General features: G+C 61.2%; 49 protein-coding genes and 2 pseudogenes (2 of these 51 running past the window's edge). 22 read left to right on the plus strand and 29 right to left on the minus strand.

Features of this window, described 5'->3' with window-relative positions; genetic code table 11:
- From AC1RL5_RS28350 to AC1RL5_RS28365, 4 genes are all read left to right on the plus strand, one after another.
- Positions 1-775: the 3' portion of a hypothetical protein gene (locus AC1RL5_RS28350; protein ID WP_093406265.1), read on the plus strand. It extends 260 nt beyond the left edge of the window; 775 of the gene's 1,035 nt are visible here — the last part of the coding sequence; the start codon falls outside the window, past its left edge; its stop codon occupies positions 773-775.
- Positions 775-1,791 carry a hypothetical protein gene (locus AC1RL5_RS28355; protein WP_093406260.1) on the plus strand — a complete coding sequence of 339 codons (1,017 nt, stop codon included), beginning with the start codon at positions 775-777 and terminating at the stop codon, positions 1,789-1,791. Before AC1RL5_RS28350 ends, AC1RL5_RS28355 begins: the two co-directional genes overlap by 1 nt.
- A gap of 3 nt (positions 1,792-1,794) precedes the next feature.
- A complete protein-coding gene (locus tag AC1RL5_RS28360; protein ID WP_093406256.1) occupies positions 1,795-2,352 on the plus strand; it encodes a LemA family protein in 558 nt (185 codons plus the stop codon).
- Positions 2,353-2,512: 160 nt separating this feature from the next.
- Entirely contained in the window at positions 2,513-2,746 is a 234-nt protein-coding gene (locus AC1RL5_RS28365) for a hypothetical protein (protein WP_011060267.1), read from the plus strand.
- A 106-nt stretch (positions 2,747-2,852) separates the two neighbouring features.
- On the opposite strand, the gene sulA is transcribed toward AC1RL5_RS28365, so the two are convergent.
- Together sulA and lexA are read right to left on the minus strand one after the other, a co-directional pair.
- Positions 2,853-3,326 (minus strand): SOS-induced cell division inhibitor SulA, encoded by a 474-nt coding sequence (gene sulA, locus AC1RL5_RS28370; RefSeq protein ID WP_093406251.1) that lies wholly within the window; start codon positions 3,324-3,326, stop codon positions 2,853-2,855.
- A gap of 10 nt (positions 3,327-3,336) precedes the next feature.
- The gene (gene lexA / locus AC1RL5_RS28375; protein ID WP_011060269.1) at positions 3,337-3,942 is read right to left on the minus strand and encodes a transcriptional repressor LexA; all 606 of its coding nucleotides are present in this window, start codon (positions 3,940-3,942) and stop codon (positions 3,337-3,339) included.
- 251 nt (positions 3,943-4,193) lie between these two features.
- Here lexA and AC1RL5_RS28380 point away from each other — a divergent pair, with 251 nt between their 5' ends.
- Positions 4,194-4,901, plus strand: coding sequence for a TetR/AcrR family transcriptional regulator (locus AC1RL5_RS28380; protein ID WP_011060270.1), 708 nt, complete (start codon positions 4,194-4,196; stop codon positions 4,899-4,901).
- Between the two features lie 180 nt (positions 4,902-5,081).
- A complete protein-coding gene (gene nagZ / locus AC1RL5_RS28385) occupies positions 5,082-6,080 on the plus strand; it encodes a beta-N-acetylhexosaminidase (RefSeq protein WP_492589971.1) in 999 nt (332 codons plus the stop codon).
- A 54-nt stretch (positions 6,081-6,134) separates the two neighbouring features.
- Here the strand turns inward: nagZ and AC1RL5_RS28390 are convergent, their stop codons facing one another.
- From AC1RL5_RS28390 to mfd, 3 genes are read right to left on the minus strand one after another with little or no spacing between them, the layout of a single operon-like run.
- Entirely contained in the window at positions 6,135-8,825 is a 2,691-nt protein-coding gene (locus AC1RL5_RS28390; protein ID WP_072451564.1) for a DEAD/DEAH box helicase, read from the minus strand.
- Positions 8,826-8,836: 11 nt separating this feature from the next.
- On the minus strand, positions 8,837-9,403 hold the full coding sequence (locus AC1RL5_RS28395) for a CsiV family protein (RefSeq protein ID WP_015634817.1): 567 nt from the start codon (positions 9,401-9,403) through the stop codon (positions 8,837-8,839).
- 10 nt (positions 9,404-9,413) lie between these two features.
- Complete coding sequence (gene mfd, locus AC1RL5_RS28400; protein WP_011060274.1) at positions 9,414-12,863, minus strand: transcription-repair coupling factor; 3,450 nt, start codon at positions 12,861-12,863, stop codon at positions 9,414-9,416.
- A gap of 353 nt (positions 12,864-13,216) precedes the next feature.
- Between mfd and AC1RL5_RS28405 the strand changes: the two genes are divergently transcribed.
- On the plus strand, positions 13,217-14,680 hold the full coding sequence (locus tag AC1RL5_RS28405) for a glyceraldehyde-3-phosphate dehydrogenase (RefSeq protein WP_011060275.1): 1,464 nt from the start codon (positions 13,217-13,219) through the stop codon (positions 14,678-14,680).
- A 114-nt stretch (positions 14,681-14,794) separates the two neighbouring features.
- Here AC1RL5_RS28405 and AC1RL5_RS28410 read toward each other — a convergent pair whose 3' ends face one another.
- Complete coding sequence (locus AC1RL5_RS28410; protein WP_072451563.1) at positions 14,795-16,093, minus strand: MFS transporter; 1,299 nt, start codon at positions 16,091-16,093, stop codon at positions 14,795-14,797.
- Positions 16,094-16,421: 328 nt separating this feature from the next.
- Between AC1RL5_RS28410 and AC1RL5_RS28415 the strand changes: the two genes are divergently transcribed.
- Together AC1RL5_RS28415 and sthA are read left to right on the plus strand one after the other, a co-directional pair.
- Complete coding sequence (locus AC1RL5_RS28415; protein ID WP_207239438.1) at positions 16,422-17,396, plus strand: FAD:protein FMN transferase; 975 nt, start codon at positions 16,422-16,424, stop codon at positions 17,394-17,396.
- A 201-nt stretch (positions 17,397-17,597) separates the two neighbouring features.
- Complete coding sequence (gene sthA, locus AC1RL5_RS28420) at positions 17,598-18,992, plus strand: Si-specific NAD(P)(+) transhydrogenase (RefSeq protein ID WP_011060278.1); 1,395 nt, start codon at positions 17,598-17,600, stop codon at positions 18,990-18,992.
- 42 nt (positions 18,993-19,034) lie between these two features.
- On the opposite strand, the gene AC1RL5_RS28425 is transcribed toward sthA, so the two are convergent.
- Both AC1RL5_RS28425 and AC1RL5_RS28430 read right to left on the minus strand, forming a co-directional pair.
- Positions 19,035-19,757 (minus strand): glycerophosphodiester phosphodiesterase, encoded by a 723-nt coding sequence (locus AC1RL5_RS28425; protein ID WP_015634820.1) that lies wholly within the window; start codon positions 19,755-19,757, stop codon positions 19,035-19,037.
- Positions 19,758-19,807: 50 nt separating this feature from the next.
- Positions 19,808-20,395, minus strand: a complete 588-nt coding sequence (locus AC1RL5_RS28430; protein ID WP_011060280.1) for a PilZ domain-containing protein — start codon at positions 20,393-20,395, stop codon at positions 19,808-19,810.
- Positions 20,396-20,489: 94 nt separating this feature from the next.
- Here AC1RL5_RS28430 and AC1RL5_RS28435 point away from each other — a divergent pair, with 94 nt between their 5' ends.
- The 3 genes from AC1RL5_RS28435 (at position 20,490) to AC1RL5_RS28445 (ending at position 23,747) form a co-directional block, all read left to right on the plus strand.
- Entirely contained in the window at positions 20,490-21,740 is a 1,251-nt protein-coding gene (locus tag AC1RL5_RS28435) for a lipoprotein-releasing ABC transporter permease subunit (RefSeq protein ID WP_011060281.1), read from the plus strand.
- Between the two features lie 7 nt (positions 21,741-21,747).
- The gene (lolD, locus tag AC1RL5_RS28440) at positions 21,748-22,431 is read left to right on the plus strand and encodes a lipoprotein-releasing ABC transporter ATP-binding protein LolD (RefSeq protein WP_015634822.1); all 684 of its coding nucleotides are present in this window, start codon (positions 21,748-21,750) and stop codon (positions 22,429-22,431) included.
- Between the two features lie 71 nt (positions 22,432-22,502).
- Positions 22,503-23,747 carry a lipoprotein-releasing ABC transporter permease subunit gene (locus tag AC1RL5_RS28445; RefSeq protein WP_011060283.1) on the plus strand — a complete coding sequence of 415 codons (1,245 nt, stop codon included), beginning with the start codon at positions 22,503-22,505 and terminating at the stop codon, positions 23,745-23,747.
- 68 nt (positions 23,748-23,815) lie between these two features.
- On the opposite strand, the gene AC1RL5_RS28450 is transcribed toward AC1RL5_RS28445, so the two are convergent.
- Both AC1RL5_RS28450 and AC1RL5_RS28455 read right to left on the minus strand, forming a co-directional pair.
- Complete coding sequence (locus AC1RL5_RS28450) at positions 23,816-25,177, minus strand: heavy metal sensor histidine kinase (protein ID WP_492589949.1); 1,362 nt, start codon at positions 25,175-25,177, stop codon at positions 23,816-23,818.
- Positions 25,177-25,857 (minus strand): heavy metal response regulator transcription factor, encoded by a 681-nt coding sequence (locus AC1RL5_RS28455; protein ID WP_492589951.1) that lies wholly within the window; start codon positions 25,855-25,857, stop codon positions 25,177-25,179. Before AC1RL5_RS28455 ends, AC1RL5_RS28450 begins: the two co-directional genes overlap by 1 nt.
- A gap of 157 nt (positions 25,858-26,014) precedes the next feature.
- On the opposite strand from AC1RL5_RS28455, the gene copI reads away from it, so the two are divergent.
- Entirely contained in the window at positions 26,015-26,566 is a 552-nt protein-coding gene (gene copI / locus AC1RL5_RS28460; RefSeq protein WP_492589953.1) for a copper-resistant cuproprotein CopI, read from the plus strand.
- 68 nt (positions 26,567-26,634) lie between these two features.
- A complete protein-coding gene (queF, locus tag AC1RL5_RS28465; RefSeq protein ID WP_103407015.1) occupies positions 26,635-27,465 on the plus strand; it encodes an NADPH-dependent 7-cyano-7-deazaguanine reductase QueF in 831 nt (276 codons plus the stop codon).
- A 59-nt stretch (positions 27,466-27,524) separates the two neighbouring features.
- On the opposite strand, the gene AC1RL5_RS28470 is transcribed toward queF, so the two are convergent.
- Together AC1RL5_RS28470 and pcrP are read right to left on the minus strand one after the other, a co-directional pair.
- Positions 27,525-27,788, minus strand: a complete 264-nt coding sequence (locus AC1RL5_RS28470; RefSeq protein WP_011060288.1) for a DUF4404 family protein — start codon at positions 27,786-27,788, stop codon at positions 27,525-27,527.
- A gap of 122 nt (positions 27,789-27,910) precedes the next feature.
- A complete protein-coding gene (gene pcrP, locus AC1RL5_RS28475) occupies positions 27,911-28,531 on the minus strand; it encodes an HAD superfamily inactivated hydrolase PcrP (protein ID WP_065363470.1) in 621 nt (206 codons plus the stop codon).
- A 204-nt stretch (positions 28,532-28,735) separates the two neighbouring features.
- Here pcrP and AC1RL5_RS28480 point away from each other — a divergent pair, with 204 nt between their 5' ends.
- The gene (locus tag AC1RL5_RS28480; RefSeq protein ID WP_011060290.1) at positions 28,736-29,422 is read left to right on the plus strand and encodes an MlaA family lipoprotein; all 687 of its coding nucleotides are present in this window, start codon (positions 28,736-28,738) and stop codon (positions 29,420-29,422) included.
- A gap of 65 nt (positions 29,423-29,487) precedes the next feature.
- On the opposite strand, the gene AC1RL5_RS28485 is transcribed toward AC1RL5_RS28480, so the two are convergent.
- Positions 29,488-29,787, minus strand: coding sequence for a PilZ domain-containing protein (locus tag AC1RL5_RS28485; RefSeq protein ID WP_011060291.1), 300 nt, complete (start codon positions 29,785-29,787; stop codon positions 29,488-29,490).
- Between the two features lie 276 nt (positions 29,788-30,063).
- Between AC1RL5_RS28485 and rssB the strand changes: the two genes are divergently transcribed.
- Both rssB and rssC read left to right on the plus strand, forming a co-directional pair.
- Positions 30,064-31,248, plus strand: a complete 1,185-nt coding sequence (rssB, locus tag AC1RL5_RS28490) for a two-component system response regulator RssB (RefSeq protein ID WP_026020041.1) — start codon at positions 30,064-30,066, stop codon at positions 31,246-31,248.
- Positions 31,245-31,727, plus strand: a complete 483-nt coding sequence (rssC, locus tag AC1RL5_RS28495; RefSeq protein ID WP_003218919.1) for an anti-sigma factor antagonist RssC — start codon at positions 31,245-31,247, stop codon at positions 31,725-31,727. The genes rssB and rssC overlap by 4 nt, the downstream gene beginning before the upstream one ends.
- Before the next feature lie 73 nt (positions 31,728-31,800).
- Here the strand turns inward: rssC and tal are convergent, their stop codons facing one another.
- Positions 31,801-32,727, minus strand: a complete 927-nt coding sequence (gene tal, locus AC1RL5_RS28500; RefSeq protein WP_093406224.1) for a transaldolase — start codon at positions 32,725-32,727, stop codon at positions 31,801-31,803.
- 177 nt (positions 32,728-32,904) lie between these two features.
- Positions 32,905-33,915, minus strand: coding sequence for a tRNA dihydrouridine(20/20a) synthase DusA (dusA, locus tag AC1RL5_RS28505; protein ID WP_103407016.1), 1,011 nt, complete (start codon positions 33,913-33,915; stop codon positions 32,905-32,907).
- A gap of 103 nt (positions 33,916-34,018) precedes the next feature.
- Here dusA and AC1RL5_RS28510 point away from each other — a divergent pair.
- Both AC1RL5_RS28510 and AC1RL5_RS28515 read left to right on the plus strand, forming a co-directional pair.
- Positions 34,019-34,179, plus strand: a pseudogene (locus AC1RL5_RS28510) (site-specific integrase); the annotation flags it as partial.
- A gap of 175 nt (positions 34,180-34,354) precedes the next feature.
- Positions 34,355-34,648, plus strand: a pseudogene (locus AC1RL5_RS28515) (phage portal protein); the annotation flags it as partial.
- A gap of 331 nt (positions 34,649-34,979) precedes the next feature.
- Here AC1RL5_RS28515 and AC1RL5_RS28520 read toward each other — a convergent pair.
- The 12 genes from AC1RL5_RS28520 to AC1RL5_RS28575 all read right to left on the minus strand — a co-directional run bounded on the left by AC1RL5_RS28520 (position 34,980) and on the right by AC1RL5_RS28575 (position 51,500).
- A complete protein-coding gene (locus AC1RL5_RS28520; protein ID WP_072451557.1) occupies positions 34,980-36,011 on the minus strand; it encodes a methyltransferase in 1,032 nt (343 codons plus the stop codon).
- Positions 36,012-37,957: 1,946 nt separating this feature from the next.
- Complete coding sequence (locus tag AC1RL5_RS28525) at positions 37,958-38,497, minus strand: hypothetical protein (RefSeq protein WP_239692743.1); 540 nt, start codon at positions 38,495-38,497, stop codon at positions 37,958-37,960.
- Positions 38,498-39,101: 604 nt separating this feature from the next.
- Entirely contained in the window at positions 39,102-40,001 is a 900-nt protein-coding gene (locus AC1RL5_RS28530) for a glycosyltransferase family 2 protein (RefSeq protein WP_072451556.1), read from the minus strand.
- Positions 39,985-41,088, minus strand: a complete 1,104-nt coding sequence (locus tag AC1RL5_RS28535; RefSeq protein ID WP_492589955.1) for a glycosyltransferase family protein — start codon at positions 41,086-41,088, stop codon at positions 39,985-39,987. Before AC1RL5_RS28535 ends, AC1RL5_RS28530 begins: the two co-directional genes overlap by 17 nt.
- Positions 41,085-43,157, minus strand: coding sequence for a glycosyltransferase (locus AC1RL5_RS28540; RefSeq protein ID WP_492589957.1), 2,073 nt, complete (start codon positions 43,155-43,157; stop codon positions 41,085-41,087). The genes AC1RL5_RS28535 and AC1RL5_RS28540 overlap by 4 nt, the downstream gene beginning before the upstream one ends.
- A 25-nt stretch (positions 43,158-43,182) precedes the next feature.
- Positions 43,183-44,205: a class I SAM-dependent methyltransferase gene (locus AC1RL5_RS28545; RefSeq protein WP_258028844.1), complete on the minus strand. Its 1,023-nt coding sequence runs from the start codon at positions 44,203-44,205 to the stop codon at positions 43,183-43,185.
- 29 nt (positions 44,206-44,234) lie between these two features.
- Positions 44,235-46,424, minus strand: coding sequence for a glycosyltransferase (locus AC1RL5_RS28550; RefSeq protein WP_072451552.1), 2,190 nt, complete (start codon positions 46,422-46,424; stop codon positions 44,235-44,237).
- Positions 46,417-47,109 (minus strand): 2OG-Fe(II) oxygenase family protein, encoded by a 693-nt coding sequence (locus AC1RL5_RS28555; RefSeq protein WP_123576645.1) that lies wholly within the window; start codon positions 47,107-47,109, stop codon positions 46,417-46,419. The genes AC1RL5_RS28550 and AC1RL5_RS28555 overlap by 8 nt, the downstream gene beginning before the upstream one ends.
- Before the next feature lie 5 nt (positions 47,110-47,114).
- On the minus strand, positions 47,115-48,491 hold the full coding sequence (locus AC1RL5_RS28560) for a polysaccharide pyruvyl transferase family protein (RefSeq protein ID WP_492589959.1): 1,377 nt from the start codon (positions 48,489-48,491) through the stop codon (positions 47,115-47,117).
- Positions 48,488-49,762 carry an ABC transporter ATP-binding protein gene (locus AC1RL5_RS28565; protein WP_103407512.1) on the minus strand — a complete coding sequence of 425 codons (1,275 nt, stop codon included), beginning with the start codon at positions 49,760-49,762 and terminating at the stop codon, positions 48,488-48,490. Before AC1RL5_RS28565 ends, AC1RL5_RS28560 begins: the two co-directional genes overlap by 4 nt.
- Positions 49,752-50,567, minus strand: a complete 816-nt coding sequence (locus AC1RL5_RS28570; protein ID WP_492589961.1) for an ABC transporter permease — start codon at positions 50,565-50,567, stop codon at positions 49,752-49,754. The genes AC1RL5_RS28565 and AC1RL5_RS28570 overlap by 11 nt, the downstream gene beginning before the upstream one ends.
- Positions 50,568-50,849: 282 nt before the next feature.
- Positions 50,850-51,500: an FMN-dependent NADH-azoreductase gene (locus tag AC1RL5_RS28575; protein WP_492589963.1), complete on the minus strand. Its 651-nt coding sequence runs from the start codon at positions 51,498-51,500 to the stop codon at positions 50,850-50,852.
- A 97-nt stretch (positions 51,501-51,597) separates the two neighbouring features.
- On the opposite strand from AC1RL5_RS28575, the gene AC1RL5_RS28580 reads away from it, so the two are divergent.
- Together AC1RL5_RS28580 and AC1RL5_RS28585 are read left to right on the plus strand one after the other, a co-directional pair.
- Positions 51,598-52,458 carry a LysR family transcriptional regulator gene (locus AC1RL5_RS28580; protein ID WP_015634881.1) on the plus strand — a complete coding sequence of 287 codons (861 nt, stop codon included), beginning with the start codon at positions 51,598-51,600 and terminating at the stop codon, positions 52,456-52,458.
- Positions 52,459-52,643: 185 nt separating this feature from the next.
- On the plus strand, positions 52,644-54,215 hold the full coding sequence (locus tag AC1RL5_RS28585) for a sensor domain-containing diguanylate cyclase (protein ID WP_093406178.1): 1,572 nt from the start codon (positions 52,644-52,646) through the stop codon (positions 54,213-54,215).
- A gap of 3 nt (positions 54,216-54,218) precedes the next feature.
- On the opposite strand, the gene AC1RL5_RS28590 is transcribed toward AC1RL5_RS28585, so the two are convergent.
- Both AC1RL5_RS28590 and AC1RL5_RS28595 read right to left on the minus strand, forming a co-directional pair.
- Complete coding sequence (locus AC1RL5_RS28590; protein WP_093406173.1) at positions 54,219-54,740, minus strand: GNAT family N-acetyltransferase; 522 nt, start codon at positions 54,738-54,740, stop codon at positions 54,219-54,221.
- A gap of 36 nt (positions 54,741-54,776) precedes the next feature.
- Entirely contained in the window at positions 54,777-55,352 is a 576-nt protein-coding gene (locus AC1RL5_RS28595) for a GNAT family N-acetyltransferase (protein ID WP_093406169.1), read from the minus strand.
- 202 nt (positions 55,353-55,554) lie between these two features.
- On the opposite strand from AC1RL5_RS28595, the gene AC1RL5_RS28600 reads away from it, so the two are divergent.
- On the plus strand, positions 55,555-56,220 hold the 5' portion of the coding sequence (locus AC1RL5_RS28600; RefSeq protein ID WP_492589965.1) for an arylamine N-acetyltransferase family protein. The gene runs 159 nt beyond the window's last position; only the first 666 of its 825 coding nucleotides appear in the window; the start codon lies at positions 55,555-55,557; the stop codon falls past the right edge of the window.

Here is a 56,220-nt window from a genome sequence, read left to right on the forward strand (position 1 = left end):
CGTCAGCAAAGGGGCCTCTGGCTCCTTGACTGATCTGGCGGCAAGCATCGTGCGCAAGTGCGTAATGTTTCATCATGGCTTGAGCGAATCCGATAGCAGTGCCGACTGGCGCCTGAAAAGGCTGAACAACGAGTTCAGCGATTACCAGCGGGGTAATGAGCGACGCCATATCCAGGATTCGCTCCAGGGTGTCTACCAGGGGCCTCGCCAGTCCTTGACGTTCGAGTATCACCATCTGCAGTACGTCAATTCCAGGCAAGAGCCTGGTGCCGGCGGCAGCTATCGCACTGTCTACGACACGTACAACCGCTACAGTCTGGTGCTGGATTTCCCGTGGGTGACAGAGATTACGGTTCGCTCCAGTCCCCTGGAAGTGTCATTGGCGGGGCAGCCGTTCAAGACCGGTCGCGATGATTTCGACCAGGTCTTTGTACTGCGCGGTAATGATCAGGCCTGTTGCGAACACTTCGCCAGGCCAGCAACCCTGGACCTCCTGATGGAGCTTTCACGCCATCTTTACCGGGTCAATCTGGAATTTTCCAGTCAAGGGCGGCTCTGTCTGAGCTTTGATAATGCGGACATCATTGCCCATGCCGATCCGGGCTCGCTGAGTGACTTGGCGGTCTTTCGCGAGCGGATCAAGGCGGGTATCGAGTTGCCGAAGCTGTATTCACTGTTGGAGTTGGTGCATCGGTTGGCGCAGTTGCATGACAGCCATGCTCTTGCTGCCGTTCCAGATGTTCCTGAGGCTGGCAACTTGATCAAGGAAATTTAATGCAGTTTCTCAAGCACGATGCCGAGTTGGTGAAGTTGTTGGCCACTAGCAATGCAGAGGTGGCTCGAGCCAAGAGCAACGAGGATCTATTGAGGGTCATCGCCAGGCTCCAGTCCTTCAGGGGAGGGTTGGAGTTCGATCATGCCCAGTCCTGGCTGCTGTTGATGCTGGCTATTGTGTCGGCGATCCCGGCCATGGCGGGTGTGGAGCTGATGTGGTTTGCGACGGCCTGCCTGGGTTTTGCCACCTTGTATACCTGGATGGGCCGTAAAGCCGTGTTAGACGAGTTGCCGCAGAAAATAGCCCGTAAGTGTTCATTTCTCAGTAACGGCCTTTGGGACCCGGGCGGAACCGCCGATGAGTGTTTCACGCAACTGAGCAGTGAGTTCGACGACTATGATCGCGGCAATGACAGCCGCCGTATCGAGGCTTCAGCCAAGGGGGCCTACCAGGGCCCGCGGCATCAGTTGTCCTTTGTCTTTCACCATCTGCGTTATGTGAACTCCCACTACAAACGCAAATCCGATGGCGAGAGCGAGCGGGTCTATGAGAGTTTCGATCGCTTCAGCCTGGTGGTGGACTTTCCTTGGGTCAGAGGGGTGATGGTGCGCAGTGATCTGCCAAATACAAAGAGCAAGAAGCGCAAAGTCTTTGAGACTACTTCCGATGACTTCAACAGAAGCTTCAGTTTCACCGGTGATAGTGAGCTGGCTTGCGCGAAGTTCGCAACGCCCACCACACTGGCTCTCTTGCTGGAACTTCGTCAGCGGCTGAAAAAGGTGAATCTGGAATTCTCCAGCGAGGGTCATTTATGTCTGAGTTTCGATGATGCCGAGGTCATGGCCTACAAGGATCCGGGCACGTTTGACGATCTGCCGAGTTTCTACGCCAATATCGAGCAGGGCCTGCCGTTGCCTAACCTGTTTCCGGTGCTGGCCCTGGTGCATGAGTTGGCGGAGCTGCACGACAACAATTTCGATCTTCCGCTGAAGGTCACTGATGAAATGGAGCAGTAGAGTATGGAGTTGTTGCTGGTCATCGCGATTGCCTTGGGCGTTCTTGCCTATGTGCACTACAACAAGATTGTCGGTGCGCATAACCGGGCCCAGCGGGCCTGGTCGGATGTGCTGACCTACCAGCGCCAGAGGATCAAGGTGCTGGACATGCTGGAACCGCAAGTGGCTGGCTTCCAGGCCTATGAAAGCCAGTTGCTGGAAAAGATCGTTGGGCTGCGTAGTGCCATTGGTAGCTTGCCATCCGCAGCCGACGGCGATGCGCTCAAGTCGGTAGACCAGGGCACCAAGGCTTTGCTGGGCGGTTTGAATCTTGCGTTTGAGGCCTATCCCGACCTCAAATCCGTTGAGTTGTTGAGCAACCTGATGCGCGAGGTTGCCGAGCAGGAAGGCAATATCGGTGGGGCGATTACCCTGTTCAACCTGAATGTGGAGCGCTTCAACAACTCCATTCAGATGTTTCCCGGCTCCCTGGTCAATCGGTTGGTCCTGAAGAAGTCGCTGATCACGCCGTTTTCCGACAGCCAGGCCTCGGCAGGTTTTGAATACAAGCCGAATTTCTGAAGGGGGGGCTGGCACGGGCTTGGGGTCGGTTTGGCTAGGTGTTGATTGCAAGGATCGGGAAGTAATTCCTGGTGAGGGGGCACGCCCCCCTTGCAAGATCCTGAGCGGGGCAGGGGTGATGACTGATATAATCCCGCCCTTTCGTGGAGACCAGACCTTTATGCCAACGTCCTTTCTAGAAATTGTCGAGTTGCCAGACGGCCGTATCGAGCTGCGCAGAGCTGAGGACGAGGGTTCTCTGGTTACTTTGGATTTCTCCGAGGATGCCAAAGCCTTTCTGCAAGGTCAGCACGTGGAAGTGGCCAAGGCCATGTTGAGCGTCGGCGTACAGATGGCCGGTCGATTGGTTGAAGGTGAAATTGACAAGGAAGATGGCCCGCGGGTTCTGCACTAAGCCCGTCTATCGGGTTTCTCCGGTCATCCGTCGCATTTGTTCCGGCTTCTCAATCCTGGAGAAGCCTTGTGTCATTCAAGCGTAAATCCCACGCTTTCCCGGTGTTTCATCCCAGGCGAATATTCAGGCTCTGCGCATCGCCAGTCCGGGCGGCGCTGATCATCTGTTGTCGGGCGCTGGCGCTCAACGGGTTCAACCAGCTGACTACGGTATGACTGCGACCCAGGCGCAGGGCCTCGCAGGCGAGCTGTTGCGGGCTCTGATTGCCCCGGGGGTGCAGCAGCAGGATCCCCTCGCGATTCAGGCCGGCGTCCCGTAGCCAGCTTTGGGTCAGGCTGGAGGGCGGGGCGATCAGTGTCAGCCAGCGCGCGTCCTGGTCCTGGCTGAGTTCCCGAAGGATCGGTGCCAATAGGTTCAGGCAGTTCCCGGCGGCGCCGCGTAACGACAGCTCGCTGAAGGCTTCTGGATCTTTGTTCCAGGGCGATTCGACCACTTCCTTGAGGGCGGGTGCCAATGGCTGGGCCAGGAACGCCTCGAACAGTGGCAGTTGTGCTTGCTGTGGTGTGTGGGGGAACTGCATGGAGCCTCCTTTAGCGGCGAATGACGCCGACACTCAAGCCTTCGATCACCAGATCCTGATCTTTCAGGTTGACTTCGATGGGGGCGAATTCAGGGTTCTCGGCAATCAGCCAGACCTTGCTGCCTTCGCGCTTGAAGCGCTTGACCGTGACCTCATCGCCGATGCGCGCCACCACGACCTGGCCATTGCGGGCCTCGCGAGTGGTGTGTACCGCCAACAGGTCACCGTCGAAGATGCCGATGTCCTTCATGCTCATGCCATGGACGCGAAGCAGGTAGTCGGCGCGAGGGTGGAAGAAGGTCGGGTTGATATTGCAGGACTCTTCGATGTGCTGCTGAGCCAGGATCGGTGCACCGGCGGCGACACGGCCAATGATCGGCAGGGTATCGTCGGCCTTGGCTTCGAAGCCGGGAATGCGGATTCCGCGGGAGGCACCCGGGGTCATCTCGATGGCGCCCTTGCGGGCCAGGGCCTTGAGGTGTTCCTCAGCGGCGTTGGGCGATTTGAATCCCAGTTCCTGGGCAATTTCCGCACGGGTGGGCGGGTAGCCGTTGTCTTCGAGGCAACGTTTGATAAAAGCCAGAATCTCAGCTTGGCGTGGCGTCAGTTTTAGCATGTCGATCGCTCTGTCTTTTTATACAGTGACTGGGATTATATACAGTGAACGTCGCTTGGCAATCCTCCTTTTGCCTGAGGTGGCCGAGCGGTTGTCATCCGGGTGCCGCAATCACGCGCCGAAGGCTGGCTACAGTGGCCGGCAGGTGTGATTAAATAGCGCGCCGGACGGCTTGCGCAGAAGCCGGCAGGCTTGACATTGCAAAGCCTGAAACGTATGTTTCAAACAAGTGTTTGTCAGGCGGAGTAGCCATGGCCCAGTCGGAAACCGTTGAACGCATTCTCGATGCTGCCGAGCAGTTGTTCGCGGAAAAAGGTTTTGCCGAAACCTCATTGCGGCTGATCACCAGCAAGGCCGGGGTCAACCTGGCAGCGGTCAACTATCATTTCGGGTCCAAGAAGGCCTTGATCCAGGCGGTATTCTCGCGTTTCCTCGGCCCGTTCTGCATCAGCCTCGATCGTGAGCTTGAGCGTCGCCAGTCCAGGCCGGAGAACAAGCCGAGCCTGGAAGAGCTGCTGGAGATCCTCGTCGAGCAGGCCCTAGTAGTGCAGCCGCGCAGCGGTAACGACCTGTCGATCTTCATGCGTCTGCTGGGGCTGGCGTTCAGCCAGAGCCAGGGGCACTTGCGGCGTTATCTGGAGGACATGTACGGCAAGGTGTTCCGCCGCTACATGCTGCTGGTCAACGAAGCGGCGCCGCGTATTCCGCCCATCGAGCTGTTCTGGCGCGTGCACTTCATGCTCGGCGCTGCGGCGTTCAGCATGTCCGGGATCAAGGCGCTGCGGGCTATCGCCGAAACCGATTTCGGGGTCAATACCTCCATCGAGCAGGTGATGCGCCTGATGGTGCCGTTCCTCGCCGCCGGCATGCGTGCCGAAACCGGCGTCACCGACGAAGCCATGGCCAGCGCCCAGCTCAAGCCGCGCAGCAAATCGGCCCCGGCAGCCGCTAAGGCCTGACCCACGGGTGGGCGCGACAGCTTACATCCGCTAAGCTAGCCGCCCATGCCGATTCTCGTTCTATATCCCGTGCCTTCCCTGCGCCGATGCTGCTCGGCCGGCTGCATCCATGCGGATGCGGCTAGAACAGCGTTGCCTGGAAGCCATCGTAGTGCTTAAGGAATTTCTATGACTGCTGGCCTGCAAGGCTCTTTGATGGTGGACGTCGCCGGTACCTGGCTGACGGCCGAAGATCGCCAACTCCTGCGCCAGCCGCAGGTCGGTGGGTTGATCATCTTCGCTCGCAATATCGAACATCCGCGCCAGGTACGGGAGCTGTGCGCGGCGATTCGCGCGATTCGCCCGGACCTGTTGTTGGCCGTGGACCAGGAGGGCGGCCGGGTGCAGCGTCTGCGCCAGGGCTTTGTGCGCCTGCCGGCCATGCGTGCCCTGGCCGACAATGCTAATGCCGAGTACCTGGCCGAGCAGTGTGGCTGGGTCATGGCCACCGAGGTGCTGGCGGTGGGGCTGGACCTGAGCTTCGCCCCGGTACTGGACCTCGATCACCAGCGCAGCGCGGTGGTGGGCAGCCGGGCTTTTGAGGGCGACCCCGAGCAGGCGGCGTTGCTCGCCGGTGCGTTTATCCGCGGTATGAACAGCGCCGGCATGGCCGCTACCGGCAAGCACTTTCCCGGGCACGGCTGGGCCGAGGCCGACTCCCATGTGGCGATTCCCAATGACGAGCGCAGTCTGGATGAAATCCGTGCCAAGGACCTGCTGCCCTTTGCTCGTCTGAGCACGCAGTTGGCGGCAGTGATGCCTGCGCACGTCATCTATCCGCAAGTCGACCCTCAACCGGCCGGCTTCTCGCGCTACTGGTTGCAGGACATCCTGCGTGGAGAGCTGCAATTTGACGGGGTGATCTTCAGCGATGACCTGTCCATGGCCGGCGCCCATGTCGTCGGGGACGCGGCAAGCCGGATCGAAGCGGCGCTGACCGCCGGTTGCGACATGGGGCTGGTATGCAATGACCGTGCTGCCGCCGAGCTGGCCCTGAGTGCCGTGCAGCGCCTCAAGGTGCAGCCTTCGCCACGCATCGCGCGGATGCGTGGCCAGGCCTTCGCCAATATCGAGTACAAGCAGGATCCGCGTTGGTTGGCGGCGCTGGGTGCCCTCAAGGATGCCCAGTTGATCGACTGACGACTTTGCAAGGGGACTCCGGACAATTCTGGATGCCCCCGCACGTGGCCGGTCTCAGCGGCCGCCCTTGTTGTCCGGCAGTGGGGCGAACAAGGCTTCGATGTCGTCGCTCTGCAGCTTCCAGTCACCGGCCTTGCGCCCATCAAGCACGCCTGCCGCCAGGTCCGATTTTTCCTGCTGCAGGTGCTGGATCTTTTCTTCCACCGTACCTCGGGCAATCAGCTTGTAGACGAACACGGGCTTTTCCTGGCCGATGCGATAGGCGCGGTCGGTAGCCTGGCTCTCGGTGGCCGGGTTCCACCACGGGTCGTAGTGAATCACCGTATCGGCTTCGGTCAGGTTGAGGCCGACACCACCGGCCTTGAGGCTGATCAGGAAAATCTGCAGCTTGCCGCTCTGGAAGTCCCGTACCGGAGTGCGCCGGTCCCGGGTCTGGCCGGTGAGCAAGGCGTAGGCGATGTTGCGCCGCTTCAGCTCGGCCTCGATCAGGCTCAGCATCGAGGTGAACTGCGAGAACAGCAGAATCCGCCGGCCTTCTTCGAACAGTTCTTCAAGCATTTCCATCAGGCTGTCGAGCTTGCCTGAGGAGCTGCCCCGTGTGGGTGGCGAGTCGTTGACCAGGCGCAGGTCGCAGCACACCTGGCGCAGTTTGAGCAGGGCTTCAAGAATGATGATCTGGCTGCGTGCCACACCTTTGCGGGTGATTTCGTCGCGCACTTTCTTGTCCATGGCCAGGCGCATGGTTTCGTAGACATCACGCTGCGCCTCGTTGAGCTCGACCCAGTGGATGATCTCGGTCTTGGGCGGCAGTTCGGTGGCCACTTGCTCCTTGGTACGGCGCAGCAGGAAGGGCTTGATCCGGCCGTTGAGGTGCTGCAGGCGCACCTCGCTGGCGTGCTTTTCAATCGGTACCCGGTAGTCACGGTTGAAGCTCTTGGCATCGCCAAGCCAGCCCGGCATGAGGAAGTGGAACAGCGACCAGAGCTCTCCCAGATGGTTTTCCAACGGCGTGCCGGACAGGCACAGGCGCTGCCGGGCATTGAGTTCCCGAGCAGCCTGGGCGGCCTTGCTCGACGGGTTCTTGATGTACTGCGCCTCATCGAGGATCAGCACATGCAGGGGCTGGGCCGCCAGCAGTTCGATGTCCTTGGGCAGCAGCGCATAGGTGGTCAGCAGCAAGTCATGGTCGCCCAGTTGGGCGAAGTGTTTCTTGCGCCCGGCGCCATACAGCGCCAGTACCTTGAGCTGCGGGGTGAAGTGCGCGGCCTCGTCCAGCCAGTTGGGAATCAGGCTGGTGGGCATTACCACCATGCAGGGGCGGTCCAGGCGCCCGGCGTTCTTCTCGCTGAGTATGTGCGCCAGGGTTTGCAGGGTCTTGCCCAGGCCCATGTCGTCGGCCAGGATGCCGCCCACTTCCAGCTGGCGCAGTGACTGCATCCAGCTCAGGCCTTCGAGCTGATAGGGGCGCAGGGTGGCGTTCAGGCCCTGGGGCGCCGGCGCCGAGTAGTCGCGGATGTCCCGCAGGCGCTGGGCGAAGGTGCGAATGTGTTCGCCGCCTTCCCATAGCAGTGGCAGGTCCTGCAACGGGTTGAGGCGGGTGGCGTCGGCGCTGCTCAAGCGCAGGGTGGTATCGCCGGGTTCTTGCAGATAGAACTCGCCCAGGGTTGCCAGTACCGGCTTCAGGCGGCCATAGGGCAGTGCCACTTGCAGCGGACCATGCAGGGAGTTGGGCCGATGGGGAATGTTCACCAGGATCAGCTCGTCGTCGCGGCGCTTGGCCAGGCGCTCCGGATTGAGGATCTCGGTGTGTGAGCGCATCAGGTTGAGTAAAATCGGCAGCAGGCTCAAGCGCTCGCCGTTGACGATGATCCCCAGTTCCAGGTCGAACCAGTCGCGGCCCGGGGCCTCGTCGACACTGGCGTACCAGTCGTCCACCGCCGTCAGGTCGAAGCCGAAGCCCTCGTCGATCTGCAGCTCCCAGCCCTGGCTGCGCAGCTTGGGCAGTTCGTTGAGGGTGAAGGTCAGCCAGGCGCTGTCGTTGACCATCTCGAACAGCTCGCCGGCGCTTTCCGGCAGTGCCTTGCTCTGCCGGGTGGCGATCTTGAAGCCCAGGCCTCGCAATTGCTCGCGCCAGCCCTGCTCCAGCTCGGGCTGGCGCTTGATGCGCAGGCTCTGGTGTTCCTGGCGGATGATCACATCGGTGTTCTTCTGCCCGCTGGCGTACTCGCCCCTGTAGTTGAACGACAGTGCGGCGCGGTGCTGGATGTAGCGCTGCATCTTGCCGTTGCGCGGTTCGAAGGCGCTGAACTCGATGCTTGCCAGCCACAGCCGCGGCACTGGGCGCACGTCTTCCAGTAGTACCTGGGGCAGGGCGGCGGGGCGACGGCTGTCGAGGACTGCGGAGAGCTTTTCCAGCAGTTCGGCGTCCTGGGCTGCCGCCGGGTAGGCCAGGGTTTCCTCCACTTGCAGCAGCACCGCAGCGATGTGCTTGCAGTTGCTGCGTACTGGGCAGGTGCAGTGGGCGTCGATCAGCAGCAGGTTGCCCTTGCTCGATTCGCGCAGGGTGATGGTCTGCCGGTACACGGTGCCGCCGGAGCCTTCGCAACTGGCGGTGATAGCGCTGTCTCCGGCCGTGGCGATGCGCACGCGTTTTTCCAGGGCGTAGCGCCGGCCACGCTCCAAGGCTTGTTCCTTGAAGCGGTTGACCCAGGAGGAGGCCAGGGGTTTGGTCAGGGGCGGGGTCATAGGGACTTCGATCAGTCCGGAATTTCAGTTGGAGCGGGGCGCGGTGCCGGTGCGGTCAGCGAGGTGATCTTGATCAGCAGCGCCAGGTGGCCGTTGTCCAGGTAGTTGAGCTGGCCATTCTTGGTATGGCTCTGCTGTTTCAGGCGCTCGCTGCTGGTGACCAGGCCGTTGCTGTCGATCTGGTTGACCCAGAAGTCCGCGTCCACATCGGTGAAGCGCCCGAGCTTCAGGCTCAGGGTGCCTTCGATGGGGAACTGGCCGAACTGTTCCGGGCCATCGCTGAGGGCAACCTTTACCGGGGTTTCCCCCAGGGTCTGTTGCCAGGCCTTGTGCAACAGCACGCTGTAGCTGCCGCTGGCGCCGAGCTTTTCCACGATGCTGCCCAGGGCCGGGGTACGCAGGCTGTCCGGGCTCAGCCGTTGAGCGCCGGCGGCCCAGTCTTCGGGGGCTGCACGGCTGACGATCAGCGGCTCGGCGTTCTGCCGTACGAGGATCATTTCCACCTGGTACAGGTCATCGGCAAAGGCCGTTGGCGCGACCAGGGCCAGGAGCAGGGTCAGGGAGCGGAACAGGCGCATGGGGCGTCCTTCAAGCAGATTTCGGGGTGAGGCGCTCAAACAGTGCCTCCAATGTATTAAAGCGCTCTTCCGGGCGCTCCATCGGCACCATGAACTTGAACAGGGTTGCGCCTTCGAATTTGTAGCGTTTGGGCTGGCCCTGGATCAGTTTGATCAAGGCCAGTGGGTCTACCGGTGTATCTGCGGCGAACTCGATGCGGCCGCCTTGTGGGCCGCCGTCGACCTTCTTGATCCCCAGTTGCTCTGCCTGGAGTTTGAGCAGAGTCAGTCGGATCAGGTTCTTGGTCGGCTCCGGCAGCAGGCCGAAGCGGTCGATCATCTCCACTTGCAGGTCCTTCAGGCCGTCCTCGTCGGTGGCCGACGCGATGCGCTTGTAGAGGATCAGGCGCGCGTGCACGTCCGGCAGGTAGTCCTCGGGAATCAGTGCCGGCAAGCGCAGGTTGATTTCCGGGCCGCCACCCAGTGGCTGGTCGAGGTTCGGTTGCTCGCCCTTGCGGATGGCCTTCACCGCGCGTTCGAGCATTTCCATGTAGAGGGTGAAGCCCACGGCCTGGATCTGCCCGCTCTGGCCGTCGCCCAGCAGTTCGCCAGCGCCACGGATCTCCAGGTCGTTGGTGGCCAGGACGAAGCCGGCTCCCAGGTCCTGGGTGTTGGCGATGGCCTCCAGGCGTTTTTCCGCGTCCGGGGTGATCTGCTGGCGCGGTGGCGTCAAGAGGTATGCGTAGGCCTGGTGGTGGCTGCGCCCGACCCGACCGCGCAACTGGTGCAACTGGGCCAGGCCGAACTTGTCGGCGCGCTCGATAATGATGGTGTTGGCGCTGGGCACGTCGATGCCGGTCTCGATGATGGTCGAGGCGATCAGCACGTTGAAGCGCTTGTGATAGAAGTCGCTCATCACCTGTTCGAGTTCGCGTTCGCGCATCTGCCCGTGGCCGATGCCGATCCGTGCCTCGGGCACCAGTTCGGCCAGGTCGGCGGCGCATTTCTCGATGGTCTTCACGTCGTTGTGCAGGTAGTACACCTGGCCGCCACGCAGCAGTTCGCGCAGCAGGGCCTCTTTGACCGTGCTCTTGTTCTGCTCCATGACGAAGGTGCGCACCGACAGGCGCCGGGCCGGCGGGGTGGCGATGATCGACAGATCGCGCATGCCCGAGACGGCCATGTTCAGGGTCCGCGGGATCGGCGTGGCGGTCAGGGTCAGGATGTCGACTTCGCTGCGCAGCGCCTTGAGCTGCTCTTTCTGGCGCACCCCGAAACGGTGTTCTTCGTCGATGATCACCAGCCCCAGGTTCTTGATCTTCACATCGTCCTGCAACAGCTTGTGGGTGCCGATGACGATGTCGATCTTGCCTTCGGCGAGGTCCGCCACCGCAGCATTCACTTCCTTGGTGGACTTGAAGCGGCTCATCACTTCCACGGTCACCGGCCAGTCGGCGAAGCGGTCGCGGAAGCTGTTGTAGTGCTGCTGGGCGAGCAGGGTGGTGGGCACCAGGATCGCCACTTGCTTGCCGCCGTGGACCGCGATGAAGGCAGCGCGCATGGCCACTTCGGTCTTGCCGAAGCCCACGTCGCCGCATACCAGGCGGTCCATGGGCTTGCCCGACAGCATGTCCTCGCGCACCGCTTCGATGGTGCTCTGCTGGTCCGGGGTTTCCTCGAAGGGGAAGCCGGCACTGAAGGTGGCGTAGTCGGCCTTCGGGTCAGCAAAGGCATAGCCTTCGCGGGCGGCGCGGCGGGCATAGATGTCCAGCAGTTCGGCAGCCACATCGCGCACCTGTTCGGCGGCCTTGCGCTTGGCCTTCTGCCAGGCTTCCGAGCCCAGGCGATGCAGGGGCGCGAGGGCGTCGTCGCTGCCGGTGTAGCGGGCGATCAGGTGCAGGTTGGCCACGGGCACATAAAGCTTGGCGCCCTCGGCGTATTCCAGGGTCAGGAACTCGGCGGCCTGGTTGTCGATTTCCAGGGTCGCCAGGCCCAGGTAGCGACCGACGCCATGGTCGATATGCACCACCGGCGCGCCTTCACGCAGCTCGGTGAGGTTCTTGATCACCGCATCGTTGTTGGCATCGGCGCGCTTTTCCCGGCGCCGACGCTGCATCACTCGCTGGCCGAACAACGGGCTTTCGGCCACCAGGGCCAGGGCCGGATCGTCCAGCACCAGGCCTTCGTCCAGCGGGGCGATGGTGATTGCCAGGCGTTCCTTGCTGGCGACGAAGTCCGGCCAGCTGTCGACGGTCTTGGGCCGCAGCTTGAGGCGCTCCAGCAGCTCCAGCAGCACTTCCCGGCGGCCGGCGGATTCGGCGGTGAACAGCACTCGCCCGGGGAACTCGTCGAGAAAGCCCGAAAGTGCTGCCAGCGGCTGGTTGGCCTTGGCTTCGATGGCCAGGTTCGGCAGCTCGTGGGCCGGGAAGCGTTCGCGGCCGACACCGGTTTCGATGTCCTGCTGGCTGGCCACCACTCGCGGCCAGTTCTTCAGCCGGGCGAAGCAGTCTTCCACTGGCAGGAACAGTTCGGCCGGGGGCAGGAGCGGGCGCGAAGGGTCGACGCGGCGCTCTTCATAGCGGTTGCGTACATCGTTCCAGAAGTTTTCCGCGGCCTGTTCGATGCCCGGCAGGGAAAACACCTGGGTGTCCTGGGGCAGGTAGTCGAACAGGGTCGAGGTCTCTTCGAAGAACAGCGGCAGGTAGTACTCGATACCGGCCGGGGTAATCCCGCTGCTCAGGTCCTGGAAGATCGGGCAGCGGCGGAAGTCCACATCGAAGCGTTCGCGAAAGCGCGCCTTGAAGCGGGTCACCGCTTCTTTCTGCAGCGGGAACTCCTTGGCCGGCAGCAGGCGCACCGAGTCGACCTTGTCGATGGAGCGCTGGTTCTCCGGATCGAAGGTGCGCAGGGTCTCGATTTCGTCGTCGAACAGGTCGATGCGATAGGGCAGCTTGCTGCCCATGGGAAACAGATCGATCAGTGCGCCGCGCACGGTGAACTCGCCGTGTTCGTAGACGGTGTCCACGTAGCGGTAACCACTGGCTTCCAGGCGGGTGCGCATCTGTTCCACATCGAGCTTCTGGCCGACGTCCAGCACCAGGCTGCTGCCCAGCAGGAACTGAGTGGGCGCCAGGCGGTGCAGGGCAGTGGTGATCGGCACCACCAGCACGCCATGTTCCAGCTCCGGCAGCCGATAGAGGCTGGCGATGCGCTGGGAAATGATGTCCTGGTGCGGCGAGAACAGGTCGTAGGGCAGGGTTTCCCAGTCAGGAAAATGCAGCACCGGCAGATCCGGGGCGAAGAAGCTCAGCTCCTGTTCCAGCCGGTCAGCGCTTTGGCTGTCGGCAGTCAGCAGGAGGGTGAAGCGCTTGGCAGCGCTGGCGGCTTCGGCGATGGCCAGGCTCAGGGCGGCACCGGGCAAGTTGCCCCAATGCTGTTTGCCGGCGGCGGCAGGGAGTAGCGGTAGACGCAGGACGGGCACGGACGGTCAAGCTCCAAGCGTTGCGACAAAGTCGGTAATTGTAACGGCCCCGGGCAGCCACTGTCAGTGGCTGATGCGTCTAATACGCTGGTTGGGGCAAATGTAGTGGCTATGACAACAAAATGCGCTTCTTGACCTGAAATGTAGTGCCGATTGCGGCTGGTGTTACGGAGGGTTACAGACAGGCTGGTGTGATGTCCAAAAAATTGACGCTGCTGGAAGCCGCGGTTTTACTGGTCTCCAGCACAGTGGTGTTTTTTTGCAAGGGCTTTTTGTTACGTTCCGCACGACAGGCGCGCATTGCTACGACAGGAACTGGGCGGCATAATGTAGCCCCTTTTTTCTGCCCCTACATGTGGAAGGTTCCCGTGACTCAGAAGCCCGACCAGTGTCTTGGTGAATGGATCGACCGTGAAGCACTCGCAGAAGCGATGATTCCGCTTATCGGTCAGCTCTACCGCAATAACAACGTGGTGAGCTCGATCTATGGCCGCAGCCTGATCAACCAGTCTGTCATCGCGATTCTCAAAGCTCACCGCTTTGCTCGCCACCGTTCCTCCGACGATAGCGAACTCTCCGTCCACGAAACATTCCCTCTGCTTAAAGCCATGAGCGAGCTCAAGCTCGGCGCGGCATCGGTAGACCTGGGCAAGTTGGCGTTCAAATTCCGTAACGAAGGCAATGGCCGCAGCGCCGAGCAGTTCGTTCGCGAAGAAATGGCTGATGTGGTTGGCCAGCAAAATGCTTCGGCCCGCAAAGGCACTGACGTAGTCCTGTACGGCTTCGGTCGTATCGGCCGTCTGCTGGCGCGCATCCTGATCGAAAAAACCGGTGGTGGCGACGGCCTGCGTCTGCGCGCCATCGTGGTGCGCAAGGGCGCCGAAAACGACCTGACCAAGCGCGCCAGCCTGCTGCGTCGCGACTCGGTGCACGGTTCGTTCAACGGCACCATCACCATCGACGAAGAAAACAACACCATCACCGCCAACGGTAACCTGATCCAGGTCATCTACGCGAAGAACCCGACCGAAGTGGACTACACCCAGTACGGCATCAAGGACGCTCTGCTGGTGGACAACACCGGTGTATGGCGTGACGCCGACGGTCTGGGCCAGCACCTGGCCTGCCCGGGTATCGATCGCGTTGTTCTGACCGCGCCAGGCAAAGGCAAGCTGAAGAACATCGTTCACGGTATCAACCACAACGAAATCACCGCTGACGACAAGATCGTGTCCGCCGCTTCCTGCACCACCAACGCCATCGTGCCGGTGCTGAAGGCTGTGAATGACAAGTTCGGCATCATCAACGGTCACGTCGAAACCGTTCACTCGTACACCAACGACCAGAACCTGATCGACAACTTCCACAAGGGCGATCGCCGTGGCCGTAGCGCCGCGCTGAACATGGTGATCACCGAGACCGGTGCTGCTACTGCTGCTGCCAAGGCCCTGCCTGAGCTGGCCGGCAAGCTGACCGGTAACGCGATCCGCGTTCCGACGCCAAACGTGTCGATGGCCATTCTCAACCTGAACCTCGAGAAAGCCGCCACCCGTGAAGAGATGAACGAGTACCTGCGCTACATGGCGCTGCACTCCGACCTGCACAAGCAGATCGACTTCGTCAACTCGCAGGAAGTGGTGTCCACCGACTTCGTGGGCTCGCGTCACGCCGGTGTGGTCGACGCTGAAGCGACCATCGTCCAGGACAACCGCGTTGTTCTGTACGTCTGGTACGACAACGAGTTCGGTTACAGCTGCCAGGTAGTGCGCGTGATGGAAGACATGGCCGGGGTCAACCCGCCAGCGTTCCCACGCTAAGCGACTGCTGAAATGAAAACGCCCCGACTTGTCGGGGCGTTTTTGTTTGTGGCTTGCGCCGGCAAGCCAGGTCGGCGCAACCGTAGGAGCTGGCTTGCCAGCGAAGCTTTTGTCTCAGGCGCCGCGCGCTGTTGCCGCTTGCGCGGTACGCAGTTCGTGGCGATTGCCGCGGAACAGCACCAGGGTAGCCACCAGCCCCAGCACCGCCGCGCCACTGAGCCAGATGCCCGGTGCCGCCTGGTTGCCCAGGACGTGGATCAGGTAGGTACAGGCCGCCGGGGTAAAGCCGCCGAAGGTGGCAGTCGCCAGGCTGTAGGCCAGGGAGAAACCCGTGGTGCGCACTTCCACCGGCATGATTTCAGTCAGGGCCACCACCATCGCGCCGTTGTACGAGCCATAGAGGAAAGACAGCCACAGCTCGACGATCAGCAGGTGGCTGAAGCTGGGGTTGGCCACCAGCCAGGACAATGCCGGATAAGCCGTGAAGATCGCCAGGATGGTCGCCCCCAGCAGCAGCGGCTTGCGGCCGATCTTGTCCGACAGCGACCCCATGACCGGCAGCCAGAAGAAGTTCGACAGGCCGATGCACACGGTTACCAGCAGGGCGTCGAAGTCCGACAGGTGCAGTTCGGCCTTGCCGAAGGTCGGGGTGTAGGCGGTGATCAGGTAGAAGGAGACGGTGGTCATCACCACCAGAGCCATGCCAGCGATGACGATGCCGAAGTTCTGGCCGATGGAACGGACGATTTCCTGCAGCGAAGGGCGATGCTTGCGGGCCTGGAACTCCGGGGTCTCTTCCAGGGAGCGACGGATCATGAAGATCGCCGGAACAATCATGCAGCCCACCAGGAACGGCACGCGCCAGCCCCAGTCCCCCATTTGCTCGGGGCTCAGCCAGTGGTTCAGGCCTACGCCCAGCAGGCCGGCGAAGACCACTGCGGCCTGTTGGCTGGCCGACTGCCAGCTGACGAAGAAGCCCTTGCGGCCCGGCGTGGAGATTTCGGCGAGGTACACCGACACCCCGCCCAGCTCGACGCCGGCGGAAAAGCCCTGCAGCAGGCGACCCAGCAGCACCAGCAAGGGCGCGGCGACGCCAAGGGTGGCGTAGCCCGGCACGCAGGCAATCAGCACGGTGCCCGCGGCCATCAGTGCCAGGGTAATGATCAGGCCTTGGCGACGGCCGTGACGGTCAATGTAGGCACCGAGGAAAATCGCTCCCAGGGGGCGCATCAGGAAGCCCGCGCCAAAGGTCGCCAGGGACAGCATCAACGAGGCGAAGGCGCTGTCCGCAGGAAAGAAGGTCTTGGCAATCGCCGTGGCGTAGAAGCCGTAGACCATGAAGTCGAACATCTCGAGAAAGTTGCCGCTGACAACGCGAAAGATCGCCTTGCCTTTGCCCGTGGTCGTGGACATTTTTTTCACTCACTTTGGCTGTCTTGTTAGCAATCCCTGGTCGTTATGCGTCCCTTACTGCAAAGTCGGGGCTCGAGGCTGCACGCTGAACAGTTTTGTAACGATATGTGTATGAAAGCCATCCGGCAACAAAAACTCTTGGGGTGGCAGGGCGGCTCTAGATCAAGGTTCTGCCCGTAGCCAAGGCGGTGGGACGCCGGGCAGGCGGCCTCCGTCTGTCGCATAATGGCCATTTGCACTGCCAGCTGGCCCAGCAGGGCGGTTGATCGGGAGGAACACCTTGTCGGGTAAGCAACGATCGCGATGGAGCGCTTTGTACGCCGCGCTGGTGCTGTTGGCCGGTTGTGGCGGCGAGCGCCTGGAAAGCCTCTCCGGGCCGACCATGGGCAGCACCTGGTCGGTGCAGTATGTGCGTCACGCCCAGGGGCCGGCGCCGTCCCTGGTACAGGCTGAGGTCGAGGGGATTCTGGCCGAGGTCGACGGGCAGATGTCCACCTATCGCAGCGATTCGGACATCGAGCGTTTCAACGCCTTGCCCGCTGATAGCTGCCAGCCGATGCCGGAGCCGGTGTTGCAACTGGTGCGAGTGGGTGAGCAGTTGTCCCGGGACAGCGACGGCGCCTTCGACCTGACGGTGGAACCGCTGCTGGATATCTGGGGTTTTGGCCCTCAGGGGCGCGAGGAAAAGGTTCCCGGCGCGCCAGCCCTGGCTGAGGTGCGGCAGCGGGTAGGGCACGCTCACCTGCGTATCGAAGGGCAGGAGCTGTGCAAGGATGCGCCGGTGGAGGTGGATTTCAACAGCATCGCCGCCGGTTATGCGGTGGACCGCATCGCTGCCCGGCTCACGCAACTGGGGATCGACAGCTTCCTTGCCGAAGCCACCGGTGAGCTCAAGGCCGTGGGTCGCAAGCCCGACGGCTCACCATGGCGGATAGCCCTGGAGGAGCCGCGTGATGACCAGCAGGTAGCCCAGCGGGTGATCGCCCTGGATGGTTTTGGCGTTTCCACTTCCGGCGACTACCGTAATTACTTCGAGCAGGACGGCCAGCGTTACTCCCATACCTTCGATGCCCGGCTCGGCCAACCCATCGCCCACCCGTTGGCCTCGGTAACGGTGATTCATCCTTCGGCGTTGATGGCCGATGGCCTGTCGACGCTGTTGCTGATACTCGGCCCGGAGGCGGGCTGGGACTACGCGGAAAAACACGGCATCGCCGGATTTTTTGTGATGCGCAGCGCTACAGGTTTCGTCACACGCAGCAACCCGGCTTTCGATGCGCTGCTGGCCGGGCAAAAACAATAACCTGGTGCGCTGTTGCGCAGCCTGTAGTGCAGGCAAAAGTAGCCTACGACGCGACCAAGGGTTAATGTGCGCGGCGTTGACGCTTCTATAGACTGTGCCCGGGTTCGTAACCGAGCCAAATTGATCCTTCATGCCGCTGGCCGCGGCATGATTTAGCCGGAGACGCCAGAAGGGTGTCTCGGCCTGTTCTGAGGAGTACGCATGGCTGTCTACAACTACGACGTAGTGGTGCTGGGCTCAGGCCCCGCTGGAGAAGGTGCGGCGATGAACGCCGCGAAAGCAGGACGCAAAGTGGCGATGGTCGATAGCCGTCGCCAGGTCGGCGGCAACTGCACCCACCTGGGTACCATCCCGTCCAAGGCCCTGCGTCACTCGGTCCGGCAGATCATGCAGTTCAACACCAACCCGATGTTCCGGGCCATTGGCGAGCCGCGCTGGTTCTCCTTCCCGGACGTGCTCAAGAGCGCCGAGAAGGTCATCTCCAAGCAAGTGGCCTCGCGTACTGGCTACTACGCCCGCAACCGGGTCGACGTGTTCTTCGGCACTGGCAGCTTCGCCGACGAGCAGACCGTGGAAGTGGTCTGCGCCAACGGCGTGGTGGAAAAGCTGGTAGCCAAGCACATCATCATCGCCACCGGCTCGCGCCCCTATCGCCCCGCGGATATCGATTTCAGCCACCCGCGTATCTACGATAGCGACACCATCCTCAGCCTCGGCCATACCCCGCGCAAACTTATCGTCTACGGCGCCGGGGTCATCGGTTGCGAATACGCCTCGATCTTCAGTGGCCTGGGGGTTCTGGTGGAGCTGGTGGACAACCGCGGCCAGTTGCTGAGCTTCCTGGATTCGGAAATCTCCCAGGCCCTGAGCTACCACTTCAGCAACAACAACATCACCGTGCGCCACAACGAGGAATACGACCGCGTTGAAGGTGTGGACAACGGCGTGATCCTGCACCTCAAGTCCGGCAAGAAGATCAAGGCCGACGCCTTGCTCTGGTGCAACGGCCGTACCGGCAACACCGACAAGCTGGGCATGGAGAACATCGGGGTCAAGGTCAACAGCCGTGGCCAGATCGAAGTCGACGAGAACTACCGCACCTGCGTACCGAACATCTACGGGGCCGGTGACGTGATCGGCTGGCCGAGCCTGGCCAGTGCCGCCCACGACCAGGGTCGTTCCGCGGCCGGCAGCATTGTCGACAACGGCAGCTGGCGCTTCGTCAACGACGTGCCGACCGGGATCTACACCATTCCCGAGATCAGCTCCATCGGCAAGAACGAGCAGGAACTGACCCAGGCCAAGGTGCCTTACGAGGTGGGCAAGGCGTTCTTCAAGGGCATGGCCCGTGCGCAGATCGCCGGCGAGCCTCAAGGCATGCTGAAGATCCTGTTCCACCGGGAAACCCTGGAAGTCCTCGGCGTCCATTGCTTCGGCTACCAGGCTTCGGAGATCGTGCACATCGGCCAGGCGATCATGAGCCAGCCGGGCGAGCTCAATACCCTGAAGTACTTCGTCAACACCACCTTCAACTACCCGACCATGGCCGAAGCCTATCGGGTAGCGGCATACGATGGCCTCAACCGGCTTTTTTGAGCGGCTCCGGCCGGTGGCCTGAGCCGGCCGGGGAGACCGATTTCAGCGATTCTCGAGGGTGGCGCTGGCCAAACCGGGAAAGTCTGTAATCAGGCTATCTACGCCGAAGTCGGCGAGCCTGCGCATCAGCGCAGGCTCGTTGACCGTCCATACCGACACATGCAAGCCCTGACGCTGCGCCCGTTGCAGACGCTCTGGGGTGCACAGTGTCCAGTTCAACGCCAGAATCTCGCAGCCATAGCTCTGGGCGACCTTCAATGGGTCGAGCCAGGCGTATTCGGCTACCAGTCCGCGGGACAGGTCCGGGGTCAGCTCCACGGCGGCCTTCAATACTTCCCGAGAACTTGAGGTCACGGTGACCTTGTCCAGCAGGCCGAAACGCTGGGCCATTTCGCGAATCGCCAGCACTGTGGTGGCGGCGCGAGTGCGCGAGGCGCTCTTGACCTCCAGCTGCCAGTGCTCGAAGTCGCATTTCTCGAACAGCTCTTCCAGGCGCGGAATGGGGCAGGGGTTGACCCAGCCCGGGCCGCCCTTGCGCGCGTCGTAGGTCACCAGCTCGGCGGCGGAATGCTCCACCACTTTGCCGCGCCGGTCTGTGGTGCGCTTGAGGGTCGGGTCGTGGATCACCATCAACTCGCCGTCCATGGACAGGTGCAAGTCGAGCTCGCAACGACGCACGCCGTGCTTGAGGCACTCCTGAAAGCTGGTCAGGGTATTTTCCGGTGCTTCGCCTTTAGCGCCGCGATGGCCATAGATCAGGGTCACAATTGCTCCTTCACGGATGTTGTTCCTTAAGAGAGGGTCGGGCGTATTGCTCAGCCGGCGGCGGGGTCGCTCTGCTCCCGGGCCTGGCGGCGTTGCTGGGCCTGTTTCTGCAGGATATAGCGCGCCAGCAGCTGGCGTTGGGCATCGGTCAATGCTTCGAACTCGGTGCCGATCTCGAAGGTGCCAAAGCTCTGGGGCTCGCAGTGGGTGACCTTGGCCCGCAGCAGCAGGCCCAGGGCCTGCGGCATCAGCAACAGCTTCACCGCCAGATGGCTGCCGGTTGGGTAGCACTGGTGATGGCTGAATTCGATGCCGCCCTCGGACAGAATGACCCGCTGCGGCTCGCCGAACTTGCCGAACACCGTTTGCGCCACCACCTGGCTGAGCAGGTCGATGCGTTTGTTCATGGCCTTGAGGTAGCTGGCCAGGGTGCGATCGCGCTCGCTGACCTGGCGCAGCAGATGCTGGGATTCGAACTCGCTCAGGTGCAGTTCACTGAGCAGATTGAACAGTGGGGACTCATCCTGCAACACTTCCTTGCTCGCCGCGTCGAGGGCGGACAAGGGGCTAATTTCCAGTGCGATCGTGTCCTCGATACGGTAGTATTCGCGGCGATCTTCTTCATCTAATGTCGACATGGCGAACCCATGGTAGAGGCAGTGGTCTGAGTGTAAAGCTGCTTACCAGGCCCCGCCACAAGGACGTCTTCTTTTCCTCTGCACAAGCCCCGACATGTTCAGACCTCTGTTTGCTTTTATCGGCACGCGTTACACCCGTGCAAAGCGTCGCAATCATTTTGTGTCATTCATTTCCCTGACTTCGATGATCGGACTCGCCCTTGGCGTGATCGTGATGATCGTGGTGCTGTCGGTGATGAACGGCTTCGATCATGAGATGCGCACCCGCGTGCTGGGCATGGTGCCCCACGCCACCATCGAATCCGGCGAACCCATCAGCGACTGGCAAAGCCTGGCCGACAAGGTCAAGCAGAACCCCAAAGTGCTGGCGGTGGCGCCGTTCACCCAGATGCAGGGCCTGTTGACCAACAACGGCCAGGTGCAGAAGGTGCTGCTCAATGCCATCGACCCTGAGCAGGAGCGGCAGGTGTCGATCATCGACCACTTCATGCAGCAGGGGCAGTTGGACGCGCTGGCGCCCGGTAGCTTCGGCATTGTCATTGGTGACAAGGCGGCAACCAAGCTGGGTGTCGGCCTGGGAGACAAGCTGACCTTCGTCGCCCCGGAAGTCACGGTGACCCCGGCCGGGATGTTCCCACGGATGAAGCGTTTTACCGTGGTGGGCATCTTCCATGTCGGCGCCGGCGAGATCGACGGCTACCTGGGCCTGACCAACCTCCAGGACCTGGGTCGCCTGCACCGCTGGAAGGCGGATCAGGTACAAGGCCTGCGGCTGAAGTTCGACGACCTGTTCCAGGCCCCGCGCACCGCCTGGGAAATCGCCCAGCAGCTGGGTGAGAACCACTATTACGCCCGCGACTGGACCCGTACCCACGGCAACCTGTACCAGGCCATCCGCATGGAAAAAGCCATGATCGGCCTGTTGCTGCTGCTGATTGTCGCGGTGGCCGCGTTCAACATCATCTCGACCCTGGTGATGGTGGTGAACGATAAGAAGGGCGATATCGCCATTCTCCGCACCCTGGGAGCGACGCCGGGGACCATCATGGCGATCTTCATGGTCCAGGGCACGGTGATCGGCGTGGTCGGCACCCTGATCGGTGCTGTGCTGGGGATGCTGGCGGCGCTGAATGTGAGTGCCGCGATTTCCGCTCTTGAAGGCCTGATCGGCCACAAATTCCTGAATGCCGACGTGTATTTCATCGACTACCTGCCGTCGCAACTGATGGCCGAGGATGTATTGATGGTCTGCGGCGCGGCATTGGTCCTGAGTTTCCTCGCCACCCTGTATCCAGCCTGGCGTGCGGCGCGCACCCAGCCTGCGGAGGCGCTACGTTATGAGTGAGTTGGGCATGAGTGAAAAAGCAATCCTGAGCTGCCGCGACCTGGGCAAGTCCTATGAGGAAGGCCCGGAATCGGTAGTGGTCCTGTCTGGCCTGCAACTGGAGCTGCACCCGGGTGAGCGAGTGGCCATCGTCGGCACTTCCGGCTCGGGCAAGAGTACCTTGCTCAACCTGCTGGGCGGCCTGGATACGCCATCCAAGGGCAGCGTCTGGCTGGCGGGCGAGGAGCTTTCGGCGCTGGGCGAGAAGGCCCGCGGCCAGTTGCGCAACCGTGCCCTGGGCTTCGTCTACCAGTTCCACCACCTGCTGCCGGAGTTCACCGCGCTGGAGAACGTCTGCATGCCGCTGCTGATTGGCCGCACGCCGATCCCGGAAGCCCGTCAGCGTGCCACCGCGCTGCTGGAGCGGGTCGGGCTCGGCCATCGGCTGGAGCACAAACCGGCCGAGCTGTCCGGTGGCGAGCGCCAGCGGGTGGCCATTGCCCGGGCGCTGGTGAACAAGCCGGGGCTGGTGATGCTCGATGAGCCCACCGGCAACCTCGACTCGCACACGGCCCAGGGAATTCAGGACCTGATGCTGGAGCTCAGTACCTCGATGCGCACCGCCTTCCTGGTGGTGACCCACGACATGAACCTGGCTCGACAGATGGACCGCGTACTGCACCTGCAGGAAGGTCACCTGGTCGCCATCTGATGCGCCCGCACACGGCGTCGGCGGCTGGGCTGTCGATGCCGGGTCATTAATCTTTCCAGGGTGCCTTGCCCATGTTCAGACCTTTATCGATCTTTATCGGCACGCGCTACACCCGCGCCAAGCGGCGCAATCGTTTTGTCTCGTTCATTTCCATGACCTCGATGATCGGCCTCGCCCTGGGCGTGTTGGCGATGATCGTGGTGCTGTCGGTGATGAACGGCTTCCAGCGGGAAATGAGCTCGCGCATCCTCGGCATGGTGCCCCACGCCACTATCGTTGGGGTCAAGCCCATCGATGACTGGCAGCCGGTGGCCGCGGCGGCCCTGAAGAATCCGGAAGTCACCGCCGCGGTGCCCTTTACCGAGATGGAGGGCATGCTCTCCTACAAGGGGGCGATGCAGCCGATCCAGATCAGCGGCATCGATCCGGCCCAGGAAGGCAAGGTGTCCATCGTTGCCCAGCATATTGTCCAGGGCAGTCTGCAAGACCTGAAACCTGGCGAGTTCGGCGTGGTGATCGGCGAGATCACGGCCCGGCGCTTTCGTCTGAACGTCGGCGACAAGCTGACCCTGATCGTGCCTGAAGTGAGCACCGCACCGGGGGGGATCACCCCGCGCATGCAACGCCTCAACGTGGTTGGGGTGTTCAAGGTGGGGGCCGAGCTGGATGGCTCCATGGGCCTGATTCATGTGGCCGATGCTGCAGAAATGCAGCACTGGCAGCCGAACCAGGTGCAGAGCGTGCGCCTGGCGGTCAAGGACCTGTATGCCGCGCCAAAGGTCTCGGCGGATATCGCCAAGGGCCTGGGGGCGGACTTCCGCGCCGATGACTGGACCCACACCCAGGGCAGCCTGTTCAGTGCGATGAAGATGGAAAAGACCATGATCGGCCTGTTGCTGCTGATGATCGTGGCGGTGGCGGCATTCAACATCATCGCCACCTTGATCATGGTGGTGAATGACAAGGGGGCGGACATCGCGATCCTGCGCACCATCGGCGCCACACCACGGCAGATCATGGCGATCTTCATGGTCCAGGGGACGGTGATCGGTATCGTCGGCACCCTGATCGGTGGGGTGCTGGGGGTAATCGCGGCACTGAACGTGAGTGAGCTGGTGGGCTGGCTGGAAAGAATCAGCGGCCAGCAGATCTTCAGTTCCGATGTGTATTTCGTCAGTAACCTGCCTTCTGAACTGCAGGGCGGCGACGTGGTGCTGATCTGTGGTGCCGGCTTCGTTCTGAGCTTCCTGGCGACCGTGTATCCGGCCTGGCGCGCGTCCAAGGTCGAGCCGGCCCACGCTTTGCGCTACTCCTGAGACCCGCCTTCGCCTTCGCCGGCTCCTGTCCGATTGGTGCAGGAGCCGGCTGGCCGGCGAACAGTCCCTCAATCCTGCCTTGGCAACTCGATCACGAAACGGGTCCAGCCCGCCGCCGATTCGCATCGGATCTGCCCGCCGTGGGCACGAATGATCGACTGAGTGATCGCCAGCCCCAACCCCGCATGTTCACTGCTGCCTTCGCGCCGCGCCGGGTCGGCCCGGTAGAAACGGTCGAACAGGCGCGGCAGTACATCCTTGGCGATCCCTTCGCCGGTATTCTCGATGCTCAGGTTCAGGTGCCCGGCACTTTCGTTGATGCGCACCTTGACCGCGCCCCCGGCCGGCGTGAAGCGCAGGGCATTGTCCAGCAGGTTGGACAACGCCCGGCGCAGCATGCTGCGGTCCCCGGCAAAGCCGGCCTGGCCTTCACGGGTCAGTTCGATCTGTGCGTCTTCGGCCAGGGGGCCATAGAACTCCAGCAGCATGTCGGTTTCCTGGGCCAGCTCCAGCGCTTCGCGCCTGGGTGTAAGCAAGCCGTGGTCGGCCTTGGCCAGGTACAGCATGTCGTTGACCAGTTGCGCCATCCATTGCAGCTCCTCCAGGTTGCTGTGCAGGGCTTCGCGATAGTCCTCCAGCGGCCGGGGGCGGGTCAGGGTGACCTGGGTGTGGGTCAGCAGGTTCGACAGAGGGGTGCGCAGTTCATGGGCGATGTCGGCGGAAAATGCCGACAGGCGCTGAAACGACTCTTCAAGACGGCCCAACATGGCGTTGAAGCTGCTGGCCAATTCCGCCAGCTCGGCGGGCATCTGTTCCTGGGGCAGGCGCTGGGTCAGGGAACTGGCGGAGACCCCGGCGGCCACCGCGCCCATGCGCCGCAACGGGCGCAGGCCACTGCGGGCGGCCCAGGCGCCGAGCAGGGCAGTGGCCAGGGCCGAGAGGCCCACGGTGAGCCAGATCAGGTGTTGCATGCGCTGCAGAAAGTGCTGGTGATGGGTGATGTCGAGGATCAGGGTCAATTGCGGCGAGGCCGCCTGGGCGGGGTTCAGCGCTGCTGTGTAGAACCGGTAGGCGGTGCCGGCCTGTTCCAGGCTGCGCAAGCCGGCACCGCCAGGCAGAGAGGCGGGCAGGCCGGGGGCGCTGTCGAACCAGAGCTGGCCATTGACGTCACCGACTCGTAGCTGCAGGTCCGGCTGGTGGCTCAGTTCGTCCTGCAGCCTGGCCTGGCGCGCGGGGAAGTCCCCGGCCTCGTTGACATCCTGCAAGGCGCTGCGCAGGGCCAGCAGCTTGCCGTCCAGCAGTTGCTGATCCAGTTCGATGAAATGGGCTTCGCTGGCGCGGCTGAACAACACCCCCGCCAACAATGAGACCACTGCGGTGCAGGCGGCGAACAGCAGCGCCAGGCGCCCGCTCAGGGACAGGCGGCGCATCAGACCTGGCGCTCTTCGAGCACGTAGCCCATGCCGCGTACGGTATGGATCAGTTTGTTCGGGAAATCGTCGTCGATCTTCAGGCGCAGGCGGCGGATGGCTACTTCGATGACGTTGGTATCGCTGTCGAAATTCATGTCCCAGACCTGGGAGGCAATCAGCGACTTGGGCAGGACTTCGCCCTGGCGCCGCAGGAGCATTTCCAGCAGGGCGAATTCCTTGGCGGTCAGGTCGATGCGCTGGCTGCCGCGTTCTACCCGGCGGCGGATCAGGTCCAGGCGCAGGTCTGCCAGTTGCAGGCTGGTTTCCTGGGCCACGGCGCTGCCCCGGCGCAGTAGGCTGCGGACCCGGGCCAGCAGTTCGGAGAAGGCAAAAGGCTTGACCAGGTAGTCGTCGGCCCCCAGTTCCAGGCCGTGCACCCGGTCTTGCACGGCATCCCGGGCGGTGAGGAACAGTACCGGCACTTCCAGCCCGGCGCTGCGCACCGCCTGGAGGATCTGCCAGCCGTCGCGACCCGGCAGCATCACGTCGAGAATCAGCAGAGCGTAGTCACCGGTCAGGGCCAGGTGCTGGCCGGTGCTGCCGTCGGCCACCAGTTCGGCGTTGAAGCCAGCCTCGCTCAGGCCCTGGCGCAGGTAGTGGCCGGTTTTGGGTTGGTCTTCGACGATCAGCAGTTTCATGGTGGGACTCGTGGCGGTTGGAACCCGGGCTTTATACCGTGCAGCAGGCCAGGGCGGTGCAAGCTGACAAAGTTGTAATCTGCATGTCAGCTGGCTGGCAGCGGCAGGGCTCTAGAGTGTGCCACAGGCTGAATCCCGATCTTGTTGGAGTCTGATGATGAGTATGCAAAACCTGTTGTGGCGAAGCCGGTCGATCCTGGGGGGCTGCCTGATGCTGTTGAGCGCACCGCTCTGGGCGTCGCCGGCCGGCTCCTACGATTTTGGCCAGCCGGCGCCTGCGGCCAAGGCCACTCGCAGTGTCGAGGTGGTGATGGGGGACATGTCGTTCAATCCCAAGGCCCTGGAGATCAAGGCCGGCGAGACGGTGCGATTCGTGCTGATCAACAAGGGGCAGTTGCTGCACGAGTTCAATCTGGGCAACGCGGCCATGCATGCCAAGCACCAGCAGGAAATGCTCAAGATGCAGCAGAGCGGCATGCTCACCCCGACCGGCATGAAGGCGATGGATCATGGAGCCATGGGCCACGGCTCGATGGCAGGCATGGACCATGGCATGCAGCATGACGATCCCAACAGCGTGCTGGTGGAGCCGGGCAAGCAGGCGGAACTGACCTGGACCTTCAGCAAGAGCGGCAACCTGGAGTTCGCCTGCAACATTCCCGGGCACTACCAGGCCGGGATGGTGGGCAAGCTGACGGTCACCCCATAGGCATCCGGGGCTCAAAGGCGGGAGCAAAGGCTGATAGAATCCGCTGATTCTTCAGTCAGGTTTCCGCCATGCATCCCGCAGCCGAACATTCGCCGCTGGGCAAGTCCAGTGAATACGTCTCCACTTACACCCCGTCCTTGCTGTTCCCGATTCCCCGGGCGGCAAAATGGGCCGAGCTGGGCTTGAGTGCCGATACCCTTCCTTATAAGGGCGTGGACTACTGGAACTGCTTCGAGTTGTCCTGGCTGCTGCCGTCGGGCAAGCCGGTAGTGGCTATCGGTGAGTTCAGCATTCCCGCCGATTCGCCGAACATCATCGAATCCAAGTCGTTCAAGCTGTACCTCAATTCGCTGAACCAGACGCCGTTCGATGATCGGGCGACCCTTGAGGCCACCTTGCGCTCTGATCTGTCGGCCGCTGCCGGCAAGCCGGTAGGCGTGCGGATCCGCAGCCTGCAGGAGGTCGAGGCCGAAGGCGTGGTGGCGCTGCCTGGGGTGTGCATCGATGATCTGGATATCAGTGTCGATAGCTATGAGCACCCGCGCCCCGAACTGCTGCGCTGCGATGCTTCGCGCGTGGTGGAGGAGAGCGTGCACAGTCATCTGCTCAAGTCCAACTGCCCGGTAACCAGCCAGCCGGACTGGGGCAGCGTGGTGGTGCAATACCGGGGCGCGGCTCTGGATCACGCCAGCCTGCTGGCCTATCTGGTGAGCTTCCGCCAGCACTCGGACTTTCATGAACAGTGCGTGGAGCGGATCTTTCTCGACCTGCAACGCTTGCTCAAGCCGGAGAGACTCACCGTGTACGCGCGTTATGTGCGCCGCGGTGGGCTGGATATCAACCCTTACCGCAGTACCGAAACCGCGGATTTCGCCAATCACCGGTTGGTACGCCAGTAAAAGCAAAGCCCCGCTCCGAGAGCGGGGCTTTTGCTTTGTGGGGTTGGCTACCGGGGGGCTCAGATGCCGATGTTGCCCAGGGTCTGGACGATATTGCGCAGGGTTCCGGCAATCGCCGGGTGTTCCAGTTCGAAGCGTTCCACGGCCAGGTTGACGCCGTCGGCGAGGCTGGCGTCCTGGGTGCCGGTCTCCAGTTTGAGTTGCAGTTCGATCTGCTGCATCAGCTCTTGCAGATTGTTGCGCTCGGCTTCGGAAAGCGGTGGGTTCTGTTCCAATTGCTCGCGCAGGGTGTCGAGTTGTTCTTGCAGTTCGCGGGCAGGCATGGCGTTCTCCCTTTATTGATAGGCACAGGGATGGACCGCGCTGTCGAGCCAAAGGTCCATGCCCACGGCTTAGAGTAATCCACTCCCAGGCGCTGTGCATGATCCTGATCAACAGGCTTATGTCAGGGTTTTTCACCCTTGAGCCGGCGCAGTTCAATGTCCGCCAGGCAGGTGTTCAACTCCCCCAGATGGTCGATGACCGAGTGCACCCCCAGGCCGAAGAGCTGCACCGTGGCCTTGCCACGCTTGAATTCCCGTTCCTGCTGGCTCAGGGCCTGCCATTCGCTGGGGGTCATGCCGCACAGGGAGCCGCAAGAGGCCAGGCCGATGGTCCAGAGGCCGGCATTGAGGCCCGACTGCAGCAGTTGGGGTTCGCCGCTGACCAGGACACAACCGTCGATGCCTTTGACATTGAGCGCCATCAGCGCCTGCCAGCAGGCATCGGGTGCGGGCCAGGGGGCGGGGGAGTGAGGTGCCGGCTTGATCCAGTCCGGCAGGACGGCAGCCAATTGGCGGCTACTGGCGGGGAGCAGTTGCTCCAGCCAGGCGCAGGGGATGCCTTGCTGATGCAGGCGCCGCAGCGTTTCCAGCGCGCCAGGTGTGGCTTGGGCCTGCTCCGGATCAGGTTTGTCCGTGGCTTGCTGGCGCATCCGCGCGCCGAAATCCACCAGGCAGCCACTGAGGCCGAAGAGTACGGCCGTCAATGGGCGGGCGGGTTGCACTGAGGCGTCGGCGTGGGGCATGTCAGCGTCCTTGAAATACCCTTGGAGGCTAGCGGCAGAACATGACATGCAGGTGACAGTACGGTGAATGGCAGCAAGGTTGGCTGAACCCCGGCTGAAGACGGTTTGCGGTGATGCTGCCTAAACCGGCATATCCGCTTTATACTCCTGAACTTATCCTCAGGGCATAGCCCCACGAGAGAACAATCGAAGGAGTTTCCTGCTATGCGCTGGAGCCGTTATCTAGTTCCACTATGTATGAGTGCCGGTGTGACGCTGGCTCCCCTGGTTGCCCAGGCGGCCGAAGATGATCCATGGGAAAGCATCAACCGTCCCATCTTTACCTTCAACGATACGCTGGATACTTATGCCCTGAAGCCTCTGGCGCAAGGCTATCAGGCCGTCACTCCGCAGTTTCTGGAAGATGGCATCCACAACATGTTTCGCAACATCGGTGATGTCGGCAACCTCGCCAATGACATCCTCCAGGCCAAACCTGGTGCTGCCGGTGTCGACACTGCGCGACTGTTGATGAACACCACCCTGGGCCTGGCGGGCTTTTTTGATGTCGGTACCAAGATGGGCCTGCAGCGCAATGACGAAGACTTCGGCCAGACCCTCGGTCATTGGGGCGTGGGCAGCGGTCCCTATGTGATGCTGCCGTTGCTGGGGCCAAGCACCCTGCGTGATGCGCCGGCCAAGTATGTCGACAGCTACACCGAACCCTACCGCTACATGAATGACATCCCCGCGCGCAACATCACCATGGGTGTGGATGTCGTCGATACCCGTGCCAGCCTGCTCTCGGCGGACAAGCTGATTCGCGGTGACAAATACACCTTCATTCGCAATGCCTACCTGCAGAATCGCGAATTCAAGATCAAGGACGGCAAGGTCGAAGACGACTTCTAGGCTCGACTGTCCTGTACAAACTGAAAAGGCGGCCTGATGGCCGCCTTTTTCATGGGGTGGGGTCTTTACTTCATTTTAAGGATTGTAAGTCCAAGTTTCTGGCCGCCACCTTCTTGTGGGTTGACCCATACCACTTCTGTCTCTGCTTCCAGCCCCCTGAGGGCTGCGTGCTCTGAGTCGATACGTACACTCAACTGATCGCCGACCTGGAACGAACGTGGTGCCTGAACCTGCATGCCGCTGCTGGAAAGATCGATGCAGACCGCTTCGATCACCTGCCCCTGATGGATCAGCGTGACCTCTGCATCCACCCGCATGCGGATGTAATCGCGCTTTTCGCTGTAGTCACGCTGGTTTTGGTTCATGGGTTCCATCCTGCGATTGAGTTGCGGTTTTAGCGGTTTTTATAACTCCCGGTGATTTGCGGTGTAAAGACGTCAGGCGACCATCGGCATGAGCTTGAAACGCCCCGCGGATGGGAGTACCGTCTGCGCCTTAGAAGGGCACCTCTGATGGTCGGGCGTGCAGGGCTCAAGGTCCTGGCCTGGCTTGCAGAGTGGCTAGAAAGCGAATCCAGTAGCGTGCCTCAGGCCCCAGGCCAGAGCACCTACGCCAACCTAATTCTGGCGCCGTTTGCCCACATGCAAAAAACCAGTGCCACGCTGCTGATAATCGATGACGACGAAGTAGTGCGCGCGAGCCTCGCGGCCTATTTGGAAGACAGTGGCTTCAGCGTACTGCAGGCCGCTAACGGCCAGCAGGGTCTTCAGGTATTCGAGCGCGACAACCCCGATCTGGTGATCTGCGATCTGCGCATGCCGCAGATGGGCGGTCTCGAGCTTATCCGTCAAGTGACCGAACTGTCCCCGCAAACCCCGGTGATCGTGGTTTCGGGTGCGGGCGTCATGAACGATGCGGTTGAAGCCCTGCGCCTGGGCGCGGCGGACTACCTGATCAAGCCGCTGGAAGATCTGGCCGTGCTCGAGCACTCGGTGCGCCGCGCCCTGGATCGTGCTCGCCTGTTGCTGGAAAACCAGCGTTACAGAGAGAAGCTTGAAGCCGCCAACCGCGAGCTCGAAGCCAGCCTCAATCTGCTCCAGGAAGACCAGAACGCCGGTCGACAGGTGCAGATGAACATGCTGCCGACCAGCCCCTGGTCGATTGACGAATTCAACTTTGCCCACCAGATCATCCCGTCGTTGTACCTGTCGGGTGATTTTGTCGACTATTTCCGTGTCGACGAGCGCCGGGTGGCCTTCTACCTGGCGGATGTTTCCGGTCATGGTGCGTCGTCGGCCTTTGTCACCGTGCTGTTGAAGTTCATGACCACCCGTTTGCTGTTCGAGTCCAAGCGCAATGGCACCTTGCCGGAGTTCAAGCCTTCGGAAGTGCTGGGCCATATCAACCGTGGCCTGATCAGTTGTAAGCTGGGCAAACACGTCACGATGGTCGGTGGAGTCATCGACGAGGAGACTGGCTTGTTGACCTATAGCATTGGCGGGCACTTGCCGTTGCCGGTGTTGTACACCCCCGACAGTGTGCGTTATCTGGAAGGGCGTGGTTTGCCGGTGGGCCTGTTCAACGAGGCCACCTACGAAGACCACATTCTGGAGCTGCCGCCGGTGTTCAGCCTGACGCTGATGTCCGATGGCATCCTGGACCTTTTGCCCGAGCCTACACTCAAAGAGAAAGAAGCAGCCTTGCCCGAACGGGTGAGGGCAGCGGGCGGCAGCCTGGATGGCTTGCGGCAAGTTTTTGGATTGGCCACGCTAGGGGAGATGCCGGATGATATCGCCCTGTTAGTGTTGAGCAGGAACCTTCAATGAGTACCGGTAGAATCCAGTTCGCCGAGCAGGATGGCACCTTCGTCCTGAAGTTCGTCGGTGAAGTGCGCCTGACCCTGTGTTCGGCGCTGGATGCGACTATTGAGCGGATTTTCACCGCGCTGAATTTTTCGGCGATCGTGATCGATCTGACAGAAACCCGCAGCATCGACAGCACCACCCTGGGCCTGCTGGCCAAGCTCTCGATCCTGTCGCGGCAGAAAGTCGGTCTGTTGCCCACCGTCGTCACCACCCACGAAGACATTACCAGGCTGTTGCAGTCCATGGGCTTCGATCAAGTGTTCAACATCGTCGATCGCCCGATTCCCTGTCCGGAATGCCTGACCGACCTGCCGTCCCAGGATCAGTCGGAAGAAGTGGTACGGGTCAAGGTCCTGGAGGCGCACAAGATCCTCATGGGCCTTAATGACTCCAACCGTGAAGCCTTTCACGATCTGGTGAATGCCCTGGAGCGTCACTGATCGACTGAAACGCTAGCGCACAAAAAAGGGCGAACCTGTGAGGGTTCGCCCTTTTTGCGTTGACGCGAAACGATCAGAGCTTGGCAGTCAGCAGGGCTTCGAGCTTTTCCTGGTCGCGGGCGAACTGGCGGATGCCTTCAGCCAGCTTTTCGGTGGCCATGGCGTCTTCGTTGGAAGCCCAGCGGAACTGTGCTTCGTTCAGGCTCTGGCGAGCTTCACCGGTCTTGCCCGGGCTCAGCTTGCGTTCCAGCTTGCCAGTGTCGGCGGCCAGCTTCTCGATCAGGTCCGGGCTGATGGTCAGGCGATCGCAGCCGGCCAGTTGCTCGATCTGGTTGAGGTTGCGGAAGCTTGCCCCCATGACCACGGTCTTGTAGTCATTGGCCTTGTAGTAGTTGTAGATGCGGGTAACCGACTGCACGCCCGGATCGTCAGCGCCCTGATAGTCGTTGCCGGTAGCCTTCTTGTACCAGTCGTAGATCCGCCCTACGAATGGCGAAATCAGAAACACCCCGGCTTCGGCGCAGGCCACGGCCTGGGCGAAGGAAAACAGCAGGGTGAGGTTGGTCTGGATGCCTTCGCGCTCCAGCTTTTCGGCGGCGCGGATGCCTTCCCAGGTAGAGGCGATCTTGATCAGCACCCGATCACGGCCGATGCCGGCCTTGTCATACAGCTCGATCAGCCGATGGGCGCGCTTGAGCATGGCTTCGGTATCGAACGACAGGCGGGCATCCACCTCAGTGGAAATACGGCCCGGAATGACCTTGAGAATCTCCTGGCCGACAGCCACGCCGAAACGGTCGCTGGCCAGGCCGACATCGCCTTTGCAGTCGTTGACGCAGGCATTCAGCAGGTCGGCATAACCCGGGATGGCCGCAGCCTTGAGCAGCAGCGAAGGGTTGGTGGTGGCATCCACCGGCTTGACCCGGGCGATGGCGTCGAAGTCACCGGTATCGGCCACTACGGTGGTGATTTTCTTCAGTTGTTCCAGCTTGGAAGTCATGAGCGTGCTCTGTCCTATGGGTCTGACGACATTACCCGAGCGCTGTCAGGCGCTCAAGGGCGCGGAATGCTAACTACGGCCCCAAAGTCCGTGACCTGAAAACAGTCGTTTGAATGCTGGGGCACTGTCCAGTAGATACGATGCCAAAAGCCCGGCCAGGTTCAACCCGGCCGACGCTTAACGTCCTTCCAGCAACTGCCCGGCCTGATCCAGCAGGGCCAGCGGATCCTGGGTCTTGTGGATATCCACCGACAACAGCTGGCGGAACTTGCGAGCACCGGGGAAGCCCGTGCCCAGCCCTAGGACATGGCGCGTGATGTGGTGCATGGCGCCACCGGCAGCCAGGTGCTCGGCAATATAGGGGCGCAACCGGGCCAGCGCCTCGGCCCGGGAAATCACCGGCTCAGTGCTGCCAAATAGCTGCTGGTCTACCTCGGCCAGCAGATAGGGGTTGTGATAGGCCTCACGGCCCAGCATCACCCCATCGAAAGTCTGCAGATGTTCATGACAGGCCTCGAGGGTCTTGATCCCACCGTTGAGGATGATTTCCAACTGTGGGAAATCCGCCTTCAATTGCGCCGCCACGTCGTAGCGCAGCGGGGGAATGTCCCGGTTCTCCTTGGGCGAGAGGCCTTCGAGAATGGCGATTCGCGCGTGCACGGTAAAGCTGCTGCACCCGGCTTCCATGACGTGGCCGACGAAATCGCATAGCTCGGCATAACTATCGCGCCCGTTGATGCCGATCCGATGCTTGACCGTCACGGGAGTCGACACCGCATCGCGCATGGCTTTCACGCAATCGGCCACCAGCGCCGGATGGCCCATCAGGCAGGCACCGATCATGTTGTTCTGCACCCGGTCGCTGGGGCAACCGACGTTGAGGTTGACTTCATCGTAGCCATGCTCCTGGGCCATGCGCGCGCACGCCGCGAGATCCGCCGGCGTGCTGCCTCCCAGTTGCAACGCCAGAGGGTGCTCGGACGGGTGGTAGCGCAGGAAGCGCTCGTGATCACCATTGAGCAGCGCACCCGTGGTGACCATTTCGGTGTAGAGCAAGGTGTGCTTGGACAGTAGGCGCAGGAAGAATCGGCAGTGACGGTCCGTCCAATCCATCATCGGTGCAACGCTAAACCGCCGGGACAGCGTAGGGCTTGAGTTTACTGGGGCTGTAGCTGAATTCTGGACCATTTTGCTCTACGTGTTTAAGGCGTGTTTTGGGGCGTTTTCAGGCGTTTTTTAAGGCTCGGTGGTACGATGTACCACCCAAAAACTGACGCGTACCACTTTCCATATGGCGACTATCAGGGCAAGAAAACTGGCAGATGGGAGCGTGAGCTACACGGCTCAGATCCGCATCAAGCGCGACGGAGTGCAAGTTTACCAAGAGAGCCAGACCTTCGCCCGAAAACAGGCCCACAGGCCTGGGGGCGTAAGTGCAAGCTGGAACTGGATGGCCGCAGGATCTTCGACCATCTGAAGTGTTGGTTCAATGGCCGATGCTACGAAGCGCCGATATCTATGGATGGTTTGGCCAACATCACTGGGGCCAGTGTGTATCTGCAATTGGGGGAGTAGCATGCAGGCCCGTACCCTAATCCTGAACAAACTATTCAGCCGTAAGTAATAAGACAACGGTTGTCACGCTGGTTTCATCCTCTATATGACCGAAGCGATCCAGGGGCAAGAGCGTATCAAGTAGTTTGACGCTGTGCTGAAGAGCTCGAAAGGCTCTGACAACTTCCGCAACCTATTTGTCTATGCGCCCTCCGAGAAGAAAGACGTTATCCAGCTGATGCCGGTCAGCGAGGTGGCGGCTAGGTACGAGTTCAGCTCGATCAAGAGCATCAGTCGTGATGATTTGCTTGAGGCCTTGAGTATCGCACCGCAGTTAATGGGCATCGTGCAGCTGAGTGGTTTTGGGTTGTAGGGGGAGGTGCTGTAATTTAGGTAGTGAACGAGCCTGAGCTGTTATAGGTGGGCCCGCGTAGTAAATGAGGTGATGAGTTACTGCATCACATCAGCCCGATGCTGAATCACTCCGAATACTTAGCTTACGATTTTATATTTTTCTCTGTAGCTCTCTATAAGGCGGCTTAAGTTAGCAGGCTTTCCTAGAGTGATCTTAAAATTTGAGCTGGAGATTCAGAAAGCTGTACGGCAAGCGCAGTGGTCTCGAGAGAAGTCGAAAAGCAGGCTAATGATGTGAGTAACTCTGAGCAGTTGATAATTCAATTGCTCAGAGCATATAAGTTTTAGTTCGGACTGCGAAGGCACTCGATATAATTCATATCGAACCCGCGCGAGGGAAGGATGCTCTCAATACGCAGGCCCGCTTGAGAGCATAGTGATTGAAAATCTTTGGTGCTTCTTACTTGTCCGGGCGTCCATACTCGTTGTTCAAAGTTTCGTGTATGAATGAATTCGGGGTTGTCGAACGAGTCGGAAAACTCTCGATCCAGCAGCCCTTCAATAATTACCAGGCGAGAGTCAAGACGCATCGCCTTTGCAATGGAAGTCAATATCTGAATGACGTTGGAGTTGTCCCAGTCATGCAATACGTGCTTGATAGTATAAACATCATGTCCGGGTGGAATCGCGCCGAAAATATTGGTTCCAATGAATTGGCAGTTTTTTAATTCGAGCGACTGAATGTGTCGATCGGCATTGATTTTATTTGATGGCTGATCGCAGATTATACACGATAATTTTTCGTATTTTGACGCCAGCGCGCATGCAAGGCTACCCGTGCCGCCCGCTACATCAACTAGGCTTTTTGCGTCTCCAATAATCAACTCTTCGACAATGTCCGGTATAAGCGATTGATTAGTCACGCCGTGCATGAACTCCACAAAGACCTTGCTGGCTTCGGGGTTTTTGTTGTAGTAATCCCATATTGTATCTTTATGAGCTAGCTTGAATGCATTGTCACCCGTCAGAAAGTGCTCTTCAAGTTTAATGGTTGCTGGGGCTAACTGCGCTCCCCATACTAGCAGATAAGGCCTGAACCATGATTTTGAAGCTTTCGTGAGTTGTAACCCTTTTCTGGCTATTAAATATTTTTCATCCTTTTTACGGATGAACTTGAGCTTCGTGGCAAGCATCAGCAGGTCATTGAGAATGTCCGATTTGGCTTTGCTAAGTTGATTCAATTCGTCGAGAGTTTTTGGGCCGGCAATTAAAAATTCGAAAATCTCGATTTTTGTCAAAAAATACAACGCATGTGCGGCATAGGATGCCTGAATCAACTCAAAGCAATTCAGCTCGTTTAGCACGGATTTTGCCATTAGGCTGGCTCCTGACTTCCGGGTTGTCATCGAAAATAAAAACTATGGAACAGCAGAATCATTCCTCTGGAATGGGCATGATATCTGCCGATCCAGGCAGCTTGCAAGGCAAGTGTGGCCGGCATACTACGGGATTTTTCAAAAAAACCACATGACCTGCGCATATTAAATATTCGGGAAATTCCATACATCAAACAACATATCGCTTGACTAACCCTTTCCGGCTGCCCCTAAGGCTCTAACTCACAAGAGGGTGGAGCTCCCTTGAAAGCTACAAGGAGTTACTCGGAAGCCTGGGTGCTGTGCATCAAGATAGGCAGGAGCTGGGTTAGGCGGCGATTTGCTTGCTTATAGCCGAATCGTTAATACGACGAGCACCTCAGATGTTTCTGGGGGAGTGCTCCCATGCTTCCACCGGGACGAGGCGTTAAATCTATGTGTTCAGCAGGAACGAGAAGAGGATGTTCAGATTTACAAGGTGCGCAAGGTTTAATAGCCATTCCTGAATGAAGAATTGTTGGTCGCATACAGCACGATAGAGCGAATGTTGCGGAGGTTGGGCCAGATGTGCGCCATGTATAGCGAGAGTGCCAAAACGACTAATAGCGTTGAGTCTGCCACTGCACTTGCTGGAAGGAGTCTATTTGCCTGTTTCGCCCCATGCAGCCCCTTGGGGTGGAAGTTGACTAACTTCAGTGATGTCAACAACGTTATCGTTATTATTGGCGTCCCCTATGAATCATAGGTTACGCTCTACACAGTTGACTTGCAGGTGGGCTGAGCAATGAAGTAAGCGAGCTCCGTATCTATGCGGCCGCAGATCCAACTTTTAAGAAAATAGAGATCCTTAGTGTCAGGGGCGGCAGCAGGGCCTGATCAAGGCTAACGTCTACTAGGTCAGGTCTGTCTGCGAGCCACTGGCGTCGGTCAGCAGCTAGTCGGGACAACTCCAACCTATTCGTTCTGGCCACTGCTGTAATTGCTGATAAGTTTTGCTCGAAGTCAGTATGGAACTTGCTCGTAAAGGCCGGCCATACAAATGTAAGGATCGCAACACCGAATTCACCGAAGACTATGACGGCAATGTCACTATGGTGAGGGGCCTCAATGATCTGTTCATTCCGATTATCCGGGCGTGCGAATGCCCATTATTTCAGGGAGTCAGAAGCGAGTGCTGATAATCAGTTGCTCGATCTTGGAGCCCCGAAGAGATCGAAATAATGATTGTTGATGCTGACGTGCTACATGGCGTATTCGGAGCCGTGATTTGCTTCACCGTAGAGATCGGCATGCTTCACCTCCTGGCGCGCACCGCCTGCCTGTGGGCCAAAAGGATCTCTTTTTCTGCCCCCTGCAACCCAGTTAAGTCGGAACCGGCCTGCGGGCTTTTGAGTTACTCTGAGGTGGGAGAAGTCTGGGGAGCCCCGCGAAAGTAGGAGCGTTTTAGCGTTTGCTGATAGGAGTATAGCCAGCCGAGTCTGAGAAGAGCTTCGGGAAAAGGATTAGTTTTTATGAGGCCATTGAAAAAGGGGGAGGGACTGGGCTTGAGACCTAACTTTCAGGAGGGTAGTTAGAGCTAGGTTGAAGGTGGTTTTTTTGTCAAATATTAAATTTAAAGAATTTTATAAGATTTAAAATTAACTTGCCAGCAGTTAATTTTTATCAGTGAGCTGAAAGCCGTGCATTACAAGGCTTTCAGCGGTGTTAATGAAAAAACTAACCGTCCTAACCTTTTTCTGATGGGATAAAATGAAACTATGGGTGAAACTTTAGTGTTGCATGTGCTGAAGTTGCATGCGGAGTCTCGCAGCCCAACCTTTATCAACTTCATTGAGACGCACTTATCCACTGAACATAAGATATTGCGGTGTGCGGATGGTGTCGGGATTGGAGCAAAGTAGGTGACAGGTTAAAGTGCCATACCAGCTGAACCTGTCGTAGGGGGCTCAGGGAGTGACAGTGAAGTAACGCCCGTGGCCATCGTTACCGCAGTAACTGGTTGGGGCGGCCTGGGTTTCTTTTAGGAGGCCCGTACCGCTGAGTTCGACTAAGTTGATGGCGCACTTGGAGGACAAGGGGCTCTGCTTGCTAAATTCAAAACTCGCCTCGTAATCCTTCTCGGCCTTTGGGACGAACTGAATGGTGGGGGGATAACAGTGGCCGTTATCGGCTTTGTAGTTAATGTCGATCAACACTGGCTGGTTTGCGGGGATTAAAAATTCGTCGTATCCCAGTCTGTCGAATTTAACGGCTTCTGTATGTGCGGTGGTGGGTATGCCAATTACGCGGTTCTGGTAGTCCTCAATCTTCATTCCTAGCACATCGGAGTCGCGCCAAAGGATGTAGCGCTGTTTTGGATCATGGTGACGTGCAGCGATACTTCCCTGCAGGCAACCATTTTCGGGATGGTTGTAATAGGCTTCGCAGGTTTTTCCGGGGATGTAGGAGGCCGGTTTCCGGTGCGGAGAAGATACGGATACGAGCACTGGTGGTGCGGTCGTACTTAGCCGTTTCGGTATCATTGCGTAAATTAGTCTTTTCATAGCTGCAGCCGGTAAGTAATAGAGCACCTGCTGTGAGTAAAAACCACTTCATGATAAAATACGCTCCTTGTTGTGAATGTCAGTTTTGACTGATGTGAAAGGGCATAAATTTACCTGGGGGAGTTCTTCCTCTGATTTAGAGAGTTATTACTTTGGCATCCGTAGTTTAAGCTCGGTACGTATATTGCCTAGTGAAGGTATTTTGCCATGAGATGTGGAGGGGGAGTAGCAGTAAACAGAAGTGCCAGCAGCGTGTAACCTAATTAGATTTACGTGCAGTGGTAAGAAAGTGGTACGTGAGGCGTGCGCATTCTTTCTAGATCTTTCAAAATAAGAGCCTTAGAAATAAACGGTCCAATCCATTATTGGTGCCACGGAAAAGCGCCGGGAAGGTTCTGAGCGGGAAGGGCTTGGAGCGGTAAAGGGCATGGGATGTTTGTCGCTTTGCGGGGCAACCACCTGTGGTCATGGCGGTTGTCGGGGTGACGAATTGGCGCAGTTTATCAGGAAGTGCCACGCCGACGTTGTGCTCTGAGCCTTTGCCGGACTAGCGAGGTTGTCCGAGCATCCGTCCCAGCTGCGCCAGCCAGTGGTAGCCCACCACGAAACTGAATCGTAGCCAGACACCCGCGCAGATGCTCCAGGAGAGGACCCGGGGATAGTCCTCACGAAAAAACTTGCCATAGAAGCGGATCATGCCCCGGTGCTTGTGCCATTCGACGAACACCGGGCGGGTGCGGCTGCAGGCGCCCCAGGCGTGAAAGATCCTGGCCTGGGGTACGAAGCAGACTTTCCAGCCTTCCTGGCGAAAGCGCATGCACAGGTCCAGGTCCTCGCAGTGCAGGAAGTAGCCTTCGTCCCAGCCGCCGACGCTGTCCAGGGCTTCGCGCTTGACCAGCATGCAGGCGCCGGAAATGGCTTCTACCTGCGTCGGACGGCTGGGCAGCGGCTCGCGGTGCAGAAGAAAGTCGGAAAACAGCCGCGGCGAGAGCCAGGCCAGGCCCGACAGGTTGAGGGCGCGTACTACTGCCCGCCGTGGGGTGGGGAAGACCCGACGTCCACCGGGCTGTTCGCTGCCGTCGAAGTTGCACAACAGGCCACCTGCCATGCCCAGATCGTGGGTGTGGCTCAGGGCGTCGATCATTCCTTGCAAGGCGCCCGGTTGCAATACGGTGTCGGGGTTGAGGAACAGGAGGTGTGGCTGCTCGCAGTGACTGGCGCCTAGGTTGCAGGCCGCGGCGAAGCCGGTGTTGCTTGGGTTGCGCAGGATGAGCAGGCGTTCATCGGCAGCGAACCGGGTGGCAACCTGCTCCAGGCTGCCGTCATGGGAGGCATTGTCCACCAGCACCAGCCGGTTGATGTCCTGGGCCAGCACCGAGATCACGCAGTCCTCCAGCAGAAGGCCGGCGTTGTAGTTGACCACCACCACATCACAGGAACGCGGCATGGGCCCCCTCGAAGCGTTTTGCCCAGGAATTGGCTTCGCGGAACTTCAGGGTCTCGGCCAGGGGCTCGGTAAACGTCAGCGCCTGGTGGATCACTCGGGAGATGTCGTCGAGACTGTCGCTGAGAAACACTCCCGGAAGATGGCGCCTGGTGCCCATTTCGCCGAATGCGGTGCTGACCACCGGCAAGGCCAGGGCCCGGTACTCGTAGTATTTGATCGGGTCGACGTAGCGGGTGATGTCGTTGCACTTGAACGGGATCAGGCCGACATCGAACTCGGCCATGGCTTGCAGCGCGGCCTCGTGGGAGAGCGCCGGCAAGCACCGGATATTGTCCGGCAGTGCCCTGGGCGAAGGTCCGTGCTGGGGGCCGATCAGGCGTACCTCGGCCCCGGGAAAGGCCACGGCCAGGGCAAGCACGAATTCCCAGTCGAACCACTTGGCGAGGGTGCCGATGTAGCCGAACACCGGGCGTGTTCCATGTGCTGCGCTCCGGGACAGGGGCAGGGCGGGCAGGCGTTCGCTGGCGCAACCATTGAGCAGCAGCCGGGTATCGACCTGTTGCCGTTGCCAGTAGTGCTGCAAAGTCGTGCAAGAGGCCAGGGTGGTGACCACAGCCCGGGCGGTCTGGTGCTGGCGCCGGTGCATGGCTCGGCGTGACCAGCCGCGATAGAACGCCGGTACGTTGTCCATGACGTCATAGAAACTGCCGGCGAAGATCGGCTCCTGCAGCAGTTGCAGGGCCAGCCTCGAGGGTTTGCCGATGCCGAGCTGGGTCGGTGCCTGGGCAAAATGGCGGATCTGTTGCTTGAGCTCCTGCCAGAACAGGCGATTGACCCAGCCCGAGCCGGGCAGGGGCTCTATGGGCAGGGCCCGGGGCCTGGCCAGGGTCAGCCAGTCCGGCACGGCGACGGTCGGACCCTGGTATGGCGGGCGGGTAAGCAAGTCGGCCAGTACCGGCAAGCGCGTGGGATAGGGTTCGACCCACAGCACGGGGGCCTGGGTGGACGCGTGGAACTGGCGCACCAGTTCATGGGGGCGTTGCGCGAAGCTGTGCCAGCTGACCGGTGACAGATAGACCAGCCTCATGATGGCTCCCTGGCGGTGTGGGGAGTCCAGGGTCGGCCCCATTTCGCCTCGTACAGAGCCTTGTTGCGCTCAAACAGTTGTTGGCGCTGGCTGCCGGGCATCTGGCTGAACGAGGCAGAAAGATGGTGATGAATGAACACGTCTTCGGCAAAGGCGCAGGACAGCCCTGCTTGCTCTACCCGGCGGCAATAGTCGTCGTCTTCGAAAAAGCCCAGGCCGAAGGCTTCATCCAGGGGCCCGACGCGCTCATAGGTCGACCTGGGCATCATGACCGCGAAGAAACCGAGGGTGGCGCAGGGCACCACCTGTCCGGCATGGCGCCAGGTGTACTGGCGGGCGCGGCCAGGCATCTCCTCGAGGCTGCAGTAGCTGATCTCGATCTTCGCTTCGTTGCCGATGTTGTTGGTTACCGGCCCGATCAGGCCGAGCCCCGGGTTGCGTTGCAGGTGGCGGCGCAGGGTCTGCGCCCAGCCAGTGGTGACCTCGGTGTCGTTGTTGAGCAAGACCAGGAACTCGCCCCGAGCCCGGGCCAGGCCCTGATTGTTGGCCGCGGAGAAACCCAGGTTGCCGGGGTTGAGGATGAGCGAGTGAGCGCTGTCGCTGGCCCACTGCCGAAGGAATTCGACGCTGCCGTCGGTGGAGGCATTGTCGACGACAATGATTTCCAGATTGCGGCCCAGAGCATCGGCGGCCAGGCTGGCCAGGCAGGCACGGGTCAATGCCAGGTTGTTGTAGGTCACTACTATCACGCTGATCAGGGGCCCGCTTCGCTCGTCTTCCACCAGGGCCTTCAACTGTTCTACCCGGTGCTCCCAAGTCTGTTGTGCGGCGAATTCCTGGCGCTGGCGGGAGGTGCTGTCGCAGGCAGGTTCCTGCAACGCCTGGGCGATGGCTTCGATAAAGGAGGGGGTATCCCTGGCAATGGATACCTGCTGGCCGAACTCCTGCAGCTCGGGCAGATCCACCGCCACCACCGGCTTGCCGGCACTCAGGTATTCGTAGACCTTGACCGGGTTGGTGGCCAGGGTCAGTGTCTCGATGCGAAACGGCAGGATGCAGACATCGAAGGCCTGCAGGTAGGCGGACAGCTGTGCGTAGGGGATTTCACCGGTCAGCCTGACGTTGGCATGGCGCTGCAGGCGCGCACCAATCCGCCCGGTATCTGCGCCTATCAGCAGGATCGTGCAGTGCCTGAAGGCTTCGGCGATGGCGGCCACCAGATCCACATCGAACCACTGGGCGAGCGCGCCGTAGTAGCCGATCACGGGACGGCCTTGCGGGTCCTGATAACACTGGGCCGGGGGCTTGGAAAAATAGGTGAAGTCGGCGGCATTGCGCAATACGGCGCGTTGCCCGGTGCTTGCAGGTGGGCAGTGCCGACTCCAGTAGCGTTCCAGCCACGCCGAGGCAAACAGCGTGATATCGGCCTCGCGCAGCAGCTCATGTTCCAGCTGCAACAGGTCCGGGGCGTTGTTGCCGAAGCCCTGATGGTCGTCCATGCAGTCATAGACCAGGCGGCTGGCCGGAAGCGCCCCGGCCACGGGGGCCCAGAACGGGTGCTGGACCAGGGAGATCACCTGGCTCGAATGGGCCCAGCTCAATAACTCGCCGATGCTGCGACGCAACTGCTGGACCACGGCCTCTTGCGGGGCAGCGTGGTAGAGGAGCGGGGCTGTGCGTGCAAACAGCCGCACTTCGAACAGCCGCCCTCGGTCATCCAGCTGACGCAAGGTAAAACCGTCGCGAGCGTCGTCCTCCAGGCTGGCCGAGACATAGAAAACCCGGCGTCCGCTGGTGCTCAAGCCGCGGGCCAGGTGCTGGGGACGCTGCTGGCGGAAATCCCAGTCGATGGCACCCCAGACCACGTAATCCGGCCATTGCGGATCGGCCGCCGGTAGCACGCTACAAGCGGGTACGAAACTCTTGGCGGCCCGCTGATGCCGACGCAGGGCCCGCCAGCCAGGTCCCAGCGCGCCGTGATACAGGCGCTGGAGCAAGGCTTTGAGCAGGTAAGGCAGCGGCAGGCGGTGATAGAGGCGACGCCAGCGCTGGAACAGGGCGATGCTCATTGCCGCGCCCCGGATACAGAGCGAGTCAAAGCACGGCCTCCGACTGTTTCGGGGTCGCGGCAACGATCACGAAATCGCTGTTCAGGGTGCCCGACTCGATCAGCCCGTCTTCGATGTCGAACAGCATCCGCAGCACCCGCATCGCCTGGGGATCATCGGCCTTGAAATTGCCGGCGATGCCATGCAGCAGAAATTGCAGCAGGGTGCCGCCGCAGGTGTTGAGGGCCTGGATCTCGAAGTGCTGTTCCACCACCTTGAGGATGTCCTGGGAGCGCACGGCCTCGGACGGATCAACCTTCACCACCTCTTGTGGATCAGGGAGCGGTACGTTGTTCTGCACCTGACCGTAGGAACCCTGGACGAAAGAGCGGCGCATGGCCGGGGGTATCAGGGCGAAGGCATGGCTGATGGCTGCGCACTGGGCCTGGTCAAAGGCAAAGTGATTGGCGCCGACATACTCGTTGAAGAACAGCCAGCCGTCCGCCTTCAAGGCCTGGCGGACATTGGCGCAGACCTTTTCCAATTGGCGAATGTGATGCAGTGAACCGTTGAACCAGACGGCGTCGTAATGAGCACTGGGCAGTTGCACCCGCTCGACATCGGTGAGGCTGTAGTGCAGGGTCCGGGTCCCCAGCGCCGCCGCTTCTGCCCGGGCGGTGTCCAGCGCCGCCGGGGCGATATCCACGGCGTCGCAGTCCTGGAAGGCCTGGAGTTTGTAGAGCTCGCGTTCCAGGGTACCGGTGCCGCAGCCGATGCTCAGCATACGCGGCACCGGTAACCGGCCCGCCAGAAAGGTGTTCAGGCAATAGGGTACCCAGTGAGCATGACCGCTGCCGGCCGTGGCCTTTTGCTGATGGCGTTGTTGCACCGCAGGCACCGCCAGCCAGTAGACATCCGCAGAAAACGCATCCGAGCCAGCCTGGTTCTGTGACCAGTGCTCGGCGGTCTGCGCCTTGCGCTGCTCCTCGCTCATGTCGTCCGGAGGAACAGGGGCTGCGACTGCCCAACCACTGAGCTGTTGAATTATTTTTTTCAGCACGTTCGGCATCTTCCTTGTGGGTGTATCGGGCTGCCGATTCAGTCGGTGAGCTTCATTTCCGTGGCGTCGGCGTTCGCTCTACGGCGTGCTTGGCGATGGGGTTGCCAGGGCCCCCACTTGCTTTCGAAGTAGGCCTGGTTCTTGTCCCATAACCGCTGGTATTCGCCGCTGGCGATAAGGGCCTTGAACGAGGCCTGGCCATAGTGGTGGATGTAGCTGTCCTCGGCGCATACGGTGCGCAAGCCGGCGGCCTGGACTCGCCGGCTGTAGTCGTCGTCTTCGAACATGCCGATGCCAAAGGCTTCATCCAGCCAGCCCACCTGATCCAGCACTTCGCGGCGCATCGCTACGCAAAACATGGCCAGCATCGGGATGTCGAAGCAGCGCCCGCGGTACTGGGTGGTGCGCCGGTCGGCGAAGTCCTCCATGTCGTCGAGGTCCTGGTAGTCGATGCTGACCCGGGCCTCGTTGCCCACCGCATTGGTGGTCGGCCCCACCAACCCCACCTCCGGGTCGTCGAGGTGGCGCAGCAGGGGCGCGAGCCAGCCCTTGGGCACCACGGTGTCGTTGTTGAGCAGGACCAGGTAGTGGCCCTGCGCAAGGCGCAGGCCCTGGTTGTTGGCGGCGGCGAAACCCAGGTTCTGCTCGTTGAGCACGATGCTCACATTGGGTTCGCTGCGGGCCAGGTAGCGCAGGTAGTTGCGGGTGGAGTCCTGCGAGGCGTTATCGACGATGATCAGTTGCAGGTTCGGGTAGGCGCAATTGCGCAGCAGGCTGTCGATGCAGCCGCGGGTCAGTTGCACATTGTTGTAGGTGACGATGATTACCGAGACCTTCGGAAACAGTTCGACCAGCGCATCGCGCGTGTCTTCGAAGCGTTGCCGCCAATCGTTTTCCCTGGCCAGTGCCAGCCGTTGGTTCCAGCGCTGCAGATCGGTTTCCCCAAGGGCTCTTTCGATCTGCGTGACAAAGGCCGACGGCCCGTCGGCGAAATACAGGTAAGGCTCGTAGATCTGCATCTCCAGCAGCGGCACTGCGACCACGGGTTTGCCGGCGCTGATGAACTCGTAGAACTTCACCGGATCCACCGCGTGGGTCAGGTTGTAGAGGCGAAAAGGAATGATGCAGACATCGAAGTGGTACAGGTATTGCGGCATCTGCGCGTAAGGCTTGCGGCCCAGCAGGTGGACATTGGGCAAGCGGTCGAGGCCGGCCAGGTCACGGACGAACACATCGCCAATGAGCACCAGATTCCACTCTGGTCGTTGCCGGGCGATGGCCGCCACCAGCTCAAAATCGACCCATTCGGCCAGGGCACCATAGAAGCCGATGATCGGGCCTTGAAGCTCCTCCAGCAGAGTATTGGGTGTACAGCATCGGGCAAAGAAGTCGAAGTCCACCCCGTTTCTAACCAACTGGCAGCGACGGCTGGTACTGGCCCATTTGTCGTGCAGCACGGAGGCGGTGACGGTTACCAGATCAGCCTGCTTCACCAGTACCTGTTCCTGGTCCAGCAAGGGCTGACCGATGTTCGGGAAGTCCTGCCATTCGTCCATGCAGTCGTATTGCACGGGCCAGCCGTATGCCTTGCGCAGGTGCAGGGCCAGGCGCGTCCAATAGGGCAGGTGAACCACCGACACCGCCGTCTTGATCCGGTAGTCGCTCACCAGGGCCTGCAACGCCTCTGCATTGGCGCGCAGGTTGCCTTCGGTGATGCAGGTGGCGTAGTAGTCCTGCCGTGCATGCCCGCGCAGGGTGACTTCGAAGACCCCGGGAGCGACTGGGTGCACCGCATAGGGCCGCTCTGCCGCGGGTAGCGGCGAAAGGATTATGTAGAACACCCGATAACCCTGGATAGCGAACTGCGTCATCAGTTGCTGTGGTCGCTGGAACCTGGCGGACCAGTCGATATTGGCAAAGCACAGCAGGTCAAAATGCTGAGCAGCAGAGCCGGGTGCTGAGTCCTCCACGATATCGGGCTCCAAGGGGGTGGAAGCTGGCAGAGGCTGGACGAGATAGGGCAGGTGAGTCGGGTACTCGCTCTCGTCGTTGATCACCCCGTGCCGCAGCAGTTGCATCAGCATGCGCAGGGGGCGGGTCAGGCGCCAGGAACGCGAGCGCCGCATATGTTCGATATGCGCCAGGGCGGCATCGCGCTGAAGGTTGGCCTGTGCGTGCTCGAGCCGCAGCCGGGTCGACTCCTGCTCCTGCGAGTGGGACTTAGTCATGAGCGGGCTCATAGTTGTGCAGTGGGCTCTGGTCGCCACTGGGCCACATTGAGCTGAGGGAGCCGGGCCGGTAGAAGGTCACGGTCATGCTGCGCCGTGAAGTCCGGCAATTGGCTACCACCTGCGTCACCGCATGCCAGGAGTTCTCGGCGCGTACCAGTACTGCCGATGTGCCCACCAGGGGCGGGATCACCGCGACCACATCCGAGGGGTCGGCAGAGCCCAGGATATTCAGGCAGCCACCGTCCTCGATGTTCCAGGAATCGTTGAAGTACAGGATATGGGTCACCAGCTTGTCGCCCAGGTCCGGGTGCGGGCCGAGGCAGGCCTGCGGCCCGTAGTGGAAGACATTGACCTCCATGGGAGCGTTTCTGAGGTCCATGTCGGTGAGCGTCGACAGCGCCAGGCGATAGTCCGGTGCGGTCAACTCGCTGGCCAGCCTGCGCCAGGCCGGGCTCAGGTGCTGCTCGTGGATAATGCGCCCGGTGCCCATTTCCACCAGTTGCCGCGCCTGGTACTCGTAGTCCTTTTCTCCGCCATAGCCGGACACCGTCTTGAAGGAGTCACGGGGATAGGTCGCTACCAGGGCCGCGGCGTCCGCGGGCGAATACAGCTCGGTGATCCGCCCCCAGCGAAAGGGCTGAGTGTGCAAGGGGGCTCTGGTCAGCATTGGCAGATTCAGCATCGTATTCATCTTCTCAATAAATGTTGCAGGCGGCGCCGCAGGGAGCGTAACGGCGCGGTGAGGCGGTAGGAGTTGGAGCGATGGATTCGACCCAGCTCGGCATCGACCCGACTGGTGAGTTCCGTTTGGTGGCGGCGTAGTAGCGTCAACTGCTGTACCTGGATTTTCAGCTCATCCAGTTCGGCCTGTTTGCTCAGGCACGCCTTGCGCCAGTCCTCTCGGGTTTCCTCCAGCAGGCCGGGCAGGGCTTGCCAGAAGCGGTTCAGCGCCAGGCTGGTGGGGCGCGGGCCCTGGGCGATCAGTTCGGCTACCCGGTCCCAATGGCGCTGCACTTGTTCCTGCGCGGCGATCACCTCGGGGCAGGGCCCCGTTTCGCTCAGGTGTTGCAGGAACCACTGGGGATCGATGGGCTGTTCGGCAGGCAGGGGGCGGATCCCGCGGTATGCGCGCAAGGCGGTGTACTTGCCCTGGTTCAGGTTGGCCGAGCAGAAGGCCGGTACGCCGAAGGCCAGGGCGGTGATCGCCAGGTGATAGCTGTGGCCGATGACGCCCTGGGCGTGGGCCAGGATCTCCGCCAGCAGCAGTGGCTCTGGCCAGGCCGGCAGGCGCACGGCCCGTGGCAGGTCGGCCCCGAGAATCGACTCATGGTCCCCGAGCACCGGGCCGATGGGCAACAGCAGCAGCTGCCACTGGCTGAACAGCGCGTTGTGGGTTTTCCATAGCTGGAGAAAGCTCTCCAGGCCGGCAATCGCATGCACCACCAGATAGGGCCCGGTCAGGCCGGCCTGGGCACAGAGTTGGCGATAGGCCGCCGAGGATTGCTGCCGGTCGATCAGGCTGGGCAGGCCAAAGGCGGTATCCGGCAGTACCTCGACCTGGGCCTGCTCGCTCAGTGCGGACAGGGTGTTTGCAGACAGGGCGTCGCGCACCCGGACGTGGGGGCTTTGCTCCAGGGTCAGCCTGACCAGGGGGGCCGCCCAGGATGGAATCGGGTTGCAGTGCATGCCGGGGGCGTTCCAGATCAGCGGTACATTGTGTTGCAGGGCCATCAGCGCAGGCGACAGCCAGTACCCGGTGGGGTGGTGGATCTGCGGGGCGGGCGGGTAATAGTCGGCAGCGATGACCTTGTCGAAGCGAATGATGAAGCCACCGCCGATCAGCACTGCGTCCAGGCTATCGATGAGCTGGGGCAGTTCACTGACCGAGGTGACGGGGTAGGGCCATTGCGGCGTGCTGCGCGAGTGATAGGAGAACGCGTGCAGGCGCACCTTACCCAGGCGCGCCTGCAACGCTGCTTCGGCAATGAGGGGGAACAGCAGGTCGCCGTAGTTGGCTACATCGAAGGTACCGAAGATCGCGACTTGCCATTGCTTGTCGCTCATGAACGCTCCTCGACTGCCAGGGGTTGCTGCGATGGGCGGGTGACAGGTTCGATGTGCAAGTCGACGATTCCCAGGAAGTGCTTGTTGCCCGGCAAGGTGTCGAACGCCAGGAGGGCCACCTGTTTTTCAATCAGGTGGGAGGTTTCTTCCGTTTCGCCATTCATCAGCTTGAGCGTGATGTGATAGCGCCCGGCCGCCAGGTTGGCGGCGAATCGCAGGCACACCGAGGCGCTGCGCCAGCCTTGCCGGGACTCGCCGCATTGCAGGGCGACGTTGACCCCGCTGACCACCAGCAACCGGGCTTCCTGGATGGTCAGGCTGATGTTGGGGCGGGCAATGGCGTCGCTGACCTGGGCCTCGATGGCGATTTCGATCATGTCGCCGTGGGCAAAGCTTGAGTACAGCGCCTCGGTATTGCTGAACACGGCTGAGGTGATCCGCCCTTCAGGGGTGCCGAAGGCCATGCCGTGCTCCGGGTTGAGCGGTGTCTTGGCGCTGACCTGGACGGCGCCCGCGCTGGCCCAGCGGCGCTGTTCGTCACGCATGTCCAGCAGGTACAGCTCGGCCATCGCCTCCGGTGCACCGCTGGCGCGGATTTCGCCATCGCGCAGGTAGAGGGCACGGTTGCAGAAGCGCTTGACCATGCTCATGTCGTGGGACACGAACAGCAGGGTCATGCCTTGTCGGGTCAGGCGCTCCAGGCGTTCCAGGCACTTGAACTGGAAGGAGGCATCGCCGACGGCCAGGGCTTCGTCGACGATCAGGATATCCGGCTCCACGCATACCGAAACGGCAAAGGCCAGGCGCACCAGCATGCCGCTGGAATAGGTCCTGGTGGGCTGGTCGATGAATTCGCCGATGTTGGCGAAGGCGGTGATTTCGTCAAAACGCGCCTCGATCTCCGCGCGTTTGAGGCCCAATACCGCACCGTTGAGGTAGACGTTCTCGCGGCCGCTGAACTCTGGATTGAACCCCGAGCCCAGCTCCAGCAGGGCGGCGATCCGCCCATGGCTGGTCACGCTGCCCGTGGAAGCTGTGCTGGTGCCGCAGATCAGTTGCAGCAAGGTCGACTTGCCACTGCCGTTGCGGCCGATGATGCCCAGGGTTTCGCCCTTGCGCACTTCCAGCGCAACGTCCTTCAAGGCCCAGAATTCGCGATAGCGCTGCTTGCCGTGGGGCAGCAGCAGTTGCAGCAGGCGGTCGCGGGGCTGGTCGTAGATCGGGTAGCACTTGCCCAGGCCCTGGGCCTTGATCGCCAGTTCAGAGCACATCGGCGAACCCCGGGCGGGTTTTTTCGAACCACGCCCATCCCAGGAAGGCCACGCCAAGCGCGACGCTCAGCTCTATCAGCCACAGGCCGAGATCGGGCACCACGCCCCGGATCAGCACGTCGCGGGAGGACTCGATCACCAGGGTCAACGGATTCAGGTAGAGCCAGTGCCGGTAGGCCTCGGGCAGGGCGCTCAGCGGATAGAACACCGCTGATATCAGCAGCAGGGCCGACATCAGTACACCGATGACCTGGCCAACATCCCGCAGGTAGACCCCCAGGGAGGCGAGGACCCAGGACAGCCCGAGGGTGAACAGCACCAGGGGCAGCAGCACCAGGGGAAACAGCAGAGCGGTGGGCGGCGGCAGGCCGAAGGCCAGGAGGTGGAACAGCAGCCAGACGGCAAAGCTCACCAGCGTGTGGAACAGCACCGCCCCGAGCATCACGCAGGGCAGCATGTCCAGGGGGAACACCACCTTCTTCACATAGTTGACGTGGCTCAGGATCAGCCCGGGGGCTCGGGTGAGGCATTCGGAGAACAGGTTGAAGACCATCATCCCGGTGAACACCAGCAGGGCGAACTGGGTGTTCGAGTCGTTGTCGGTTCCCCAACGCACCTTGAACACCACGCTGAACACGAAGGTATACACCAGCAACATGAGCAAGGGGTTGAGAAAGGACCAGAGCAGGCCGGCAATCGAGCCGCGGTAGCGGCCTATCACTTCGCGTTCGATCAGCGCCCGCAGCAGCTCGCGATGACGCCAGGGCCTGAAGGTGAAACGGTGCAGCGTGGTACTTCCGGTCAACTCCCGCTCCTTGGGGCCAGCTTCCAGCACCACCCCATGCTCGACAAGGGGAATGGGTGAACGGGTGGTGATTCGAAGCAAAGGATTTTGTGAATTGTTTATAGACCCAAAATGCAGGAAGTGAAGGTGTTGTTACAGCTTTTTTTGATGAGCGGCGGGCGCAGCCGGAATAAGTGGCAAGACACCCGCGAGGGTAATGCCCACTGCGGATGCCTGGGCTCGGCGGTAAAGAGCAGGGTGGGCCTGGCGGGCAGGCTCCTGCGCGCCAGGCCCGGGTATGGTTCAGTACTGGCGGGCCGCCAGTTGCTGCGCCAGGGCCTGTGCCTGCTCGGCGGCCGCCTGTCGCGAGGCCTGGTCGATGTCCGGGCCGAGGATGGTCTTTTCCACGATCAGCGAGTGCTGGTTGGCAATCCCGATGAAATTCAGCCAGGCCTCTATATAGGGCTTCTGGAAATCGAATGCCGGTGCTGGTGTGCTGGAGTGGGAAGAAAAGTCCAGCCCCCGGGCGTAGGCCGCCACCGCCGTCTTGTTGCGCAGCAGGCCTTGCAGGCCGTTCTCGGGGTCGAAGCTGAAGAGGATGCCCTGGTGGGAAACCAGGTCGATGAAGTGCTTGAGCTTGTAGGGAATGCTGAAGTTCCACAGGGGGATGGAAAGCACCAGCAGGTCGGCCTGGTGCAGCGGCTCTGCCAGCGCCTGGAGCCGGGCCCAGGCCCGCTGTTCGGCATTGCCCAGGGGCTGGCCGGCCAGTTGCGCATATTTGGCGTCCATGGCTGTCTGATCGAGTTCCGGCAAATCGAGGCTACACAGGTCCAGGGTGGTGACCTCGGTGTCCGGCCGTTGCTGTCGGTAGCTCTGGATGAAGCTGTGGGCGATTTCCAGGGAGGCGGAGCGGCGCAGGCGGGGCGAGCATTGAATGTGCAGGAGCCGGGTCATGGACGAATCTCTTGGGGTTGGGATGACCGTCATTGCAACATAGCTTGTTTTTAAATATAAATTGTCGATTCAAGCCTTATTGATTTCATTCTGAAATATGTTCGATGCCCTGCTATTGCGCACCTTTGTTGCTGTTGTCGATGAACAAGGGTTCAGCCGTGCGGCCCTCAAGCTGCATCTGACCCAGTCCGCGGTCAGCGGCCACCTGCGGCGCCTGGAACAGCAGGTCGGCAAGCCGCTGCTCCAGCGCACCACCCGCTCGCAGCAGCTGACCGCCGATGGCGAGCGGTTGATGGCCTATGCCCGGGCGATCCTGGCGTTGAATCGCGACGCCTGGACCGAACTGACCCGGGTGCCGTTCCACGGGCGCGTGGGGGTGGGCCTGTCCGAGGATTTTGCCGACCCCCGGCTGCTGCGTGCGCTGCAGGATTTTGCCGGGCGCTACCCAGGTATCCGGCTGGATGTGCAGGTTGGCATTCCCGGTACGCTGCTGGATCTGCTGGCCCAGGGCAATTTGCAATTGGTGGTGGGCTCGCTGTGCGAAACTGCCGAGCCTGGCCGCCTGCTCTGGTCCGAACCGCTGGTCTGGGCCGGGCTGGTGCAACCTGCCGGGCTCTTGCCCGACCCCTTGCCCCTGGCGCTGTTTCCCGAGCCTTGCCCCTACCGGGCCGCGGCCCTGGGCCGGCTGGCCCAGGCCGGCATTGCCCAGCGCACGGTTATGCTTTGCAGCAGCAATTGGGCCCTGCGCGCCGCCGTGCTGTCCGGGTTCGCCATAGCACCCATGGCGGCCAGCCAGTTGGGGGCAGGGCTGTGTGCCCTGGGGGAGGAATACGGTTTGCCACCGTTGCCGGATGCGCAGTACCGTCTGTTCACCGCGCCCGAAGCGGACCAGACTGTGCTGGCGGCGCTGTCCGAGGTGTTTGTCGAATATTGCTCGAGCCGTCGATCGGCGCTTTAAGCATTGCCCGCGGTGGCCGATAACCCCAGGGTGGAGCCGGGCCGTTCAAGGTTGCTGCCTGATCTCCCGGCCCGGGTCAGCGGCCAGAAAACCTATACTGTGCAGGGCGCTGGCCGTTCAGCCAGTCTCGAAAACAACCAGGGACCCGCCCTGTAGCCCAGGCCACTCCCGTCAGGACGACCCTTTTGCCTGTTCCCATCTACGATCCTCATCATCCCCCTGGCGGAACCCTGAAGCGCTTGCCGCTGCTCAAGGCCGCGGTGGCCTTCATCGCAACCGTGTTTCTGTGCCTGTGCGGGCTGTTGTACCTGCAACTGGAACAGTCCTGGCGTCACGACCTGATGCAGGCGGAAGTCAATTCCACCAACCTGACCCGGGCCATCGCCCAGCAGGCCGAAGACACTTTCATGGAAGCCGACCTGGTGCTGATGAGCCTGTCCGAATGGATCCAGGCCCTGGGCGATGGCCCTGAACAGCAGCCCCGCTTGCAGGGCATATTCGCCCGGCGGGTGCAGGCCCTGACCCAGCTCAGCGGGGTATTTCTCTATGACCGGGACGGTCAGTGGGTGGTCAGTTCATTTGGTGATTCGCCCCATGGCAACGATGTGGCAGACCGCGACTACTTTCGTTTCCATCAGCAGAATGCTTCGTTGCTGGCTCACATCAGCCCGGCCATCCGCAGCCGGGCCAATGGCGAATGGATCATTCCCATCTCGCGGCGGCTCAACGATAGCCAGGGGAATTTCCAGGGGGTGCTGATGGCGGGCATCAAACTGGCGTATTTCGATCAGTTCTTCACCAGTTTCAACATCGACGAGCAGGGCGCCATGTTCCTTGCCCTGTCCGACGGTACGCTGATTGCGCGGCGGCCGTTCGAAGAGCGGCAGATCGGTGCTTCCCTGGCCCGCGGCGAGATCTTCAGCAAGTACTTGCCCGAGGCCACCACCGGCAACGCCATGATCACCTCGATTGTTGATGGGGTGACGCGCCTGTACGGCTATCGGCAGTTGCAGGCCTATCCCCTGGTGGTGGCCGCGGCCAACTCCAAGGACTCGGTGCTCAAGGGCTGGTATGCCTCGGCCTACCAGTCCACGGCCATCGTCGCCCTGGTGCTGCTGGGGGTCGGCCTGTTCGGCTGGGTCTTCGTGCAGCAGGTGCGCAACAACGAGCGGATCGAGGCAGATCTGCGCGAGGCCCAGGAGGCCCTGGAGGTGATCGCCACCCATGACAGCCTCACCGGCCTGGCCAACCGCCGCCTGTTCGAGCGCGCCCTGACCGTGGAGTTTGGTCGTGGTGCGCGGCAACGTAGCCCGTTGAGCCTGGTCATGGTCGATATCGACTATTTCAAGCGCTACAACGATACCTACGGGCATGTGGCGGGCGATCACTGCCTGACCGAGGTGGCCCAGGCGCTCAAGGGCTGCTGCCAGCGCAAGGCTGACCTGGCCGTGCGCTATGGTGGCGAAGAGTTTGCGGTGTTGCTGCCCGACACCGACATTCATGGCGCGCTGGCCATGGCCGAGCAGATTCGCCGCAGTGTCATGCAGCGCAACATCGCCCATTCCGGCTCACCGGTGGGCTGCGTGACGGTCAGCCTGGGCTGCTACTCCTTCGTGCCGACGGGCCGCGACAGCATCGAGATGTTTATCGAAAGGGCCGATGCGGCCCTGTATCAAGCCAAGGCCACGGGCCGCAATCGGGCCATGGCGCTGGCGGCGGACCATGTGGGGGAGCCGTTGCAGCGCTCCGATCGCTGACGGCTACCAGCGCTTGCAGAACACCTGGTTGGCGTAGGCGTTGCCGCCAAACTCGTAGGCGGTGCTACCGGCGCAGACGTAGCCCTGGGCCTGATAGAAGGCCTGCGCCCTGTGGTTCTGTGCCCACACGGCGAGCCACAGGCAGGGCCTGTCGCTGGCTTGCAGCCGTTCTTCCACCTGTTGCAGCAGCGCCTGGCCAACGCCTTGCCGATGGGCATGGCGCTGCACGTACAGGCGCACCAGCTCCATCCCATCGGCCAGGCCGGCAAGCGGCGGCCGGGTGTTGCCGGCGATTTCCGCGAAGCCCAGCAGGTGCCCGTTACGCTCGGCCAGCAACAGGCTTCTGTGGGGATCCTCAAGGCGCTGGCGGAACTGTTCCGGGGCGTAGACGCTCAGGGCTTCCTCGGCCAGGTCGCTGCGCATGCCGTCGGTGGCATAGGTGTCGAGAAAGACCTGGGTGGCCAGGCCGCTGATGCACAGTGCGTCCTCGTGCTGGGCTGGGCGTAGGGTGAAATCGACGGGCATGGCTACATCCTTGTGGGGGCTTGTAAGGGTGAGGCTTCAGGCTTGGCTGAGGCGTTGTTGCAGACGCTGGCGCACGGCGGGCCACTCGTCGTCGATGATGCTGAAGCGCACGGAATTGCGCTTGCGTCCGTCGGGCATGAGGCGCTCGTGCCGCACTATGCCTTCCTGTTGGGCGCCGAGGCGCAGGATCGCCGCGCGGGATGTGTGATTGATCTCGTCGGTCGTGAACTGCACCCGCACGCAGTTCATGTCGTCAAAGGCATGGCACAGCATCAGGTACTTGGCCTCGGTGTTGACGAAGCTGCGCTGCCAGCGGCTGGCGATCCAGGTGCTGCCGATCTCCAGCTTGCGGTTGTGCCGGTCGATCTTCCAGAAACGCGTGCAGCCGATGACTTCGCCCGTGCTCCTGAGCACGGTAGCGAACGGCAGTACGCTACCGGCATCACGGCCCTCGAGCGCCACGTCGAGGTAGCGTTCGACGGTGTCGGGGGAGGGTACTACGGTGAAAGGCAGGTTCCACAGCTCACCGTCCCGGGCGGCGTTGACCAGGGCGTCGGCATCACTGCGTTGCAACGGGCGCAGGATGATTCGCGGGCCTTCCAGTGAGTGCATGGCGCAGAGTTCTCCAGCGGGAGCGAGGGGGCACTTATTACAGAGTCGCCCTCGGCGCTTGGCAAGAGCCAATCCGGGGCCAATGCGATAAAAAATATCAGCCGAATTGATTGTCCGGGCTTGCCGCTTCTGGCTTATACATAACGCCGACCTGCCGGGGCCTGTCGCGACCCCGGGCGACCCTCATTTCAAGGATTTGTGCATGAGCCAGCCGCACCTGATGAACTTCGACCTGTACCTGCAGCAACTGGGCTACCCACAGGCGCCAGCGCCGACCCTGGAAACCCTGCGGGAGCTGCAATGGCGCCATGTCTGTCGTTTTGCCTTCGAAAGCCTTTCGACCCTGTTGCGGGTTCCGGTACCCATCGACCTGGCCTCGGTGGAGCGCAAGATTCTCCACGAGGGGCGCGGCGGCTACTGCTATGAACTCAACCAGGCCTTCCTGGTGCTGTTGCAGCACCTGGGTTTCGATGCCCGGGGCATCACCGGGCGGGTGGTGATGGGGGCGCCGGAAGATGCGCTGACCGCTCGCAGCCACCGTCTGGCGCTGGTGCACCTGGAGGGCCAGCGCTACATCGTCGATGTCGGCTTTGGCGGCATGGTGCCCACCGCGCCCTTGCTGCTGGATACCGAGCAAGAACAGGCAACGCCCCACGAGCCGTATCGCATCACCCTGCGCGAAGGCAGCTACACCTTGCGCGCCAAGGTCATGGATGAATGGCGGGCGATGTACGTTTTTGACCTGCAACTGCAGGGCGATGTGGATTACGAGATGGGTAACTGGTACGTCTCGACCCACCCGGACTCTCCTTTCCTCGGCCAATTGAAGGTGGCGCTGATGGGGCCGGGAATACGCCGCACCTTGAAC

It is taken from the genome of Pseudomonas sp. GW822-FHT06D10, from assembly GCF_058799535.1.

What these genes read in the sequence shown, in the direction of transcription:
- AC1RL5_RS28355 (WP_093406260.1), top strand. Translation starts at nt 775, where the DNA reads ATGCAGTTTCTCAAGCACGATGCCGAGTTGGTGAAGTTGTTGGCCACT.
- AC1RL5_RS28360 (WP_093406256.1), top strand. Translation starts at nt 1,795, where the DNA reads ATGGAGTTGTTGCTGGTCATCGCGATTGCCTTGGGCGTTCTTGCCTAT.
- AC1RL5_RS28365 (WP_011060267.1), top strand. Translation starts at nt 2,513, where the DNA reads ATGCCAACGTCCTTTCTAGAAATTGTCGAGTTGCCAGACGGCCGTATC.
- sulA (WP_093406251.1), bottom strand. Translation starts at nt 3,326, where the DNA reads ATGCAGTTCCCCCACACACCACAGCAAGCACAACTGCCACTGTTCGAG.
- lexA (WP_011060269.1), bottom strand. Translation starts at nt 3,942, where the DNA reads ATGCTAAAACTGACGCCACGCCAAGCTGAGATTCTGGCTTTTATCAAA.
- AC1RL5_RS28380 (WP_011060270.1), top strand. Translation starts at nt 4,194, where the DNA reads ATGGCCCAGTCGGAAACCGTTGAACGCATTCTCGATGCTGCCGAGCAG.
- AC1RL5_RS28390 (WP_072451564.1), bottom strand. Translation starts at nt 8,825, where the DNA reads ATGACCCCGCCCCTGACCAAACCCCTGGCCTCCTCCTGGGTCAACCGC.
- AC1RL5_RS28395 (WP_015634817.1), bottom strand. Translation starts at nt 9,403, where the DNA reads ATGCGCCTGTTCCGCTCCCTGACCCTGCTCCTGGCCCTGGTCGCGCCA.
- AC1RL5_RS28405 (WP_011060275.1), top strand. Translation starts at nt 13,217, where the DNA reads ATGTGGAAGGTTCCCGTGACTCAGAAGCCCGACCAGTGTCTTGGTGAA.
- AC1RL5_RS28410 (WP_072451563.1), bottom strand. Translation starts at nt 16,093, where the DNA reads ATGTCCACGACCACGGGCAAAGGCAAGGCGATCTTTCGCGTTGTCAGC.
- sthA (WP_011060278.1), top strand. Translation starts at nt 17,598, where the DNA reads ATGGCTGTCTACAACTACGACGTAGTGGTGCTGGGCTCAGGCCCCGCT.
- AC1RL5_RS28430 (WP_011060280.1), bottom strand. Translation starts at nt 20,395, where the DNA reads ATGTCGACATTAGATGAAGAAGATCGCCGCGAATACTACCGTATCGAG.
- AC1RL5_RS28435 (WP_011060281.1), top strand. Translation starts at nt 20,490, where the DNA reads ATGTTCAGACCTCTGTTTGCTTTTATCGGCACGCGTTACACCCGTGCA.
- lolD (WP_015634822.1), top strand. Translation starts at nt 21,748, where the DNA reads ATGAGTGAAAAAGCAATCCTGAGCTGCCGCGACCTGGGCAAGTCCTAT.
- AC1RL5_RS28445 (WP_011060283.1), top strand. Translation starts at nt 22,503, where the DNA reads ATGTTCAGACCTTTATCGATCTTTATCGGCACGCGCTACACCCGCGCC.
- AC1RL5_RS28450 (WP_492589949.1), bottom strand. Translation starts at nt 25,177, where the DNA reads ATGCGCCGCCTGTCCCTGAGCGGGCGCCTGGCGCTGCTGTTCGCCGCC.
- AC1RL5_RS28455 (WP_492589951.1), bottom strand. Translation starts at nt 25,857, where the DNA reads ATGAAACTGCTGATCGTCGAAGACCAACCCAAAACCGGCCACTACCTG.
- copI (WP_492589953.1), top strand. Translation starts at nt 26,015, where the DNA reads ATGAGTATGCAAAACCTGTTGTGGCGAAGCCGGTCGATCCTGGGGGGC.
- queF (WP_103407015.1), top strand. Translation starts at nt 26,635, where the DNA reads ATGCATCCCGCAGCCGAACATTCGCCGCTGGGCAAGTCCAGTGAATAC.
- AC1RL5_RS28470 (WP_011060288.1), bottom strand. Translation starts at nt 27,788, where the DNA reads ATGCCTGCCCGCGAACTGCAAGAACAACTCGACACCCTGCGCGAGCAA.
- pcrP (WP_065363470.1), bottom strand. Translation starts at nt 28,531, where the DNA reads ATGCCCCACGCCGACGCCTCAGTGCAACCCGCCCGCCCATTGACGGCC.
- AC1RL5_RS28480 (WP_011060290.1), top strand. Translation starts at nt 28,736, where the DNA reads ATGCGCTGGAGCCGTTATCTAGTTCCACTATGTATGAGTGCCGGTGTG.
- AC1RL5_RS28485 (WP_011060291.1), bottom strand. Translation starts at nt 29,787, where the DNA reads ATGAACCAAAACCAGCGTGACTACAGCGAAAAGCGCGATTACATCCGC.
- rssB (WP_026020041.1), top strand. Translation starts at nt 30,064, where the DNA reads ATGCAAAAAACCAGTGCCACGCTGCTGATAATCGATGACGACGAAGTA.
- rssC (WP_003218919.1), top strand. Translation starts at nt 31,245, where the DNA reads ATGAGTACCGGTAGAATCCAGTTCGCCGAGCAGGATGGCACCTTCGTC.
- tal (WP_093406224.1), bottom strand. Translation starts at nt 32,727, where the DNA reads ATGACTTCCAAGCTGGAACAACTGAAGAAAATCACCACCGTAGTGGCC.
- dusA (WP_103407016.1), bottom strand. Translation starts at nt 33,915, where the DNA reads ATGGTCCAGAATTCAGCTACAGCCCCAGTAAACTCAAGCCCTACGCTG.
- AC1RL5_RS28520 (WP_072451557.1), bottom strand. Translation starts at nt 36,011, where the DNA reads ATGGCAAAATCCGTGCTAAACGAGCTGAATTGCTTTGAGTTGATTCAG.
- AC1RL5_RS28530 (WP_072451556.1), bottom strand. Translation starts at nt 40,001, where the DNA reads ATGCCGCGTTCCTGTGATGTGGTGGTGGTCAACTACAACGCCGGCCTT.
- AC1RL5_RS28535 (WP_492589955.1), bottom strand. Translation starts at nt 41,088, where the DNA reads ATGAGGCTGGTCTATCTGTCACCGGTCAGCTGGCACAGCTTCGCGCAA.
- AC1RL5_RS28540 (WP_492589957.1), bottom strand. Translation starts at nt 43,157, where the DNA reads ATGAGCATCGCCCTGTTCCAGCGCTGGCGTCGCCTCTATCACCGCCTG.
- AC1RL5_RS28545 (WP_258028844.1), bottom strand. Translation starts at nt 44,205, where the DNA reads ATGCCGAACGTGCTGAAAAAAATAATTCAACAGCTCAGTGGTTGGGCA.
- AC1RL5_RS28550 (WP_072451552.1), bottom strand. Translation starts at nt 46,424, where the DNA reads ATGACTAAGTCCCACTCGCAGGAGCAGGAGTCGACCCGGCTGCGGCTC.
- AC1RL5_RS28555 (WP_123576645.1), bottom strand. Translation starts at nt 47,109, where the DNA reads ATGCTGAATCTGCCAATGCTGACCAGAGCCCCCTTGCACACTCAGCCC.
- AC1RL5_RS28560 (WP_492589959.1), bottom strand. Translation starts at nt 48,491, where the DNA reads ATGAGCGACAAGCAATGGCAAGTCGCGATCTTCGGTACCTTCGATGTA.
- AC1RL5_RS28565 (WP_103407512.1), bottom strand. Translation starts at nt 49,762, where the DNA reads ATGTGCTCTGAACTGGCGATCAAGGCCCAGGGCCTGGGCAAGTGCTAC.
- AC1RL5_RS28575 (WP_492589963.1), bottom strand. Translation starts at nt 51,500, where the DNA reads ATGACCCGGCTCCTGCACATTCAATGCTCGCCCCGCCTGCGCCGCTCC.
- AC1RL5_RS28580 (WP_015634881.1), top strand. Translation starts at nt 51,598, where the DNA reads ATGTTCGATGCCCTGCTATTGCGCACCTTTGTTGCTGTTGTCGATGAA.
- AC1RL5_RS28590 (WP_093406173.1), bottom strand. Translation starts at nt 54,740, where the DNA reads ATGCCCGTCGATTTCACCCTACGCCCAGCCCAGCACGAGGACGCACTG.
- AC1RL5_RS28595 (WP_093406169.1), bottom strand. Translation starts at nt 55,352, where the DNA reads ATGCACTCACTGGAAGGCCCGCGAATCATCCTGCGCCCGTTGCAACGC.